Origin of the sequence: Dyadobacter koreensis (genome assembly GCF_900108855.1) — a bacterium.
In the GTDB taxonomy this organism is placed as follows: Bacteria; Bacteroidota; Bacteroidia; order Cytophagales; family Spirosomataceae; genus Dyadobacter; species Dyadobacter koreensis.
The window spans coordinates 1-57,671 of record NZ_FNXY01000010.1 but is presented as its reverse complement, the minus strand read 5'-3'; the positions used below and the strand labels follow the sequence as shown (position 1 = coordinate 57,671).

47 protein-coding genes and 1 tRNA gene (1 of these 48 running past the window's edge) are annotated in these 57,671 nt (G+C 41.4%); 19 read left to right on the top strand and 29 right to left on the bottom strand.

What is annotated here, in order from left to right:
* The 10 genes from BMY70_RS27175 to hisH all read right to left on the bottom strand — a co-directional run.
* Positions 1-230: the 5' end (the start) of a hypothetical protein gene (locus BMY70_RS27175; RefSeq protein ID WP_090340964.1), read on the bottom strand. 388 nt of this gene lie to the left of the window's left edge; 230 of the gene's 618 nt are visible here — the first part of the coding sequence; the start codon lies at positions 228-230; the stop codon falls past the left edge of the window.
* A 67-nt stretch (positions 231-297) separates the two neighbouring features.
* A complete protein-coding gene (locus BMY70_RS27170) occupies positions 298-477 on the bottom strand; it encodes a PG1828 family lipoprotein (RefSeq protein ID WP_090340962.1) in 180 nt (59 codons plus the stop codon).
* 148 nt (positions 478-625) lie between these two features.
* Positions 626-1,405 carry a phosphoglycerol geranylgeranyltransferase gene (locus tag BMY70_RS27165; protein WP_090340960.1) on the bottom strand — a complete coding sequence of 260 codons (780 nt, stop codon included), beginning with the start codon at positions 1,403-1,405 and terminating at the stop codon, positions 626-628.
* Positions 1,383-1,811, bottom strand: a complete 429-nt coding sequence (locus BMY70_RS27160) for a hypothetical protein (protein WP_090340958.1) — start codon at positions 1,809-1,811, stop codon at positions 1,383-1,385. Before BMY70_RS27160 ends, BMY70_RS27165 begins: the two co-directional genes overlap by 23 nt.
* Positions 1,812-1,885: 74 nt before the next feature.
* A complete protein-coding gene (locus BMY70_RS27155) occupies positions 1,886-2,251 on the bottom strand; it encodes a phage holin family protein (RefSeq protein ID WP_090340956.1) in 366 nt (121 codons plus the stop codon).
* Positions 2,252-2,308: 57 nt separating this feature from the next.
* Positions 2,309-2,644: a phage holin family protein gene (locus BMY70_RS27150; RefSeq protein WP_090340954.1), complete on the bottom strand. Its 336-nt coding sequence runs from the start codon at positions 2,642-2,644 to the stop codon at positions 2,309-2,311.
* Between the two features lie 13 nt (positions 2,645-2,657).
* Positions 2,658-3,287, bottom strand: coding sequence for a bifunctional phosphoribosyl-AMP cyclohydrolase/phosphoribosyl-ATP diphosphatase HisIE (hisIE, locus tag BMY70_RS27145; RefSeq protein ID WP_090340952.1), 630 nt, complete (start codon positions 3,285-3,287; stop codon positions 2,658-2,660).
* Between the two features lie 45 nt (positions 3,288-3,332).
* Complete coding sequence (gene hisF / locus BMY70_RS27140) at positions 3,333-4,109, bottom strand: imidazole glycerol phosphate synthase subunit HisF (protein ID WP_090340950.1); 777 nt, start codon at positions 4,107-4,109, stop codon at positions 3,333-3,335.
* A gap of 4 nt (positions 4,110-4,113) precedes the next feature.
* Complete coding sequence (gene hisA / locus BMY70_RS27135; protein ID WP_090340947.1) at positions 4,114-4,836, bottom strand: 1-(5-phosphoribosyl)-5-[(5-phosphoribosylamino)methylideneamino]imidazole-4-carboxamide isomerase; 723 nt, start codon at positions 4,834-4,836, stop codon at positions 4,114-4,116.
* 105 nt (positions 4,837-4,941) lie between these two features.
* Positions 4,942-5,529, bottom strand: coding sequence for an imidazole glycerol phosphate synthase subunit HisH (gene hisH, locus BMY70_RS27130; protein ID WP_090340945.1), 588 nt, complete (start codon positions 5,527-5,529; stop codon positions 4,942-4,944).
* Between the two features lie 400 nt (positions 5,530-5,929).
* Here hisH and BMY70_RS27125 point away from each other — a divergent pair, with 400 nt between their 5' ends.
* The 7 genes from BMY70_RS27125 (at position 5,930) to BMY70_RS27095 (ending at position 17,727) form a co-directional block, all read left to right on the top strand.
* On the top strand, positions 5,930-7,351 hold the full coding sequence (locus BMY70_RS27125) for a M14 family zinc carboxypeptidase (protein ID WP_090340943.1): 1,422 nt from the start codon (positions 5,930-5,932) through the stop codon (positions 7,349-7,351).
* Between the two features lie 143 nt (positions 7,352-7,494).
* Complete coding sequence (locus BMY70_RS27120; RefSeq protein WP_090340940.1) at positions 7,495-8,976, top strand: M14 family zinc carboxypeptidase; 1,482 nt, start codon at positions 7,495-7,497, stop codon at positions 8,974-8,976.
* 190 nt (positions 8,977-9,166) lie between these two features.
* On the top strand, positions 9,167-11,962 hold the full coding sequence (locus BMY70_RS27115; protein WP_090340938.1) for a TonB-dependent receptor: 2,796 nt from the start codon (positions 9,167-9,169) through the stop codon (positions 11,960-11,962).
* Positions 11,963-12,000: 38 nt separating this feature from the next.
* Positions 12,001-13,335 (top strand): beta-helix domain-containing protein, encoded by a 1,335-nt coding sequence (locus BMY70_RS27110; RefSeq protein ID WP_090340936.1) that lies wholly within the window; start codon positions 12,001-12,003, stop codon positions 13,333-13,335.
* A 218-nt stretch (positions 13,336-13,553) separates the two neighbouring features.
* The gene (locus BMY70_RS27105; RefSeq protein ID WP_090340934.1) at positions 13,554-14,162 is read left to right on the top strand and encodes a HupE/UreJ family protein; all 609 of its coding nucleotides are present in this window, start codon (positions 13,554-13,556) and stop codon (positions 14,160-14,162) included.
* A 40-nt stretch (positions 14,163-14,202) separates the two neighbouring features.
* On the top strand, positions 14,203-16,581 hold the full coding sequence (locus BMY70_RS27100) for a M1 family metallopeptidase (protein WP_090340931.1): 2,379 nt from the start codon (positions 14,203-14,205) through the stop codon (positions 16,579-16,581).
* A gap of 192 nt (positions 16,582-16,773) precedes the next feature.
* Positions 16,774-17,727, top strand: coding sequence for a D-2-hydroxyacid dehydrogenase (locus BMY70_RS27095; protein ID WP_090340929.1), 954 nt, complete (start codon positions 16,774-16,776; stop codon positions 17,725-17,727).
* Between the two features lie 24 nt (positions 17,728-17,751).
* Here BMY70_RS27095 and BMY70_RS27090 read toward each other — a convergent pair whose 3' ends face one another.
* From BMY70_RS27090 to BMY70_RS27055, 8 genes are all read right to left on the bottom strand, one after another.
* Positions 17,752-19,050, bottom strand: a complete 1,299-nt coding sequence (locus BMY70_RS27090) for a PAS domain-containing sensor histidine kinase (protein ID WP_090340927.1) — start codon at positions 19,048-19,050, stop codon at positions 17,752-17,754.
* Between the two features lie 9 nt (positions 19,051-19,059).
* Positions 19,060-19,350, bottom strand: coding sequence for a circadian clock KaiB family protein (locus BMY70_RS27085; protein ID WP_229209802.1), 291 nt, complete (start codon positions 19,348-19,350; stop codon positions 19,060-19,062).
* Positions 19,351-19,373: 23 nt separating this feature from the next.
* Positions 19,374-19,673: a circadian clock KaiB family protein gene (locus BMY70_RS27080; RefSeq protein ID WP_090340922.1), complete on the bottom strand. Its 300-nt coding sequence runs from the start codon at positions 19,671-19,673 to the stop codon at positions 19,374-19,376.
* Between the two features lie 22 nt (positions 19,674-19,695).
* Positions 19,696-21,408 carry a circadian clock protein KaiC gene (gene kaiC, locus BMY70_RS27075; protein ID WP_090340920.1) on the bottom strand — a complete coding sequence of 571 codons (1,713 nt, stop codon included), beginning with the start codon at positions 21,406-21,408 and terminating at the stop codon, positions 19,696-19,698.
* Positions 21,409-21,677: 269 nt separating this feature from the next.
* On the bottom strand, positions 21,678-24,728 hold the full coding sequence (locus BMY70_RS27070) for a lantibiotic dehydratase (protein ID WP_090340917.1): 3,051 nt from the start codon (positions 24,726-24,728) through the stop codon (positions 21,678-21,680).
* Between the two features lie 75 nt (positions 24,729-24,803).
* A complete protein-coding gene (locus tag BMY70_RS27065) occupies positions 24,804-25,169 on the bottom strand; it encodes a response regulator (RefSeq protein WP_090340915.1) in 366 nt (121 codons plus the stop codon).
* A gap of 341 nt (positions 25,170-25,510) precedes the next feature.
* Positions 25,511-26,659, bottom strand: a complete 1,149-nt coding sequence (locus tag BMY70_RS27060; RefSeq protein ID WP_177197141.1) for a sensor histidine kinase — start codon at positions 26,657-26,659, stop codon at positions 25,511-25,513.
* Positions 26,660-26,685: 26 nt separating this feature from the next.
* Positions 26,686-27,462 carry a LytR/AlgR family response regulator transcription factor gene (locus tag BMY70_RS27055; RefSeq protein ID WP_090341468.1) on the bottom strand — a complete coding sequence of 259 codons (777 nt, stop codon included), beginning with the start codon at positions 27,460-27,462 and terminating at the stop codon, positions 26,686-26,688.
* A gap of 141 nt (positions 27,463-27,603) precedes the next feature.
* Here BMY70_RS27055 and BMY70_RS27050 point away from each other — a divergent pair, with 141 nt between their 5' ends.
* Entirely contained in the window at positions 27,604-27,912 is a 309-nt protein-coding gene (locus tag BMY70_RS27050) for a helix-turn-helix domain-containing protein (RefSeq protein WP_229209801.1), read from the top strand.
* Between the two features lie 183 nt (positions 27,913-28,095).
* Here BMY70_RS27050 and BMY70_RS27045 read toward each other — a convergent pair whose 3' ends face one another.
* The gene (locus BMY70_RS27045; protein WP_090340910.1) at positions 28,096-28,593 is read right to left on the bottom strand and encodes an SRPBCC family protein; all 498 of its coding nucleotides are present in this window, start codon (positions 28,591-28,593) and stop codon (positions 28,096-28,098) included.
* A 138-nt stretch (positions 28,594-28,731) separates the two neighbouring features.
* On the opposite strand from BMY70_RS27045, the gene BMY70_RS27040 reads away from it, so the two are divergent.
* The 3 genes from BMY70_RS27040 (at position 28,732) to BMY70_RS27030 (ending at position 30,916) form a co-directional block, all read left to right on the top strand.
* A complete protein-coding gene (locus BMY70_RS27040) occupies positions 28,732-29,712 on the top strand; it encodes a GlxA family transcriptional regulator (RefSeq protein ID WP_090340909.1) in 981 nt (326 codons plus the stop codon).
* Positions 29,713-29,841: 129 nt separating this feature from the next.
* Complete coding sequence (locus tag BMY70_RS27035) at positions 29,842-30,270, top strand: VOC family protein (RefSeq protein WP_090340907.1); 429 nt, start codon at positions 29,842-29,844, stop codon at positions 30,268-30,270.
* Positions 30,271-30,418: 148 nt separating this feature from the next.
* Positions 30,419-30,916 carry a hypothetical protein gene (locus tag BMY70_RS27030; protein ID WP_090340904.1) on the top strand — a complete coding sequence of 166 codons (498 nt, stop codon included), beginning with the start codon at positions 30,419-30,421 and terminating at the stop codon, positions 30,914-30,916.
* Between the two features lie 6 nt (positions 30,917-30,922).
* Here the strand turns inward: BMY70_RS27030 and BMY70_RS27025 are convergent, their stop codons facing one another.
* Complete coding sequence (locus BMY70_RS27025; RefSeq protein ID WP_090340901.1) at positions 30,923-31,315, bottom strand: barstar family protein; 393 nt, start codon at positions 31,313-31,315, stop codon at positions 30,923-30,925.
* 334 nt (positions 31,316-31,649) lie between these two features.
* Between BMY70_RS27025 and BMY70_RS27020 the strand changes: the two genes are divergently transcribed.
* Positions 31,650-32,621, top strand: coding sequence for an aldo/keto reductase (locus BMY70_RS27020; RefSeq protein ID WP_090340899.1), 972 nt, complete (start codon positions 31,650-31,652; stop codon positions 32,619-32,621).
* Between the two features lie 38 nt (positions 32,622-32,659).
* The gene (locus tag BMY70_RS27015; protein ID WP_090340896.1) at positions 32,660-33,472 is read left to right on the top strand and encodes a helix-turn-helix domain-containing protein; all 813 of its coding nucleotides are present in this window, start codon (positions 32,660-32,662) and stop codon (positions 33,470-33,472) included.
* Here BMY70_RS27015 and BMY70_RS27010 read toward each other — a convergent pair.
* Positions 33,469-33,819, bottom strand: coding sequence for a winged helix-turn-helix transcriptional regulator (locus BMY70_RS27010; protein WP_090340894.1), 351 nt, complete (start codon positions 33,817-33,819; stop codon positions 33,469-33,471). The two genes, BMY70_RS27015 and BMY70_RS27010, sit on opposite strands and share 4 nt — an antisense overlap.
* A gap of 128 nt (positions 33,820-33,947) precedes the next feature.
* Between BMY70_RS27010 and BMY70_RS27005 the strand changes: the two genes are divergently transcribed.
* The 5 genes from BMY70_RS27005 (at position 33,948) to BMY70_RS26985 (ending at position 38,882) form a co-directional block, all read left to right on the top strand.
* Positions 33,948-34,916, top strand: coding sequence for an aldo/keto reductase (locus BMY70_RS27005; RefSeq protein WP_090340892.1), 969 nt, complete (start codon positions 33,948-33,950; stop codon positions 34,914-34,916).
* Positions 34,917-35,492: 576 nt separating this feature from the next.
* A complete protein-coding gene (locus BMY70_RS27000; protein ID WP_090340890.1) occupies positions 35,493-36,278 on the top strand; it encodes an alpha/beta fold hydrolase in 786 nt (261 codons plus the stop codon).
* 89 nt (positions 36,279-36,367) lie between these two features.
* The gene (locus tag BMY70_RS26995; RefSeq protein ID WP_090340888.1) at positions 36,368-36,955 is read left to right on the top strand and encodes a Crp/Fnr family transcriptional regulator; all 588 of its coding nucleotides are present in this window, start codon (positions 36,368-36,370) and stop codon (positions 36,953-36,955) included.
* An 89-nt stretch (positions 36,956-37,044) separates the two neighbouring features.
* Positions 37,045-38,322: a phthiocerol/phthiodiolone dimycocerosyl transferase family protein gene (locus BMY70_RS26990; protein ID WP_090340886.1), complete on the top strand. Its 1,278-nt coding sequence runs from the start codon at positions 37,045-37,047 to the stop codon at positions 38,320-38,322.
* Positions 38,319-38,882: a YceI family protein gene (locus BMY70_RS26985; RefSeq protein ID WP_090340884.1), complete on the top strand. Its 564-nt coding sequence runs from the start codon at positions 38,319-38,321 to the stop codon at positions 38,880-38,882. The genes BMY70_RS26990 and BMY70_RS26985 overlap by 4 nt, the downstream gene beginning before the upstream one ends.
* A 184-nt stretch (positions 38,883-39,066) precedes the next feature.
* On the opposite strand, the gene BMY70_RS26980 is transcribed toward BMY70_RS26985, so the two are convergent.
* The 4 genes from BMY70_RS26980 to BMY70_RS26965 form a co-directional block, all read right to left on the bottom strand.
* A complete protein-coding gene (locus BMY70_RS26980; protein ID WP_090340882.1) occupies positions 39,067-39,849 on the bottom strand; it encodes a glycoside hydrolase family 16 protein in 783 nt (260 codons plus the stop codon).
* Positions 39,850-39,942: 93 nt separating this feature from the next.
* Positions 39,943-43,761 (bottom strand): polysaccharide lyase family 8 super-sandwich domain-containing protein, encoded by a 3,819-nt coding sequence (locus tag BMY70_RS26975; protein ID WP_090340880.1) that lies wholly within the window; start codon positions 43,759-43,761, stop codon positions 39,943-39,945.
* A 110-nt stretch (positions 43,762-43,871) separates the two neighbouring features.
* On the bottom strand, positions 43,872-45,623 hold the full coding sequence (locus BMY70_RS26970; protein ID WP_090340878.1) for a RagB/SusD family nutrient uptake outer membrane protein: 1,752 nt from the start codon (positions 45,621-45,623) through the stop codon (positions 43,872-43,874).
* An 11-nt stretch (positions 45,624-45,634) separates the two neighbouring features.
* The gene (locus BMY70_RS26965) at positions 45,635-49,018 is read right to left on the bottom strand and encodes a SusC/RagA family TonB-linked outer membrane protein (protein WP_090340876.1); all 3,384 of its coding nucleotides are present in this window, start codon (positions 49,016-49,018) and stop codon (positions 45,635-45,637) included.
* A 327-nt stretch (positions 49,019-49,345) separates the two neighbouring features.
* Here BMY70_RS26965 and BMY70_RS26960 point away from each other — a divergent pair, with 327 nt between their 5' ends.
* On the top strand, positions 49,346-53,380 hold the full coding sequence (locus BMY70_RS26960; RefSeq protein WP_177197140.1) for a hybrid sensor histidine kinase/response regulator transcription factor: 4,035 nt from the start codon (positions 49,346-49,348) through the stop codon (positions 53,378-53,380).
* Positions 53,381-53,820: 440 nt separating this feature from the next.
* On the opposite strand, the gene BMY70_RS26955 is transcribed toward BMY70_RS26960, so the two are convergent.
* From BMY70_RS26955 to BMY70_RS26940, 4 genes are all read right to left on the bottom strand, one after another.
* Positions 53,821-53,896: transfer RNA gene (locus BMY70_RS26955), tRNA-His, on the bottom strand.
* A gap of 94 nt (positions 53,897-53,990) precedes the next feature.
* Positions 53,991-54,599, bottom strand: coding sequence for a superoxide dismutase (locus BMY70_RS26950; RefSeq protein WP_090340872.1), 609 nt, complete (start codon positions 54,597-54,599; stop codon positions 53,991-53,993).
* A 63-nt stretch (positions 54,600-54,662) separates the two neighbouring features.
* Complete coding sequence (locus BMY70_RS26945) at positions 54,663-55,109, bottom strand: nucleoside deaminase (RefSeq protein WP_090340870.1); 447 nt, start codon at positions 55,107-55,109, stop codon at positions 54,663-54,665.
* An 84-nt stretch (positions 55,110-55,193) separates the two neighbouring features.
* The coding region (locus BMY70_RS26940) for an Ig-like domain-containing protein (RefSeq protein ID WP_090340868.1) at positions 55,194-57,671 on the bottom strand (2,478 nt) is incomplete at its 5' end.

The window sequence follows — 57,671 nt, the reverse complement described above, 5'->3', positions numbered from 1 at the left end:
ACAACATGGTGCGCAACTTCGTGTAGATAGGTAATCAGAAAATTATAGCGGTTCAGATTTTTATTTACCGTAATCCTTGGTACAAAACCTGGTTTTATAGTAAAATCGCCCAAACGGGAATTTCGCGGGCGTGATAAGAAAAAATCGAATTTATACGTTTTGTGGAGATGATCGCAGTATGCGTAAGCAAGCTGAGGAACGTAGTCTGCCAGGGATATTGTTTTTTCCATACCCTAAATAAAAAAAGAAAAGCCTTATAAGTAAGGCTTTTCAGTAATTTCAACAAGAGCTCAATGATTATTTCACTGAATCAGCTTTGATAGAATCAGTTGCAACAGAATCAACAGCTACAGTATCAACCATAGGAGTTTCAACAGTTACAGCAGTAGAATCAGCTGCTTCTTCTTTTGGCTTGCTTGTACAAGACGCGAATGCTACCATTCCGGCAACAAATGCAAATGCTACGAATTTTTTCATTTCTTGGGTGTAATTAAGGTTCGATGCAAAGATAGCATGATTACTTTCAATTATCCCAACATTTTGGATTGTATTTTTCCAAGAACTTAAAATTTCCTTAGAAAATAATGAAACCCCTTCCTTTAGTACAATATATTATCCCCTAAGTCTAGTAAACCTTTTCTAACTGGAGGTTAAACATCTTAACCGAGGCCGCTACCTCGGGAAGCAGATTCTGGTTTTGTTCTATTCCATTACCTACCACAATCACATCCGCTCCGGCCTGCATGGCCAGTAGTGCTTTTTCACTGGAATCTATCCCGCCGCCGACAATTATTGGCGTATCAACCGCTGCACGAACAGCCGCGATCATTTCAGGAGAGACCGGAACTTGCGCCCCGCTCCCGGCATCCAAAAAAATATTTCTGAGCCCCAGCATTTCGCCTGCCATAGCAGTACATGCCGCAATGGAAGCTTTATCATGAGGAATTGGGGTTGTATTGCTGATATAAGATACGGTTGTCAGTTTTCCACTTTCGATCAGCATATAACCAGTCGGTAATATTTCGATTCCACTTTTCTTAAGCATTGGAGCGGCGATCACATGCTGCCCGATGAGAAAATCTGGATTTCTTCCCGAAATCAGGGATAAAAGTAATATCGCATCTGCAGTATGCTCCACATGAAGACTATTGCCAGGGAACAAAATTGTTGGAATACTGGTATATTTTTGAATAGCCGAGATCAGCTTATCAATAGCATAATTTGTTATAAGACTGCCACCGACGAAAAAAAAGTCAACTTCATTTTCAACTGCCTGTGCAAGGAAACTTTGAAAAGTGTCAAAATCCACTTTATCAGGATCCAGGAGAACGGCAAAAGATTTCCTCTTTTCTTCTTTTCTGGCTGTAAGGAGGTCTGCTATTCTATGATTTGATATTTTCTTCATCCGATTCAAGGTCATCTGCAATAAAATTCTTTAGCTTTTGGCGCGCCCACCCTGCTGCCAATGTCCATACTAAGCTTTGTACGACTTCACCTATCGCAAATTTACTCTTCTTTTCAGGAACCGAACGTTGAATTACCGGATTTTCAGGCTCAATATATATTTTTTCTTTCTTTTTCTCTTTTGGAAGTACTGCTTCAAGCACCAGATAGGTACTCACAACGACTCCCCCTATGATTAACGCCTGTTTTCCATAATCTGTTGCGTCTTTCTTAAGGTCGTCCCATTGCAGTTCCAATTTATCCCTGTAAAGGTCTGCTTCTCTAAGCAAATCCTCTTTTTCTGCATCAGTATTTGACGAGAATGGTTTTGATAACTTTACGGATGAATCTATCGGAGAACTACTCATATCATTATCCTATATTAATGTATTATTCAGAAGTAACCAGTATAAAACAAAAATAATAATTTCACGGGAAAAGCCTATTTTCCCAGTACCTTATCAGTAAGTTCATCTTCCTTTACCTGAACAAAACGAGTGATTATATTACGAATAAAACCTATCAGCTGTTTTTTGAATGAGATCGCCAGGACTAATTTTAAAACAAAAACACCTAACAAAATAAGGTATCCCAGATAATCGCTGTTCAGCCATTTATTTAGGAATGTTCCTAATAATATGATGAGCAGAATCAGAATGATCAAAGCAACACTTAATAAAACAACGCCATAAATTGCGGTTACAACCGTACGTTCTATTTTGTCTCTTGTCTCAATTTTAAACAGATCGATCCGGGTCTCGAAATATTTAAACAGCGTATCCTTAATTTCTTCCAGTTGGTTAAACATAGGCGTGTTGTTTGCAATTCATTTAATTTGATTTAGATAAGTTCTTTAAACAAAGGTCTAATCCAAAAACATACCAAGGATTGCAGAAACTACGGAAACGACTAAACCAAAGATAAGCGCAGAGATAAATCCGCTGATGGCAAATCCGTCAACCAGATAAGTCGCCAGATAAATTATAAATACATTGATTACAAAATAGAAAATCCCGAGGGTCAGAATGGTGATCGGCAGAGCCAGAATCTGAAGTACCGGCTTAAGAAAAGTATTAAGAATCCCTAAAACGATGGCTACAATTGCTGCGGTTGTCCAGCTTTCCACGAAAACACCGGGAACAAGCTTGGAAGCGACAACGATGGCCAATGTACTGATTAAAAGGCGTATTAATAAATTCATATGGCTTTGGTTTTTATGAGTGACGGCTACGAAGTACGCTAATTACCTCGTCTAAGTCAATGTTTTTTTGCTCCAAAAGTACGAGAAGGTGAAAAAGCAAATCGCTCACCTCCCCTTTAAACAGCCCATCGTCATTGTCTTTTGCTTCAATAACAACTTCAACGGCTTCCTCCCCTACCTTCTGCGCGATTTTATTTACGCCTCTTTTGAACAAGCTGCTGGTATAAGATTCGTCGTTCGGATTTAATTTTCTGTCACGGATAATATCCTTTTGCAGATAATTTAAAAACGCCGCTTCCCCGATCCGTGTATTGCGGTTATTTTTTTCCCCAAAACAGGTATCATCCCCAGTGTGGCAAGTTGGCCCCGCTGGATCCGCTTTAATTAAAATCGTATCTCCGTCACAATCAGCTAATATCTCCTTAACAAACAGAAAATTATCCGAAGTTTCACCTTTCGTCCAGAGACGCTGTTTGCTTCTGCTGAAAAATGTAACCTTACCTTCCGCCTGTGTTTTTTCAAACGCGTCGCGGTTCATATATCCAAGCATCAGGACAACAGAAGTGTTTGCATCCTGAATTACAGCAGGTACAAGTCCGTCAGGTGATTTTGTAAAATCTATGGTTGAAAGTTCGTTAGTCATTTATACTGGTAGGTAAAATTTTGGCTGTTAGGAACAGCAATGAATTCATTTTGTCATGCGCATCGGAAGCGCTTTATTTTGTAAATATTGCTTCAAATCAGGAATATCTATTTCCCGGAAGTGAAAAATACTTGCGGCAAGGCCGGCATCAGCCTTGCCTTTTGTAAACACATCGTAAAAATGTTCCATATTTCCCGCACCGCCTGAAGCAATAACCGGAATGTTAGCATTAGCAGAAATCGTTGATGTTAATTCCAGCGCGAATCCATTTTTAGTACCATCTGTGTCCATGGAGGTAAGTAAAAGTTCGCCTGCACCACGTTCCTCCACCTCTTTAGCCCAGGGAATTGTACGCAGCTCCGTTGGTTTCCGGCCCCCGTGTGTATGGACGATATGCTCAAAAATGCCTGCGCTGGTTTCTACGTAGCGGGTATCAATGGCAACGACGATACACTGACTACCGAATTCTAGCGCCAGTTCATTGATCAGGTCAGGATTACGGACAGCTGAAGAATTGATTGAAACTTTATCAGCACCTGCATGAAGCAGCGCAGATACATCCGCGATTGAAGAAATTCCTCCGCCGACAGTAAAAGGAATATTGATCGTATGCGCCACCCGCCTGACCAGGTCAATAAAAGTAGAGCGCCCCTCAACAGTTGCAGCAATATCCAGATAAACCAGTTCATCAGCGCCTTGTGAGGCATAAAGCGCGCCCAGTTCCACAGCATCCCCCGCATCTCGCAGATTCACGAAATTTACACCTTTTACTGTACGCCCGTCTTTTACGTCCAGACAAGGTATTATACGTTTTGTCAGCATATTTTTAAGCTAAAAATCGTTGTAAATCGGTTAGACTGATACGGTTTTCATAGATCGCCTTCCCTATGATCACACCGTAAATATTCATTTCCGCAAGTTTTTCAATATCTTCCAATCCACTAATCCCGCCACTTGCGATTATTTTTAAGTCAGGACATTTATCCTGCAAATTTTTATACAAATCAAAAGAAGGGCCTTGTAGAAGTCCGTCTTTGGCGACGTCGGTGCTGATGGTATACTTTACTCCCTTATCAACATATTCTTCAACAAAATCATAAACCCAGAGTTCTGTTCCTTCTTCCCAACCGCTAACCGCAACTTTTTCATTTTTGGCATCCGCACCTAAAATTATTTTATCCCCGCCATAAACTTCCAGCCAGTTTTTAAATAAGTCAGGCTGTTTTACTGCCACACTTCCGCCGGTAACTTGTTTTGCTCCGCTTTCGAAAACGACACGAATATCTTCTTCAGATTGAACCCCTCCGCCAAAATCGATATGAAGCGAGGTTTGTGTTGCAATCTTTTCAAGTACTTTCCAATTGACAACTTTTTTGGCCTTTGCTCCGTCAAGGTCTACCAGGTGTAATCTTGTCAGGCCTGCATCCTGGAATTCAAGGGCTACTTCAAGCGGATTTTCGTTATATATTGTTTTTTTACCGTAGTCACCCTGTGTTAGACGGACACACTTTCCGTCGATCATATCTATGGCTGGAATTATCTGAATCATATTTCGTCGTGATGGTATCATATCCCGGATTCCGGCAATTCGGTTCCCCGCCGCCCCAGGCCGTTGGCCCGGGCTGAGATATGTCGGCCTTTCAGGCCTGGTTGGTTAGAGTTTCAGGAAATTTTCTAATATTTTTTGTCCCACGTCACCGCTGATTTCACAATGAAACTGAGCCGCATAGAAATTATCTTTATGCAGCATGGCGCTGAATGGATTTATATAGTCGCAAGTCGCTACGGTATATTCACAAACGGGGGCAGCATAGCTGTGTACAAAATAAACGTATGCGTTGTCGATAAGATCCTGAGTGAGTTTTGACTGGTAATTTGTAATGTTGTTCCAACCCATATGCGGTACCTTGATACCCGGTGTTGCAGGAAAACGTTTTACATCTACGTCAAAAATCCCCATGCAGGTGGTATTGTTTTCTTCGGAAAAACGGCACATCAGCTGCATTCCGACACAGGTACCCAAAACGGGTTGTTTCAATGACGGAATAATTTTATCCAAACCTTTTTCCCGCAAATAAGTCATCGTAGTACTTGCCTCACCTACTCCCGGAAAAATCACTTTGTCCGCAGAACGTATTTCTGCTTCATCATCTGTGTATAAATAATCAACACCAATTCGGTCGAGCGCATACATTACTGATTGCACATTTCCCGCATTGTATTTGATAATAACGGTTTTCATTCGTTTCGGATTAAAGTTTTCTAGCCGGAAAAATTATTGTTGAAAAAGCTGATACTTCCCAGGTCTGAAATAACAAAGCCCGATTCGTTTTAGGAATCGGGCTTCTGGGATACTATGTATTCAACCTTATTACAACACTACTTGCAAAAACACATCACCCAAGACGCCCGGAAACCAAATGGTTTTGATGAAAATGATGATATGTTTCAGCTCTTAACATGCTGCAAAGATATGAAAAGTTTGTTACAGATTGGAACAATTTTTGCAAATATTCTGCATTAAACATAAAGAAATTGTACAACCGGTTTTAAAGATTGTTTTTACTTTTACCATAACAATCTTAAATATTTCAACAACTGCCTGATCCATTTATTTTTACAGGTTTGCATCCTCTTGATTCATGAATTTGAAAACTGCATTCGAAGATAATCTATATACCTCTTACACAAATTTTCGTGAGGCCTCATTACAACTGCGACGTTTCAAACAAGATTCGGTTATTGATTTAATTGAAAAAAGAAGAGATAATCCGGCTTATGAAATCAAGCAAACCGGAGAGTCTTTTGAAGGTCGCCCGATACATTACATCAAGACAGGAACGGGTCCAAGAAAAATATTGCTGTGGAGCCAGATGCATGGCGACGAACCGACAGCTACCATGGCAATCTTCGATATACTGAATTTTTTAGAGGGAAAAGGTGATGGGTTTGATGAAGCTCGAAAACTGCTTTTAACAGAAACAACGCTCTATTTTGTGCCAATGTTAAATCCGGATGGAGCTGAACGTTATCAAAGGCGAAATGCTCAGAATATAGATATAAACCGTGACGCTTTGCATCTTCAGGCACCGGAATCGAGGATTTTAAAGGAACTGCAACAGAACCTTCAACCTGAATTCGGATTTAATCTTCACGATAAAAATCCACGTTATTCCGTCGGGAATACTTCCAAACTCGCTACCATTTCTTTTCTGGCCACAGCTTATGATCATGAAAAAAATATCAATCCGGTAAGGGAAAAAGCTATTCAGGTCATTACCGGGATGAACCGGATGTTACAAAAATATATCCCAAACCAGGTCGGAAAATGGAATGAAGATCACGAACCGCGCGCTTTTGGAGATAATATTCAGAAATGGGGGACAACGCTTATCCTGATCGAATCGGGTGGATATGTTGGTGACCCTGAAAAACAGTATATAAGGAAACTGAATTTCATGGCGATCTTGTCGGGACTGTATTCCATCACAGAAAATTCATATGTACAGGAAGGTCGTGACGAATATCTGGCGCTCCCTGAAAACAGTCGTTATATCTACGACCTTTTAATCAAAAATGTGACGGTAAACTTGGATGGAAAAATATTTCAGGCTGATTTTGGTATAGATCGCAGTGAGGTAAATTACGCAAATGCTTCGAAATTTTTCTATCATAGCAAGATTGAAGAATACGGAGATCTTTCTATCTTTTTTGGAAGCGAAGAATTTGACGGCAGCGGCTATAAACTTGAAAAAGGGAAAGTACTTTCTGTCGATTATGACAATGTCTCGGATCTGGATACAGTCGATCCGTGGGCGTTACTGAAAGAAGGTTATACTTTTATAAAAATGAATCCGGATTTCACTTCATCGGGAGTATCCGTAACCGCGCTTCCCCTGCATATTTTGAGAAATAAACCAGAACCGACAGGTGCCCCGACATTTGAAGACACAGCTACATTCACTTTGACAAAAAATGGTGAAGTTAAATTTGCTGTTGTCAACGGATTCATATACGATTTGTCAGCAGAAAACCCTGTTTTTTTCAATGGCATTGTTGAGTAACGTCCCTTCTATATCAATTTCATGCAAAGAAAAATAAGATAAAAGCAAAGAATTAAAAGATTTCTTCGTTGAAAAACTTAGCGATCTTACTTTTAAACCCGCGCGGCGTCCACTTTTTTGCTTTGTGTGAAACAATCAAGATTATGAAGTATCTACTCACCCTCCTAATTATCATTTTCGAAGTTCCGTTAATCTTTTCCCAACCCGGCGATCTGGCTGAAAGGTTAATGAACTCCCATGAAAAGTATAAAGAATCAAGCATCAAAAACCGGCGGTTTAAGCATAAAGATATTCAGCCTTTAATAACGAAAAGGCGCTCGAACAATGCCTGTGAAATCTCGAAAGTCGGCGAATCGTTTGAAGGAAGAAGTATTTCCATGATTAAGGTTGGAAAGGGCCGGCATACCATCATGGCCTGGTCGCAGATGCATGGCGATGAGCCAACGGCGACGATGGCAACTTTTGATATTTTAAATTTCCTGGAAGCAAAAGGCGACGGTTTCGACAAACTAAGAAAAACAATTCTCGACAGTACCACGATCTATTTCGTTCCGATGCTTAATCCGGATGGAGCCGAAAAGTATCAGCGGAGAAATGCACAGGGATTTGATCTGAACAGGGATGCGATATTCCTTCAGGCACCCGAATCAAAAATTCTCAAAGAGCTGCAAAATAGTATCAAGCCAGAATTTGGTTTTAATCTCCACGACCAAAGTCCAAGATATTCAGCAGGAAGATCCGGGAACAAAGTCGCCGTTTCTTTTCTTGCCACGGCCTATGATTATCCCAGATCAATTAATTCTGTCCGGGAAAAATCCATGCAGCTGATTGTCAAAATGAACCGTGATCTTCAGAAATTCATACCAGGAAAAGTTGGGAGATATTCAGATGATCACGAACCACGTGGTTTTGGAGATAATTTTCAAAAATGGGGAACAACCTTAATTCTGGTTGAATCTGGTGGCTATGCCGGAGACCCTGAAAAACAGTATATCCGAAAACTTAACTTCATGTCATTGCTGACTGCTTTTGAAACGATCGCAGACGGAAGTTACAGCAAAGAAAATAAGGATAAATATGAAGATATACCACAAAACGGACGCGCACTTTTCGATCTGATTATCCGCGGTGCGACGGTGAACAAAGACAACAAAAGCTACCGTACAGATCTGGGTATCAACCGAACAGAAGTGAATTATGCCAATGCAAGCAAATTCTTTTTCTCCGGACGCGTGGAAGAATATGGCGACCTGTCAACAGTCTTTGGTACCGAAGAAATCGATGCTTCCGGACTGACACTGACCGCCGGCAAAGTTTATCCGACAGCAATAAATAGTATTCAGGACCTGAAAACACTATCTCCCAAAGATTTATTTAAACAAGGATATCTTTATGTCAAACTAGGATCAGGCGACGCTTCCAGACTGCCTTTTGGAAGTTTGTACGAGCAGCATTTCCATTTTTTAAAACCAGGAAAATCACCTGTTACCAAGTCTCCGGAATTAGGAAGTGCCGGGACCTTTTTGTTAAAAAAGGGTAACATTGTCAAATATGCAGTAGTCAACGGGTATGCCTACGACTTGGAAAAGTTCAAAACCAGCACCGGCAACGGATTTATAGAATAATCTTCCATAACATCAAAAACACGTCTATTTCTTCACAAATAAGCATTCTTTAAAAGCGAATAAGGATGATGATCTAAATTATTGATTTACAGTAATAATTGTAAATCTTAAATAACCAAGCCATAATATTGAGTTAACACTGGGGTAATATTGGGAGGGTACTTTTGCTGTCGAAAACAACTGACACAAGATGAAAACAAAGTACTTTTTAACTCTCTCTCTTCTTTTTATTACATCTCTGGCGTTTTGTCAGACAGGAGCAATCAAAGGCCAGGTAAAGGATTCAAAAACCGGAGAGGCTATCATTGGAGCAACCGTTCAAATTTTAGGCACACAATCTTCAATTGGCTCTGTTACAGATATTGAAGGAAATTTCGACATCGTAAAAGTTCCATCAGGCTCTTATAAAGTTCAGATCAGCTACGTATCCTACGCTACCAAAGAAATCGACAACGTAAGAGTTGAGGCAGATAAGTCAACTCTAATCAGCACTTCATTGGACGAAGACAATAAAACTTTACAAGAAGTTGTTGTCAAAGGTCAGCGTAATACCAATACTGAAGTTTCTGTTATTACAGAATTGAAACAGGTTCAGCAAATTGCTGTAGGTATTTCCGCACAGCAGATTCAAAGGACTCAGGATAGAGATGCTTCGGCAGTAATTCGCCGGGTTCCTGGTATTTCAATTTTTGACGACCGTTTTATCGTAGTTCGTGGACTAAATGAGCGTTACAACACTGTTTTGCTAAATGATATTATTACTCCCTCAACAGAGGTAGATACAAAATCTTTTTCCTTCGACTTGATCCCAGCGTCAGCCATTGACCGGATGTTGGTTTTTAAATCTGCATCTGCTGATTTACCAGGCGACGTCAGTGGTGGAGCTATTAAAATTTATACTAAAACGGTTCCTGACGGAAATAGTCTTGGAGTGAACTTTTCAGTAGGTTATCGCGCAGGTACAACGTTCAATTCGGCAACAAGCCACAAGGGGGGGGCCTTGGAATTTCTTGGAATCGAAAATGGAACCAGAACTCTTCCGGATAATTTCCCTAACCGACGCGGCGTTATTCTGAATGCTAGCACGGATGCCATAATTGACAGGTTTAAGCAATTACCAGATTATTATGCTCCGAAAAATATGTCATCTGTTACTCCTGACTGGAGAGGTGGGATTAATTTCAGCCGTAGGTTTTTTGTAAGAAATACTGAGGTTACCAATACTTCTTACATAAACTATTCGCTGACCAGAGTTAATACTGAGGTTTCTCAAAACCGTTTTAACTTCCGTGGGGAGAAAACAGCCATCTTCAATGATCAGCTTTTCCAAGAAAATGCTCGTTTAGGAATAATGTCAAACTGGGCATTTATTCTCAATCCTAAAAACAAGATCGAATTCCGCAATTTGTTTAATCAAATGGGGAATAAAGAAACTGTACTTCGTGGTGGTGGGGACCTTGAAAATAATATCGATTTAAATAATGGTGCATTTAGGTATGAGGCTAGAAGTATCTACTCCGGACAGTTGAGTGGTACGCACGAACTTAGTGAAAAGACCAAATTGAAGTGGATTGGAGGTGCTGGATATACTTATAGAAATGAACCTGATTTCCGTAGATTCACTTCAACACGTCAAACCGGAACGAACAATCCGTTCACTATTAACTTACAGCAGTTTGAAAGTCCTACATTGCAGCAGGCAGCGCGCTTTTACTCACGCTTAGGTGAAATAGTAGGAACAGGAACGGTCACTGTCGACCACCTGCTTGGTGCAAAAAAAGAAAATCCGGAAATGCAGCCAAAGCTGAACGCCGGTACATATGTTGAATACAAAGACCGTAAATATTCTGCAAGATGGTTCGGTATTGTCAACCCTAACCGTGTTGGAAGTGAGATATTGTCTCTGGCACCAGAGCAGTTTTTTCAAAATTCTAATCTGGCAAGTAATAAGGTATACTATTCCGAAGGGACTAACTTCGATGATAAGTATGCGGCTCAAAACTTATTAGCAGCTGGCTACGCATCGGTTTACTGGCCATTGACAGAGCACTTAAACGCAACTATCGGTTTCAGAGGCGAATATAATCGTCAGCAATTACAGGGCTTTGAAAGAGGAGGAGGGATCGAGGTTAATGTAGATCGCCCGGTATTTACTCCCCTACCTTCATTAAATCTTACTTATAAGTTTAACGAAACCTATGCAATCAGAGCGGCTTACAGTACTACTGTCAACAGACCTGAATTCAGGGAGTTATCGCCAAGTACTTATTACGATTTTAACTTTGATGTTTCGAGAAAGGGAAATCCAGATCTTGTTAACGCCACGATTCAAAACTATGATGTCCGCTTCGAATTTTATCCTAGTAAAAGTGAGCTGATAACACTTTCCTTCTTCAATAAAACTTTTAAAAATCCTATTGAAGCAGCTATTTTCTACAACGGCAGCACGGTTGCGTTCACTGTTCAGAACGCAAAAACAGCCTATGCCCGCGGTGTAGAACTTGAAGTAAGAAAGGCGTTATCGAATCCTGAGAATGCAAACTTCCTTAGTAAAATGCTGGTAACACTGAATGCTTCTTTAATCACAAGTGATGTTAAAACGAACGTTACGACAGGAAGTTCAGACAGATATTTACAAGGTCAGTCTCCTTACCTGATTAACACCGGACTTTTCTATAATGATGATGCTCATGGCTTCCAGATAAATGCACTTTACAACATCATTGGAAAAAGAATTTACATCATCGGAGACAATCAAGTTAGCGCGAATATTTTTGAAATGCCCCGCAATGTTATCGATCTAAATATAATTAAGGCAATTGGTAAACACCTTGAATTGAAAGCCAGTATACAGGATTTGTTAAATCAACCATTCCGCCTGGTGCAAGATACCAACCGTGATAATAAAATTACCTCAGAAGACGGATCTTACCAAAAATATCGCAGAGGATCATACTCGATGGTTGGCCTTCGGTATACTTTCTAATTCACCAACAATAATTAATTAACAAATCAATTCTTTACATGAGAAAATTAGCAACTTGGTTACTTGCAATGCTGGTAACATCTTCTACGGTCTTTATTCAATCTTGTAAGACAGACGATGATGGAGAAGATCCAACAATCGTAACACCACCAGTTGGAGAAACAATTACGGTTAAAGGAACAATTACAACTGCAACAACTTGGAGCGCTGCCAATAAGTATATTCTTGAAGGCTTCGTTTATGTGGATAACAACGCAACATTGACTATTGAGCCAGGTACTATCATCAAAGGTGACAAGTTGACAAAAGGTTCTCTTATCATCAAACCAGGCGCAAAAATTATGGCAGAAGGAACTGCTGCAAAACCTATTATTTTCACTTCAAGTGCCGCAAAAGGTGCTCGTAATTACGGTGACTGGGGTGGTGTTGTTCTTCTTGGTAAAGCTCCTGTTAACAAAACTCCTGCAACAATCGAAGGAGAAAACGTGTCAACTTTTGGAGGAACAGATGCAGCTGATAATTCTGGTACATTGAAATATGTACGAATTGAATTTGCCGGAATCGCATTTGAAACTGACAAAGAAATCAACGGTCTTACTTTCGGTGGTGTAGGTTCAGGAACAACAATTGATTACGTTCAGGTTTCATACAGTGGAGACGATGCTTACGAGTGGTTCGGTGGAACAGTTAATGCAAAACACCTTATCTCTTACAGAACTTTGGATGATGACTTTGATACTGACTGGGGATACAGCGGAAGAGTGCAGTTTGGTATGGCACTTCGTGACCCATCGGTTGCAGACCAGTGCTCTTGCTCAGATTCAAATGGATTTGAATCTGACAATGACTCTAACGGTTCGGATGCAACACCTCAAACGAGTGCTAAATTTAGCAACATGAGTATCTTCATTGCACCCGGTACAGTTAATGCAAAATACCGCTCAGCATTTAGAATTCGTCGTAATTCTGCCGTAAGCATCTACAATTCAGTAGTTTCAGGTGCATATCCGAAGGGTGGTCTTGAATTGGAAGGCACTGCAACTCAGGCTAATTTTACAACTGGAAAATCAGACTACCAAGGTCTAGTTTTCACTGGAATGAGCAAATCAATTGTAACAGGCGACAGCACGTTACTCAGCGCCGCAGCACGTAAAAATATCTTCGGTGCAGCAGTTGCAGATTTGAAACTTGATGCAGCATACAACACATTGGGTACAGGTTTTAAAGCTTTACCACAAACAGGTTCTTCGTTATTAACTGGCGGTGTAACATTACCAACAGGATTCGAAGCAACTACTTATGTAGGCGCATTTGGAACTACGGACTGGACAGCTTCATGGACAAACTTTGATCCACAGAATGCAGAATATTAATAATCTTATATAATTGGTGTCAGAATTTGAAAAGGCCGGGAGCATTTGCTTCCGGTCTTTTTTGATGTAACGCAGCGATTATTGTATTTTTAAAGGCTGACATTTTTCTTCAAACATTGTTTTCCTCTATCGAATGAAATAACTTCGGAACTTTGTTTTGGCAAGTATGCGAATGGCTACATTCCTTCTCACCTAACCCATCAAATTAATTCCTTTTCATGTCCGAATTTCAAGCATATCTTCAATTGGGTTTCGATCATATCACGGATTCCAATGGTTACGATCACATTCTCTTCATTGCTGCGCTTTGTACAATTTATACGCTTATTGACTGGAAAAAAGTTATCATTCTCGTAACAGCATTTACGATAGGTCATTCGATAACACTGGCGCTTTCCACCATGGGTATGATTTCCATTCGCCCCGATGTTATTGAATTGCTCATTCCGATAACTATTCTTTTCACGGCAATCCTGAATTTCTTTCATAAAACACCAAAGAGTTCTTACATAAGAGAAAAAACTTACAGCCCGCGTTATCCGCTGGCACTTACTTTCGGATTAGTCCACGGTTTAGGATTTTCTAATTACCTGCGGGCACTGCTTGGCAAAGAAGCGGATATTGTCGAGCCACTTTTGGGTTTCAATATTGGACTGGAACTGGGTCAGCTGATCATTGTATTTATCATTCTTGCAATCGCTTTTCTGGCGATAGAAATTCTTCGCCTGTCCAAACTAAGGTGGAATGATATTATCTCGGGAATTATTGTAGGAATGGCAATATCGCTGATCATTAATAATGAGCTTTTTAGAGAAATCTTAGGATAATCCGTAAATTAATCGCGCAATTGATAACACTCCAATTATTATGAGAAACCTGCTATTACCTTTTTTAATGTTGCTGTCTCTGGCGGTTAATGCCCAGCAGCTTCCAACTTCACCCAATTACAAGGCCAATGACAGGTTCGAGCAATTGGGAACTGTCTTACCAACCCCTAACACCTATCGAACCGCATCCGGAGCACCGGGAAAAGAGTACTGGCAGATGCGCGCAGATTATGACATTAAAGTAGAACTGGATGATGAGAAACGTCGTATCATCGGTTCTGAAAACATTACCTTTTTTAACAATTCTCCGGATGAGCTGAAATACATCTGGCTGCAACTGGAGCAGAATCTTTTCAAAAAAGATGGTATCGGTGCAACAAGCCGTACCGGAACGATCAATGAAAAAGGAATGAGCACAACCCAGCTTCAGGGATTGAACAATGGTCGTGGCTCGAACCTGGATCCAAAAGTTGAGTATGGCTACGAAATCTCGAAAGTAAAGGACAAAGCAGGAAATCCGCTTAAATATACCATCAACAACACGATGATGCGTATTGATTTGCCGACACCACTAAAACCAGGCATGAGTGTTGTTTTCGGTGTAGACTGGAGTTACAATATCACCGAATACTATGGTCGTAGCGGATACGAGTTTTTCCCGAAAGACGGAAATGCAAATTATTTCATCGCGCACTGGTTCCCACGTTTGGCACCTTATGATGACGTAAACGGATGGAACCACAAACAATTCCTGGGACAAGGTGAATTTGCTTTGATTTTCGGAAATTATAAAGTGGCCATCACGGCGCCGGCCGACCATATTGTGGCCGCGTCAGGTGAATGTCAGAATTATGCGCAGGTATTGACTGCTACACAGAAACAACGTTTGAAACAGGCTGAAACTTCAAAAACACCGGTAATCATTGTAACTCAGGCAGAGGCTGAAAAAGCGGAAAAACGTGAAAACAAATCGGTAGGTAAAAAGACGTGGTTATACAAAGCAGATAACGTTCGTGATTTCGCGTTCTCAAGCAGTCGTAAATTTATCTGGGATGCAATGCAAAGCGATGTTTATAAAAACGGTCGCAAAATCTGGTGTATGTCGTTTTATCCAAAAGAGGGGAATCCACTTTGGGAGCAATACTCAACCCGGGCCGTTGCACATACTTTGAAATCTTACGGTAACCGCACTTTTGAATATCCTTACCCGGTTGCAATTTCCTGTCACGCAACCTCCGGAGGTGGGATGGAATATCCGATGATCAGCTTTAACGGCGGCCGTCCGGAAGAAGACGGAACTTATAGCGAGCAGGTAAAATACGGTATGATCGGAGTAATTATTCATGAAGTTGGTCACAACTTTTTCCCAATGATCGTGAACTCTGACGAACGTCAATGGGCCTGGATGGATGAAGGTTTGAATACTTTCTGCCAGTATCTGGCTGAAAAAGAATGGGATTTCAATTATCCGACACGCCGCGGAGAGCCGATGTTCATTACAGATTATATGTCTTCTGACAAATCGGTGTTATCTCCTATCATGTCATCTGCTGAAAACGTTATCGGACTTGGGCCAAACGCTTATGCAAAACCAGCAACGGCATTGAATATTTTACGGGAAACCGTTATGGGCCGTGAATTATTTGATCATGCCTTCAAGGAATATGCAACCCGCTGGAGATTCAAAAGCCCAACTCCGTCAGACTTTTTCCGTACCATGGAAGATGCTTCCGGCGTAGACCTTGACTGGTTCTGGAAAGGCTGGTTTTATGGTGTAGAACCTGTTGATCAGGATTTGGTAAGTGTTAACTGGTTTAGTGTGGATACACAGAATCCGGAAATTGAAAAAGAACTGGCTCGCAAAGAGGCGGCAGCAAAAGCGCAGACGATCAGTAAAATTCGTGACGCTGCGGATAAATCCAAGACTGTTGTTGCTCAGGATTCGACGATGAATGATTTCTATAACACTTACGATCCATACAAAGTGACGGATGCAGATAAGCAGAAGTATGAGCAATATCTTGCTACTTTGTCTCCGGCAGAAAAAACTCTGGTCCAAAACCATACTAATTTTTATACGCTTTCAATTAAAAATAAAGGTGGTCTGCCAATGCCGGTAATTGTTAAAATGGGCTTTGAAGACGGGACAGATTCACTGGTAACTTTCCCTGCCGAGATCTGGCGTTTTAATGACCAGCAAATTAACAAAGTAGTATCGACGTCTAAAAAAGTAGTTCAGTGGACGCTGGATCCATATTACCAGATTGCCGATATTGATACTGAAAATAATTCATTCCCGCGCGTTGCCAAACCAACGCGCTTCCAGATCTTCAAACAATCACAAATGCGCCGTCCGCAAAATCCTATGCAACAGCAGGGAGCGGGTGCTGGCAAAGTTGGTGGAGAACCTAAAAATTAACATGACTTATTTCGATTAATAGTAAAAATCCCTCCTAGCACTGATCATGCCGGGAGGGATTTTTTATTTAATTTCAAATCAGATTTTATGTAAATTGAAAATTGAAGTTATGTAATTTCAACATCAGGTTCTGCCTATCTCAAAATCTGACAATCAGATTTTAACATTAATAAATCAGATTAAACGTACTACATGAACATTGTCATCCTCGACGGATATACGCTAAATCCCGGCGATCAGGATTGGGCGCCGGTTAATTCATTAGGAAAAGTTACCGTTTATGATCGTTCAAGTCCTGAACAGATTGTTGAAAGAGCGATTGACGCCGATGCCGTTTTAGTAAATAAAGTGATTTTGACTGAATCGATTTTAAGTCAGCTGCCCAGGCTGAAATACATCGGCGTTTGCGCGACAGGATACAATAACGTTGATATAAATTCAACACAAAAACATGGGATCGTTGTAACAAATGTCAAAGCTTATGGACCGCTGTCAGTAGCTCAGCATACTTTTGCCCTACTTTTGGCACTGGTAAATCATATTGAGTTGCACAGCCAAAGTGTTATGAATGGCGATTGGTCAGCATCGGCTGATTTCTGTTATTGGAAAACTCCCTTGGTTGAGCTGGCTGGAAAAACAATGGGATTAGTTGGTTTGGGAGACATTGGGTCGCACGTAGCAAAAATTGCTTCGGCTTTCGGAATGAAAGTTATTGCCTACCGTAAAAATCCTGAACAGACTCACAATACCGAGATCGAAATGGTCTCCCTCGAACATCTCTTCAGGCAGAGTGATGTGATAAGTCTGCACTGCCCGTTGACAGAGGAAACAAAAAATCTGATCAATGCGGAGCGATTATCGTGGATGAAACCGACATCTTATTTATTAAATACAGGACGTGGACCGCTTATCGTCGAAGAAGATCTTGCAAATGCTCTAAAAAATAAATGGATCGCAGGAGCCGGTTTGGATGTACTTTCCGCAGAACCGCCAAAGGCAGATAATCCATTATTTGCAGTTCCGAATTGTTTGATCACGCCCCATATAGCGTGGGCATCCTTTGAATCAAGAAAAAGGTTGCTGCAAATGGTCGCGGAGAATCTGGCTGCGTTTATAAAGGGGGAAGCGATAAATGTTGTTAATTAAAAAATGAAAATGATACAGACCTGATTAGTTTTCCGTATCACTTTCTTCTTCTGTCTTTTGTTTATACGGCAGGCAGACAATAAATTCGGAACCTATATTTTCTCTGCTGCTCGCAGTAATAATTCCATTATGTTTATCCAGAATCTTCTTGGTGATCGCAAGCCCGATACCAGATCCTTCGTATTTATCTTTGGTATTAAGTCGCTGAAATAACGAAAAGATTTTATCTCCATATTTTTCGTCAAAACCGATTCCGTTATCCGATACAGATATCCGGCAATATGATGATGGAAACCCCGATTGATTATCGTCACCCGCAAGAGCTTCGATTCTGATAACAGGCGGCTCATCAGGTTTTGAAAATTTCAAAGCATTACCAATAAGATTTTGAAAAACCTGCCTGATCTGCCCCTTATTCACTTCAACGACTGGCAATTCTCCAATTTCGAAAGTTGCCCCTTTTTCATTAATCAGAATTTCAAAATCTTCCAGAACTTCGTTAATAACGACATTTAATTCGATCTGCTCGAAATGATTATCATTAACCGACAAACCTGAATACGTCAAAATATCGATGATCATCGTTTTCATTCTTCCGGAAGATGCGATGATCTTTTCCAGATACTGCAGGCTTTCTTCCGGCAATTCCTGCATATGACGACTCTTTAATAAACCCGAAAAAATCAGGATTTTCCGCAACGGCTCCTGCAAATCATGCGAAGCTACGGAAGCAAATTGCTGTAAATCATGGTTGCTGATTTCCAAAGCAGCATTCATGCTTTCAAGCCTTTCATTATTCAATTTCAAAAGACGCTGAATCTCTTTCTGGTAGGACAGATCAGTGATAATGATACTTAAAGAAACGCCCTCATCGAGTTCAAGCGTCGTTACTGAAAGCTGACAGGGGATCAGGCTTTCATGACTGCTGATCGAAATTTCGAATTTTCCGTCCTGAGTCCAACCTTTTTTAAATATGTCCTTATAATCTTCAAGGCATTCCTTTGGGATGAATGTATCAAATGAAAGTCCGATCACCTTGGAAAGCGGCACGTTAACCATCGACGCAAACATAGAATTACAATAAAGAATAATCCCTTCATTGTTCAGCGTCACGGCGCCTTCATTCATTTTTTCAATAAAAACCCTGTAAGTCTGATCTGCTGTTTTAAGTGTGTAGAGTTCATGCCCATCTTCTTTTTTAACAACCAGCGCATCGATCTGGCCTGTACGGATGGCATGAATAATATCCGTTGCTTCCTCCAGTTGCCAGTGTAAGCTCTCGTTTTCCTTTACAAGCTGATCGTACGTTTTTATTGGATTCATTAAATATTACTAAGAAAGTCCTAATCCTTTAAGTACCCGATTGGTGTCAGACATATCGCCGATGAATCTCCTTTCAGGTAATGGAAAACTTTTGATCAACAACGGCAGCGCTATGATCTGCTCGCTTTCAGCAATCTTTTTTTGTTGATATACATCTATTATTTCCAACGAATACCTATCAGGAATGTATTCTTCACAAATCTGTTTAATATTACTGATTGCCCTGACAGAATTGGTCGAGGCCCCGGTTACAAATAACCGTAAAACATATCTATCGTCTTTGCGAGTAGTATCGTCCATATCATGTGGGCCTGAAAATTCACTCATTCTACTCTCCTCGCCGGGCGAATATTCAAGCCGACCAAAACCTTTTCCTCATTCGAAAGATCACCAATGATCTTTCTGATTGGTTCCGGCACTTTTTTCACCAATGTCGGGATCGCCAGGATCTGGTCACCTTCCGCCAGTTGAGGCTGAACCAACAAATCTATAACTTCGATTACATATTTATCCTTCAAATGCTCCTCACAATACTTATTCAAATTACTCAGGGCAGTGACAGATTTCATTGTTTTACCGGCCACATAGAGCCGAAGCTCCCAAATTTCTTCTGTTGATTCCATAGGTTTTTCTGACTGCCTAAGCTTATTCTTCGTTATGACGGTTACGTATTAACTGCTCCCGGTTTTTCTCTATTACTTCTTTTCTCAATTCGTCTTCGATATAACTCTTGTTCAGTTCATCCTGGACAGAATCAAATTCTTCTTTCAGACTGGCAATTTTAGCTTCCAAAACACGACGTTTCCGATCGATCTCCATATCCTTCATCGTCAGCGCGTGCTGCCTTAAAACCGACCCGGTTTCTTCCTGTAACCGCTGGGCATCTCTTGCAGAGCCGGTAAGCACACCTTCCGGTCCTAAGTATACATCCACGAGGTTCAGTCCCTCATCAGAAATTACAAATTCCCTGACTTGGTTTGAATGTTTCATCCCTCTGGATTTCATAACATACATCCCGCGGTTGCGCTCGCCGTTAAATTCGATATCTCTTACCAAAAGCCAGGCGTCGACCAACGAAGATACTCCTTCATCTGTCTGCTCATTTACTATGTTGTTCAGCGTAAGCGCCGTGAACATTACCGTAATTTGTTCAGATTGCAGAAAGTCGATCAGACGGATCAACATCGTTTTTACCTCACTCACCGACCCAACGGTGATAAGATTGGTGATCGGATCAAGAATTACAGTCTGGGGCTTGAAGTCTTCAACCATCTGATGAATAGCCACCAGGTGCATTTCGAGACCGTTTAAAGTTGGTCGCGACGCATGGAATTTAAGTAATCCATTTTTGACATGATCCTGAAGATTTATACCAATCGATGTCATATTCCGAACGATCTGCTTCGGAGATTCCTCAAAAGCAAAAAAGATACACCGCTCTCCCCTGTTACAGGTTTCATTTGCAAAATAGCCCGCAATACTGGTCTTTCCCGTTCCGGCAGTACCTGAAACCAGAACACTGCTTCCCTTGTAGAAGCCTTGTCCTCCCAGCATTTTATCTAGGGCAGGTATACCGGAAGACACACGTATCGTCGAAACTTCATGTTCCAAAGTCAACGAAGTAACAGGCAATACGGAAATACCGCTACGATCGATCAAAAACGGATATTCATTCGTTCCATGTACCGATCCACGGTATTTCACAACCCGCAGAAGGCGCGTTGATATTTGATTTGTAACCCGGTGATCTAAAAGAATCACGCAGTCAGATACATATTCTTCAAGACCATGACGCGTAAAAGTTCCGTCACCTTTTTCACCGGTAATGATGGTAGTAACCTTTTTTTCTTTTAACCATTGAAAAAGGCGTCTTAATTCTGCTCTTATTATAGCTTGGTTATTCAGGCTCGAAAACAGGTTTTCAATCGTATCAAGTACTACGCGTTTTGCTCCAATGCTATCAATTGCATGTCCAAGACGAATAAAAATCCCGTCAAGATCATACTCGCCAGTTTCCTCGATTTCACTTCTTTCTATATAGACATGATCTAGCTTGATCAGCTTTGCAGCCTGTAATTTTTCGAGGTCAAAACCTAACGAAGCCACATTCACAGCCAATTCATCAGCCTTTTCCTCAAAGGCCATAAAAACGCCTGGTTCATTAAACTCAATTGCCCCACGTACGATAAATTCCATGGAAAACAACGTTTTTCCACATCCTGCTCCGCCACAAATCAATGTAGGACGATCCTTGGGAATACCTCCCTCTGTAATCTTGTCCAGCCCGACTATACCTGTCGGAGATTTTGGCAATAACTTTACCATTTCACCTGGATCACGAGAAAAATTTAAACTCATCAAGTCAGTTTTTTTGCAGTTTCAGAAAAGGCTTACGTACTGTAAATAAATTTTATCCAAAGTGTAAAGCAATAATTATGCCTAAGGATATGTCAGTTAGCAAAAAGTTCGTTTTTCTTTTCAAAAATTATTTTTAATCCTACAATATCTGACACAATCTGATTATCCACAACAATCATGTTGAACAACTCCACACCTTCACGTTATAAACCAGAATTTTGAGGAATAATATGATCAAATTTCCTGATAATGAAGAAGCAATCACCTAGTCACCTTCGACGGGACTTTTCGGAAGCATATTGTTTTGCGAGACAATGATAAATAATCAATTCATATACCCGCTGTTTATAAGGAAACAATCGATTTATCGTCATATGAATAAGGCTTGCAAATATCGCCAGCAGCTGCGTCCTATCCTGAATGTTTTCGACAAGTTCTTTCAGGTAACGGTTTTCAATATTTGCAGCGCCCTGCTCAGCTTTTAACACCAGCTCCATCATTGGCCTGAATTCTCTGTATTTTTCGCCCAACTGCTTTCGTAAGCCGCTATCTCCATTAAATTCAAGGAAAAAATTTTCCTTCAGTTTATCCAGAATTTCATATCGAACAGTATAAGAAAAATCAGCATTGGACAATAGATTATTTATCTGCCTGACAGCGAAAATAAATCGATTGTTTTCATCATAACCATTATCCGAACGCCATAAAAATTCTAAAATAGACATACTATCGTTATGAAATAAGGTTTCACATAATCCTATATATTCATTTCCATACCGTTCCAATTCCCGGTTGTAGGTGTCTGCCTGAATTTTATAAACAATGTCTTCTTCTTTATTTCTTTGTAGTATATCCTGAATAGCTTTGATAACTTCCTGATAAAAATCCTGCTTCTTACTGTAAAATCGCAGCCTCAAATGGGACTCAGGATCCGCGTAACGAATAAAGAAAAACTTTTCAATGACTTTGTCCTCCAGCAATTGCCTGACTAACGGATAAAAATCATTGATCAGCATGGTATCACAAGTTTTCTCGCCAGCATAAATTTTAAGATATAACCATTCGCTCCCAATAGAGAATCGTCTTTCCAGGTCATTTTCATTTTCGAGTGAGAAACCTTTAATTGGCGCAGCATGATCATTCCAAAACGGAATAACCACCTCACTGGCGTATTTTTGACCTTCATGTTGAAGAAAACAATTTTCTGGCGTCAATAAAAACTCTTTAACCAAAACGGTTTGTTCCTTATGAAATGCCTGAATAAGTAATTGTAACGAGTAAGAAATATTGCTGTCAACAAATAATTCATTATCCCCCGAGACAATTACAAATTTTTCCGGTATGCCCCGCTTCTGTAACTTTTTTAATACATCGTTCAATAATGCTCCTTTAAATTCACTTGCTTCTAAAATCCAGGCAGCTCGCTGTAAGATAATATTTTGATATTTGACCTGGGGAAGAAACTTCTGATCCGCCAGAAAGTCCCAATCAAATTTCAAATTTAAATGAGCATCCTGATGTTGTAAATCGCATAAAAAACGATAAATCGGCAAACCGGTTTTGTAATTATGCGCGTTGGATAATCTGGGAATAATCCTTTTATTCAGCCTTCTGGATCTTAACATTACAGCACCTGCACGGACCGAAATCATCAGATCCTGAACCGGAATCTGAAATTCCTTCGCCACCGAGGCTTTTCCCATATACGGGATTTCATATTGATACAATGATGGCCGGGCCATGATATTGCCGGCGCGGGAATCCGGACAGTAAATAATTTCAGCGAAAATCACATCCGGATTTTGCTCTTCTTCCTGTTTGACGCATACCCGCAAATGATCAAGTAATTCCTGACTTCCTTCGTAAAAACGACTGATTATATTAACCGCTGACGGCCCGTTACAAACTCCTAAGTTGAATGTAAAGTGTCCTTGATCCATAGCTTCGCCCGAGTTGGAAAGGATATTACCAAACGCATAAAAATTAGGAACGTCCGGAATGTCAGCTGTTTTATGTCTTGCAATATTGTCGAGATCTTCGTCGGTAAGCTCAATAGTTGCGGAGCCTTCCCGAAGTACTTCGGTATATTTTTCGAGAATGAATTTCTGCCACCAGCCAGCGGCGCCTGCTGTTTGAGAATCTTCTGCGGATGGAAAAATCAAGTTATCAATCATCGGTGTATATCCAGCTCCAAACGAAGACGTTAAGCCATACCCAACCCCTGTTTCCTGATCAAGCGCTTTTACGAGTAAAACTTCCTGATCTTCATACCGATTCATGAACTTTTGCTTAAATTGCAGCAAATCCTTATTAATAAACGGCTGATTCAGAACCATCAGTTTGGCAAGCGAGCGTTGAATTTGGTGGATTACCTCTGTCTTTATAGTACAGTCAGAATAAGAATAAAAAGTATCCACCTGAATAAAATCCTGCTTTACCGGCACTGAAATCAAAGAATCTATATCCTGACGAAGTTGCTGGTACATAACAACACGTTCGTCCTGCCGGGTTAGCGCAATTTTAAAGCCTCGTAGTTGCTTGGTAAGAAAATCTGTATTTTGAAGAGAACTTAGTTTAGAAATAAGAACATCCAGAAATCCCGGACCTGTGATGACCGTTTCTAAATCAAAAATCAGGATTTTATTGATAATGAGTTCCTCAATAAAGATTGTCGCTTCGGCATGCTCAATTTCCCCTGAAACCAATAATTCTACCAGTTCTCCGATTGTAGCACCATCTTGTGCAGCCTCGAAGATGTTATCTAAATATTCATTTCCCTCGATTGAGCTGATAAAATAGGTTCGTTGTAAATCCTGACGATGTTCTTCAACGTAGCGATAATTCTGTCCAACCGTGTACAATGAGGAATTGGGGAAAAGTTTAAGTTGAGATTGGATAGTGGGCTGTTGGATAATCCACTCTTTGATAGCAATCAGACATTCAAAATCGATCCGAGAATTTCTTGAAATCTGATTTGAATCGGAGATTTTAAATTTTGTACTCGAACTGATTGTCCCGAATACACATCCTGAGAATAATCCATACGGTGTGCTACGCGTGCCGGATCTGACCAGATACTTGTATAAAGTATTCAAAATTTTGTTATTCTCAGAGATTTCGCCGCCATTAAGCCAGATTTGAAATCGCTCATACAAAGCAGACGAGGCAACAAAAATAGATTCTTGCGCCAGAGGATTTTGATAATAATTTTTTAATAATGTCTCCGGTGTCTGATTACAGAGCTGTTGATGGAATTCGTAGAGTTGATTTACAGACAACGCAGGGCGTCGCAGTAAAAAGAAGTCAAAGTGGCGAATCATAACGTATGAAGTTTATCGCCTCTAAGTAACAGATATATCTTGTAATTAGTAAGTCTAGTTATACTTTAAACGACGCTAACTGCAGGATACCAGGTTTTGAAATTTTCCAATGGCCGACTGAAAGTTGGCCATTGGAAAAGGTTCTTTTAAAAAACATATAGGATTTAAATCATAACCTGTAAAAACATACTCGGGGTATGAAGCAGTGATCACTAATGATTGTTGTCTTCGAAATTCAAATAACATATCTTCTGTAACAATGCGATCGGGAGACGGCAGACTGGCAAAGACCAGGTCATACTCATCCGATTTAAGCATTTGCAGTGCTTCCTCTGAATATGCTCCCGACCATACGAGGTCGAGGCAATACGTCCGGCGAATGTATTTTTCTAAAAGGCTGTCAGCTAGCCACCATCGGTTAATCAGGATACAGCGATACATATAATAGTGAGAAAGCTATCCCGTTATTTAGTATAAGAAAGAACTCATTGTGGTAATATCAGGTTGTTTTTTACCGTTGTTCGCAGCAGTTAAATTTACAAGTCTTTCTTTTTTCAGAACAAGACGAGATGAAGTAATAACGGGAGTAGCTGATTTCGTTTGCATCGTTTCTATGGGTTGAATGGTTAAAATGAACATAATCAACGGAACCATTTCTGCTGATTGGTGAAACGAATGTATCAGACGCAGTGCTCGATTTCAATTTATTTAGACCTATGGGTATACGTTTTTCGACCAATCAGGAAGAAATTGGGATTGTTGATTCATCGATAACCGGAAATTCAGGCTTTATCAAGTCTGATCCCGATCATAACTTCATACTCGTCATCCGTATGACGAACATTCAGGTCATGTCTATCTGAATAGAGTAGATTTAAGCGTTTGCGGGTATTGACGAGACCAATCCCACCGGATTTTTTAACTGCTGCCCCGACCGTAAAACTTTTAACGCGGTCAGGCAAACTATTCTGAACTGTAAAATATAAAACGTCTTCTTCGATAACCGCAGATACATAGACGTAGGAAGATTTTCTACTTAAATTAACTCCATGCTTGAAAGCATTCTCAACGAATGAGATGAGTAAAAGCGGAGCAATTTTCAACCCGGAGGCTTCGCCGTCCATGGCAAAGGAAATATCGACGAGGTTATTTGGATGCCGATATTTTTCCAATTCCAGGTAGTTCCTGATATATTCTAATTCTTCCGTCAGCGGTACTTTTTCCTCATTTACACCATACAAACTGTAACGCATCAGGTCAGATAGCTTCAATACCAGATCCGAAGCCTGCTCGTCAATATCCACTGTTCTGGTATATATACTGTTTAGTGTATTAAAAAGAAAATGAGGATTGATCTGCGACTTCAGGAAATCCAGTTCAAGGGCCAGATTGTCGCGCTCAAGAATCAGGTTTTTTGTCTGGATGAATAAAATATCAGCAAAAGCTTTTACGCATAAATAGAACGTTACTATCCCGAAACTGAAACTATAATTCCAAAAAGCTATCTTCTGGTCTGTGAAACACCCGAACCAGCCATTATTATTTATATAACCATACACATTTTTCACCCAGGTTTCCTGAGTTTTATTGACCAGATCAAACTTGTTGCTATAAGGATAAAGCTCAATTATCGAAGCATAATTTGTCCAGTAAATGATTAGAAAGCTGACCAGGAGCCAAAATAAAAATGGAATGATCTTTTTTTTATACAGGAATCTGGGAAATACGAAAGCGCTGAGAAAGTAATATATAGCGATAGTTTGTGCAAAGAAAAGAATACAAAGAGCGTTTGTGACAAAGCTATTATCTTTGGTCAATGGTCCTACTGCAAGGTATTTTCCGATAATCCACGTAAAGATTATTAATAAAGCATGCAGAATAATCCTGAAAAAAAACTTCTTCGTAAATGCAAAACTCCTTAAAGGGGCCATCTTCAGCATCTGGGATCAGCGTTGTCTTATTTTTTCAAAGTTTCCATGACAGTTTCCCTGTACGTTACGCCGATATCTACCTTTTTTCCGTCCGTAGTTACAATCTGATTACCATCAATTTCTCTGATTGCATTAATTCGAACGATAAATGACCGGTTAATTCTTAAAAAATTTCCTTCGGGCAGCATACTTTCCATTTTCGACATGGTGTTATGCGTGACAATTGTTCGCTGAGGCAAATGAATCTTTATATAATCTTTCATTGCTTCCACCAGCACAATTTCATCAGCAATCACTCTTACTAATTTCTTGTCTTCTTTAATAAGCAAAAAATCTTTTCCCGAATTTGTCTCTTTTTTCTGTTGGTTCAAAACTCTTTCAGCTTCCAGGTTCTCGGCAGCGGAGGATTTCGACGATAAAATCGCGTTTGAAAAGGCTGGTAATAAGTCCGTCACTTTGTTTACAGCCCGAATGAATCGTTCAAAGGACGCAGGCTTCAGAAGGTAATCCGTTACGTTATGTTCAAAGCCCGCCATTGCATATTCCTGATATGCAGTAATCATAATAATCTTTGGATTGTGTCCCTGAATAGCCCGAATGAACTCGAATCCTGTCATTTCAGGCATTTCAACGTCGAGAAAAATAAGGTCGGGCTTACTAATCTGCACCTGAAACAGGGCGTCCACCGCATTGCCAAATTCTCCTGCCAGTTCCAGATAAGGTACACGGGAAATAAATTTTTTAAGAAGCTCTCTTGCATCCGGCTCGTCATCAATGATAAAGCAATGTACTGTTTTATTCATCGCTTGATTTGGTGTATTCATCTATATTTTTATGGCTATTGATCGAAAACCGTTATAAATCAGTCGAAATAGTTATAAAAAGGCATCGACACTACCTTTCTTTGAATCATAACTCAGAAGCTACATTAAATACGATCAGCTATGAACACTATGAACTCAGCTACCGCAAATAATACATCAAGCCCTTTTACAATGAACCTGATGGGGCTTAAAGTTCGTAAGTTACGTGAGATATATGGATACTCCCAGGAGTTTGTTGCTTTTCAAATCGGAATAAGCCAAGCTGCATATAGCAAAAAGGAATCAGGAAGGACTGACCTTTCACTGAGTTGCCTGAGTAAACTTGCGAACATCTACTGTATATCCATGATCGATCTAATAAGTTTGAATACTCAGGAACTACTGTTGAAAGTTATCCAGACTGACTCGAAAATGAGCAGCCTCGTATAAATCTCATAAAATCACAGGAAAATTCTGTCAAAGTGCAGTTTTCCAGGCAACCACTTCATCAACGAAATCTTAAAATAAGATACGGCAAAATACTGGCAGGATAGTCGGATGTTTCCAACTATCCTGCCAGTATTTTGCCGTATGTTTTAAGATAATTAGCAGACGAACCAGGCTCGCTACGGACTAAATGTTATTCGGAACAGCACCTAATCTTTCTTCGTCAGGCGTTGTTGGCTTTTCTTTTCCATTAGGCTGGCCTTTTCCCCTTGTGATCAGATTAAACAAGCTTTCCTGAATATATTGCGTCCATGCATTCTTGCAGATGTCATAACATTCGTGCTCCGGAACAAGCCCTTTATGCGTAAACTTAATTTCCGTCTTAGTCTCTCTTTCAGATATTTCAAAAATCACTTGGGTATCTAGCCATTCGCTCTGATCTTTTGTGAATTTGAAATAGTTTTCTAAAACATCCCAGACCACTTTTTTATCGGCTGCAACCTCCGATAACTTCATGCGGCAACTGTGCACATCTTCATAATGATAAGAAAATTCATCTCCCAATTCGGAAGTACCACCTGTAATCTCTTCTGACCACCATGCCTCTGGATTAACGATTGCTTTGAAAGCTTCCTTCGGAGACTGGTCTACAACAATGGTCGTGGTGAAATCTGATGTTATCATATATTTTTCTGTTTTAAAAAGTTATAGCTCAAATTTATGGCCTAAACAACAGATAATCAGGGGGCAAAATGGACTTCGTGATGGGTTGATTTGGCCAAAATTCCATCCTATCTTTATCTTTCTCTTTCTGAAATTCATATGAAACATGTAACTATTGTCATCCCGGAGGGATATGCAAATCTGAGTAGTATTGCAGGTTCGTTTCAAATTTTAGTACGTGCCAATGATTATTGGCAAAAGATTGGTAATAAACCGCTGATAGACGTTCGTATCGCAGGTTTTGTTCCGGAATTAAGCCTGGATTCAGGATTCTTTACGATTTACCCAATTAACATTGTGGACATTGAAAAAACCGATCTTGTGATTATTCCGTCGGTTTCTCATGAATATGATCTTGTCATTAGAAAAAACAAAATACTTATTGACTGGATTCGGGATCGGTATAAAAGTGGCAGCGAAATAGCAAGTATCTGCACCGGTGCATTTTTACTGGCCGCAACGGGCCTTCTGAATGGAAAAAACTGTTCAACACACTGGAACGCAGCAGCAGATTTCAAGCGTCTCTTTCCCAATGTAAATCTTCAGCCTGATAAGCTCATCACGGCCGAACCAGGTATATACACAAATGGAGGTGCATACTCTTTTTTAAATCTGATGCTTTTTCTGGTCGAAAAATACTTTGACAGGCAAACGGCTGTTTTTTGTTCCAAAGTTTTTCAAATTGATATTGACCGGACGTCCCAATCACCTTTTCATATTTTCCAGGCACAAAAAAATCATGGCGACGAATTGATTGAAAAGGCTCAAACTTATATCGAAGGGAATTTAAATGGAAAATTTTCCTTTGAAGAACTTGCCTCAAAACTGGCGGTCAGCCGTAGAAATTTTGACCGGCGATTTATCAGGGCAACCGGCAACACACCGGTCGAATATTTACAACGTGTTAAAATAGAGGTCGCGAAAAAGACTCTGGAAAAAGGCCGAAAAAGTATATACGAAGTAATGAATGAGGTTGGTTATTCGGATGATAAAGCGTTCAGGGAAGTTTTTCGGAAAATAACCGGACTGTCGCCGGTAGATTACCGGTCAAAATATAACGGAGCCGGTACGCCGTTTTAATATTCAAGTGTTTATTTTGTCCCGACTCCCCCCTGATGTTGTCCGTTTTGAGGCATATCCAAAGGAAACGTAAATTCTAATTTTGGTCATCAATTTCAAACAAATAAAGCCAACTTAATTTTTTTCGTCATGCCCAAGATAAACACTTACCTGAACTTCGATGGAAAATCGGAGGAAGCATTCAACTTTTACAAGTCCGTTTTCGGCGGAGAGTTTTTATTGGTAAACCGGATGTCGGATATGCCCGGTGCCGAGCAGCTTTCCGAAGATGAAAAAGGCAGAATTATGCACATTTCGCTTCCAATTGGAAAAGACGATGTTTTAATGGCATCTGATATTGTGCCTTCTATGGGGCATTCATTAAATGTTGGAAACCATTCCTATATTTCTGTTTTTACAGATAGCAGAGAAGAAGCTGATCGTCTGTTTTCAGGATTGTCTGTTGATGGTACTATTGAAATGGCTATGGAAGATACATTCTGGGGTGATTATTTTGGTAGTTTCCAGGATAAATTTGGCATTGGGTGGATGATTAATTATCCGCAGCAACTTAGTTAATTGTGAGACCCGGCTGGGCGGAGAAATTTTTTGCCTGGCCAGGTTTCTCATCATAATTCAGATGAAAAGTAACTTTACGTTGATAAAATTTGACACAAGATATATTTTTGTTATCTTTTTGTTCAAATAAAATCAACAACTCAACATCATGATAAAGCTTCATCTGACCTTCTTACTAATTGGCTGCGCTGCCTTGGCACAGGCACAAGGTGTCATTGTGAATGCTGACGGAACGCATTCAGTTGTCGTCAACAACGGCAGTACCTCAACGATTGTGAATTCAAATGGCACACATGCAACGGCTATCAACAACGGAAGCACTTCAACAGTTGTAAATTCTAACGGGACACATTCAACCGCTTTCCACAACGGTAATACCTCGGTTATCGTAAATCCAAATGGTACCCATTCTACGGCCTTCCACAATGGAACTACATCCATTATTGTCAATCCGGACGGAACACATTCAATTGGAATGAACCTAGGATCCACCATGGCAACAGCTCCGAACAACGATAAAAACGTCGAAAACCAACAAGATGAATCTCGGATAGGCACCTGGAATAACGAGGATGACTATTGGTTTTCGGAACCGAAAGTGAAGGAAAAAAAAGTTAAAAAGCGTAAAAAGACAAAAAGGGAATAGCGGTTCTTAGTCAAGGATCAGTTCAATAGTAGGATGGTCAGTTATAACAGATAGTATTATTTCAAAATACGTTTCACCATTCCCATTTTCCAAAGCCACAAGTTTTTCACGAAACATTTCCTTGTTAAAAGGGGAATCTGGTTTCAGCTTTTCGTTGTAGTAAGCTTTGGTAACTGCATAACCCAATGATTGCCTGCTTTCTTCCGAATTATTCCATATCAACTCCACGGCCTCACCGCTTTTTATAACTCCAAATCCTCCATATAATAAATCATTAAAAGCATCCAGACTCTGCCCGATTTCCCAGTTTTCATCGGACATAAAAATCCGGTTAATTTCCTGATAAAATGTTGGTATATCTTTAATTGAACTGCCGTTGATAATGATTCGCTTCTTCATTTATAATCTGGTCAAATTAAAAAAGATCCGTCTAACCTGGTGGTAAACGATTTTCATGTTTGTCAAATTAAAACAACACAATTCATTTGATATCCATATTTTTTGACATTTTAATGATTATTGATTTGTCTTCACATTCACTGCCCAATAGATATTTTCCAACAATTTGATACACAATTTTATAGCAGTAAACTTATCCAATGGCACACTCTAATAGTTTTGAGAATATTCATCTGCAAGCTGAGCCATACAGACAAGTTATTTGAGCCGTAGAGGAAATTGAGTCGGAAGATCAAAGTCCATCTTTGTATCGTTAACTCAAAAAAATAAAACGATGACAACAATAACAAAAATAAATCTTGGCACAAATGGACCGCTCGTTTCTAAACTTGGATTAGGCTGCATGCGCATGTCTTCTGTCTGGGGAGGAAAAACCAATGACGAAAGCGAAAGTATAGCGACCATTCAAGCGGCACTTGACCACGGCATTAATTTTCTGAATACAGGGGATTTTTACGGCAGCGGCCATAATGAGTTGCTGGTAGGAAAAGCTATAAAAGGGCGTCGGGACGATGCTTTCATCAGTGTTAAATTCGGTGCAATCTTTTACAACGGTCAGTGGATCGGGATGGATCTTCGCCCGATAGCCATCAAAAACTTCATAAATTATTCGTTGGTCCGTCTGGGAGTTGATACAATCGATCTCTATCAACCGTCCCGCCTTGATGGCAGCGTTCCGGTAGAAGATGTGATCGGAACAATAGCCGATTTGATCAAGGAAGGAAAAGTTCGGCACCTTGGCGTTTCTGAAATCACATCCGATCAGCTGCGTCTGGCAAATAGCATTTATCCGGTTTCGGCTTTGGAAATCGGATATTCGCTGGCTGATCGTCAGATAGAAAACGATTTGCTTCCTGCTGCGAAAGAACTGGGTATCGGAGTTGTAGCTTTCGCCAATACTGCCGAAGGCCTCCTCACCGGCGAAATGAAGGCACCTCTCCCGGCAGATGACTACCATAATCATTTTTCACGTTTTCAGGGCGAAAATCTCGTAAAGAATCTTGAAAAGGTTGATGTTCTGAAACAAATGGCGACAGAAAAAGGATACACGCCTACACAGCTTGCGATCGCCTGGGTGAATTTACAAGGTGAGCATATTATGCCTTTGGTGAGCATGAGCAGAAGATCCCGTTTACCGGAAAATATCGGTGCGATGCAGATTGAATTCTCTGCTGATGATCTCACTAAACTTGAAATACACTTTTCACAAGGCGCAATTCTTGGAGGAACCTACCTTCAAAGATAAGACTGCCTGTTCGCGTTCTTATTTGATATCTTTGTTTCATGACTAATCCAAATGAAATAATTCCGGGAGTGCTCTTTTTCTCTTATCTCGCGAGTATGCGAAAAGAGAAAGTTGCATTCCTGGAACATAATACCCTGGTTTTGCAGGTTTCAGGTCGTTTTACACTGGAAACTTCCAGCGAAAAGATTTCAATGGGGCGCGGCCAGATGCTTTTAATCCAGAAAAATCAACTGGCGGAACTAACAAAGGTTCCTGTGGAAGACAATGAATACCAAACCATTGTCATAAGTCTAAAAGAAGACTTACTCAGGCAAATTGTCCTGGAAGAGCAGATAGAGACAGGTAGAAAATATATGGGGCCACCCAATATTCTTATTCCTTCAAATGAGTTTTTACATGCATTCTTTCAATCAATTATTCCTTATGTTCGTAATTCGCAAGAAAAAATCACGCAGTCCATGGGTATGTTGAAAGTAAAGGAGGCGGTACTTCTCCTACTTTATACCATGCCAGAACTTGAAGAATTTTTATTCGATTTTTCAGAGCCCTACAAGATAGATCTGGAAAAATTCATGCTCAATAACTTCCATTACAACATCCCTATCGAAAAATTTGCAATGCTTACAGGAAGAAGTCTTGCTGGATTCAAACGTGATTTCCAGAAAATATTCGGCATATCACCGCGACACTGGCTGCAAGAAAAAAGGCTGGCCGAAGCTCGCTACCTAATTGAACACAAGAATAAAAAAGCGTCTGCAATTTACCTCGACCTGGGATTTGAAAGTCTTTCTCATTTTTCTCATGCTTTCAAGAAGAAATTCGGCAAGACTCCAACGGAATGGTCTGTTTAAGCAGTTATTATTTTTTCCAGTTCCAGACGATGATCTTCGCCCCACTGCGCTATGCACGTAATAGCCGGAATAAGCGTCGCTCCTAAGGATGTCAGCTCATATTCTACTTTAAAAGGAAGTTCGTCGTAAGTGGTTTTCGATAATATCCCATGTTGGACCAGCTGTTTTAATTGGGTATCCAGAACCCTCCGCGAAGCCTTTGGCATATTTCGCTGCAATTCCCCAGGCCGTTTTATTCCGGAATAAACGCTCCAGATCAGATTTGCCTTCCATTTTCCGTTTACTACTTCCATAAATAAGTGTAAGCCGCAATCCAGCGAAACAGGTATCTTTTTTTGGTAAGTCATAAGTCAGTTTTGATTCACAAATATACGCTTGATAAGGCATATTTCCCGGTACGGATAAATTCAGCCGTACTTGTATGCAATCATTTGCTCGCCCAATTTTGCATAACAAACGATATCAAACAAGGATCATGAAGTATAACTTATTTGGGAAAAAGACAGGTTTATTAGCTAGTGAAATGGTGCTCGGCGCGGCCAATTTTGGGACGCGAAAAGGCTATGGGGCAAGCCCGGAATTTGCCGCACAAATTTTTAAAATTTATCAAGATGCGGGTGGCAATTTTATTGATATTTCTGACAGGTATCAACTGGGAGAAGCGGAAGAAATAATTGGAAAACTCATTGATAAGCAACGCACAAATTTTATCATCTGTACAAAATATACACAAAGCCATGAAGCTTCTCCGGCAGTCAGCAACTTCGGAAATCACCGTAAGGCGATGAGACAGGCAATCGAGTCAAGCTTGAAAAGGCTAAGGACAGATTATATTGACATCTACATGCCTCATTATGACGACGGCTTAACCCCACTCGATGAAATTGTTATGGGATTAGAGGATTTGGTAGATTCGGGAAAGGTACTTTACACAGGTTTGACGAATTTCCCTGCCTGGAAAGCCTCCGCGATCGCCTGCTCGACGCGTTTAACAGCTATGCAGATTGAATATAATCTGATTCAGCGCACAGCGGATCGTGAAATAATCCCTATGGCGGAGCACTTTGGTTTGGGCGTCATGATGTATTCACCGTTAGCAGGGGGTATTTTAACTGGAAAATATCGCAAAGGTGAAACCGGACGTATTACAATTGGATCGGATTTCGGATATCAGGAAAATGAAACTACAAAATCTATAATTGACGTGCTTTTTAATATAGCTGCGGAACATGATGTTACTCCGGGGCAGGTGGCATTTGCCTGGGTATTGTCTAAAGGCGCTTTCCCAATCATTGGCGCCCGGACCACCGAACATATATATGAGGCTTTAAAAGCAGGACAAATACGATTAAGCAAACAGGAAATTATTCAGTTGGATCAACTCAGTGCTGTTTCCTTAGGATATCCACATGATTTATTGAAAACCGTTCAGAGAAATCGCTGATTTATATGCGTTATAATACACCCCTATTTATCAAAAAAATTTCAAAGGTGAAGTCAGGCTGAAACAAAGCCTTGTCTTTTTCGCATGTTCCAAGTTGCGTTGTCGCAGCCTGGCAGCACCTGTCAGCGTTATGGGTTAGAATTTGTCTGCTAACAGAGTTTGTTTAAAGAAATTTTAAGGGATGGACGAATAACAAATGTAGATATTGAACAGAATAACTGTCTGAACGAATCACACCAATTTGAGAATCTGTTTTAAGGAATTTTTACGACATTTTACATTTCTGCAAGGTGTAAACAAAGATCCCGGTCTCGCCTTGCACAGCATTTTGGTCTGGTGTTAAACGATCTGATTGAAGGCACAGAACAAGCGCCTCGTTTGCTGATGCAATAATCCGGAATAAACTCCTTAATGCAATTAAGAAATCTTCATCGCCCGGCCAGCGTCAATATTTGTCTTGAACCCAAATGTGTTGCTCTTAATAAAAATACGATACTAACCCAGGTTAATATTATTACCCTGCCACATAGGTAGGTTTGCATTGTCAAAACGAATTGACGAATTAACCATAAGGAAATGAAAACTTTAATTTTTGCTATGGCAGCAACTTTGTTTGCATCAGTGGCTTCGGCACAAAACAATACTAAACCAACAGTCGTTTTGGTACACGGTGCCTGGTCCGACGTTTCCGCATGGAAGGCTGTTACGCCACTTTTAGAAGCAAAAGGAATCAATGTAGTGGCAGTTAACCTGCCCGGACATGGAAGTGATAAAACGCCTTTTACATCCATCACACTACAATCGTATGTGGATGCGGTTAAAAATGAGATCGGTGATCTGAAAAACGTAATACTTGTCGGGCACAGTATGGCAGGGATCGTAATTAGCCAGGTGGCCGAAGATATGCCGGAAAACATTAAAAAGCTGGTTTATCTTGCCGCTTATCTACCCGCAAACGGTCAAAGTCTGCTGGATCTGGCCAAAACAGATGCAGGAAGCCATGTAGGAAAATTCCTGCAGATTGATCAGGCAACTGCCTCTGCCGGAATTGGAAAAGATGGTGCTGTGGACATTTTCGTGGCCGATGCTTCAAAAGATGTTCAGGACAAATTCGCTGGCTGCGTACAGCCTGATCCGTTAGTACCTTTCGCTTCTCCTGTCACACTTTCAGCCAAAAATTTCGGCTCTCTTGAAAAGGTTTATATCTATACGACCAACGATCATGCAATAAGCCTTGCCGCGCAGCAGTCGATGGTAAAGAATGCAAAAGTAAAAAGGGAACATACCCTGAAAAGCAGCCATACGCCATTTATCTCAATGCCGGGCCAGCTTGCAAACATACTGATCAAAGAAGCAAAGTAGGTTTGATATGACGCGGTCAAAAAACCTGCCGGCATATCTACGGCAGGTTTCAGTAATAAAAAGGTTATATTGAAGAAAATTGAATAGAGATGGTAGCATTAGAGCAATTGAAAAGGGCAATGTCTTCGGCGGTCAACATGGATGCTGAGACCTTTAACCTTTCACTTCCATACTGGAAACTGAAAGAATACAAAAAAGGCGAGTTCTACAATGAGTACCATAATGTATGCAAACATCTGGGTTTTATCATTCATGGCGTTTTCAGGATTTACCGTGCTGACGATCAGACTAACGAAGAAAAAAACATGCTCTTCTTTTCAAAGCATCAGTTTGTAGCCTCCTACACAAGCTTTCTCAGTCAAAAACCATGCAATTATTACACTGCATCTATGGATGTCTCGATGGTTCTTTACATCCACATTGATCACCTGAATAAGCTTTACCAAGAATCACATCAATGGGAAAGATTTGGCCGCTACATTGCCGAAAATGCTTTTCATCAGCTGATGGCCAACACAGAAGGGTTTTTATTTAAAACAGCTGAGCAGCGCTATCTGGACATGATGGAAAAGCATCCGGATATATTTAATGCCGTGCCGGTTTATCATCTTGCTTCTTATCTGGGCATTCAGGCCCCTTCTTTAAGCCGCATCCGGAAACGAATGGCCGGCAAATAAATATCATTTCACAAGTTGAGTCAAGCATACTGTGGGCTATCGTCCTGACAGGTGTGAGATGATGTGCATTACATTTAACATTAATCAAAATGAAAATTATAAAAAACCGTCCGCTTGGGACAAATGAAAAGGTATTTTGGGTTTTGGATCAAACAACTACCACCCATTTTGCAGTAGTTGCAGAAATAGATGGTAACGCAACAGAATATGCGTGGCGCAATGCGTTAGGCATTGTGCAAAAAAGGCACTCAAATCTTTCCGTCAAGATATCCGGGAGTGTATATGCGACCGCTCACTTTGAAAGTGTTGAGGATTGCCAGATCCCATTCAGGATTATCTACACCAAAAGAGGTGAAGACTGGAACAGCATTCTGGAAGAAGAATTGCGTATGCCTTTTGACCATACCATTGCCCCACTTGCAAGAGCTGTATTGATCCAGCAATCTGGTAAATCTATCTTTATATTTTTATCCAATCACTCGATTGGCGATGGCATGTCAGCGGCACTGCTTGTACGGGATGTTCTGACAGTACTTTCCGGAAAAACGATTGAAAACCTGAGCCTGCTTCCTGCGCTGGACGAACTGGCTGGGGTAAGCATCAATAAACCTCTAAATCTCCCGACAGGTGACTTTGATCAAACTAAAAATCACTTAATGGAAAGAGCAAAGGTGAAGATACAACGCAGGAAGCTGTCAGCCTCGCTGACCGACAAGTTGATCAAACGTTCAAAATATGAGAATACGACCGTACATGGTGCATTAAGCGCAGCGCTCGTCCTTGCTTTGAAACAAACCGATCCTGCTTTTCAGCAAGAACCGGTCCGTATCCTGCACCCTCTTTCTGCCCGTACGAGCCTGGGCATTGGAGACAATTATGGTCTTTTGATTAATATCGTCACTCTACCATATGCCCCGAAACCCGAAGAAAAATTTTGGGAATTTGCAAAAAACATCCGGGAAGGTATTTCTTCCACCCAAAATGCCGAATGGATCAATGGCGACATCAGCGCAACAAGCGCACTTTTTAATAATGACTTAGAAATACAAATTGTTTCACAGGCATTACGTCAGGGGACCCAGCATGAGATTCTATTAACAAATCTGGGACAAATTTCTTTTGAATCTGATTTTGGTGAATTGGAATTAAAGGCGCTTTGGGGGCCGATGGTGCTTACAGCACATGAAACGGCACAGACTGTTGGCGTGGCTACCTTCAATGGCGAACTTACACTGACATTAACGGGCGTTACGCTTACAGACGGATTGCTTGATGCTACGGAGAAAATTCTTGACCAGGTTTGCCGTGAAACCGGAGATGTCCTGATTGAAGAAATTAGGAAGCCCAATGCTATTGCAACCGTATGAAAAGTAACTGGATAATTGATTTACCGCATAGCAACCTGTCTTTTAATATTAAATATCTAAACATCAATGTTGTAACAGGATTCTTAAAATCCTTCAAGCTTAATTTACAGACAACGGGTGATGGCTTTGGAGCTGTTACCAACCTGCTGTTGACAGCCGATATTGCATCGGTTACCACAAATCACGAGGCAAGGGACAAACATTTACGATCAATGGAGTTCTTTGATGCCGAAAATCACCCCGATTTAAAATTTGAAGGCATCAGTTTTGAAAAACAAGGATTGGTTCCTCCATCCATCTTATCGGTCTATCGCAAAGATTACAAGCTTCGTGGAAATTTAACAATAAAAGGAATTTCCAGAACTGTCGTCCTTGATGGAGAATTTGGAGGCCTTGCCACAGATACAACCGGACAAAAACGGGCTGGATTTACATTGAGAGGCAAGATCAGCAGAAAAGAATTCGGTCTGACATGGAATGAGGTTACCAATTCCGGAAAATTTATCCTGGCAGATCAGGTAGATATACTCGGCGACTTACAATTGATAAAGCTCATGTGATGCATACGGCTGCGGAATTCTGGTGCGACATCAGTTCTCTAACTGTTTGTATGGATACAGCGGTCTGCTTTTATTCCTGTAGTAAAAGAGACCGCTGCAAGAATAACTTTACAACGCCCCGATAACATACACTGAGTCAACTATTATACTTTGAAAGTTTTGCTTATCCGGATGTCAGAACTTTCTACTGATAAACCCTCACATAATCCACTAAATATTTAGACGGCAGTGCATCATCGGACAGCGGTCCCGGCAGCGTTCCTTCTCTTCCGAGCGCAAGATTTAGCAGGAGATAAAAATCTTTTTGAAATACGTTGCCTGAAAGTTTTTCCGATTTTTTCAGATCGAAAACAAAGTATTTCAAATCATCATAATAAAACTCGATGCGATCCGGGTACCATTCCGCGGCATAAATATGAAAATTCTCATAGGGTGCGCCAACGACCGGCCTTTTGCCTTCGCTTTGATATTTATCCAGTGAGTCTGAGTAATGTACTGTTCCGAAAACCCGGGTTGAATCCTTGCCAATGAATTCCAGAATGTCAATTTCTCCGCAGTGAGGCCATTTTACTTCGGTTCTGTTTTTTCCAAGCATCCATATCGCCGGCCATGTTCCGATTCCTTTGGGTACCTTTGCCCGTGCTTCGACACGCCCGTAAGTCCACTCCTGTTTTCCGAGCGTAATGAGACTGGCGGACGTGTAACCTGCGCCTTTATAGGATTCTTTTTTCGCTTCAATTATCAGATTTCCGTTTTCAACCCGGCAGTTTTCCAATCTTTTGTATGTATAATATTGAGGTTCCTTATTTCGGACAAATCCTGTTTCATAATCCCATTTTGTGCTGTCAGGATGTCCTTCATAGTTAAATTCGTCACCCCAGACTAACTTTCTTTGAGCGCTGGCCGGTTGAGAGAAAAAGCTTGATAATAGTACTGTTAAGAATGCAAATGGCAGTGAAAATCGCATGAGTATTAAAAAAGTATAAAGTTGATTGTTTCATTTTTTGAAAGAAGGGAAACGTTTCTGGTGCAATGTCAGAAACGGTTCCGTTTGAAAGTTTTACTTATTCAATAGAAACCTGAAAATCTGCGGCTCGAGATTATCCTTTTTGATTTTGAGAAAGTATATCCCTGCTGGATATTTTTCAAGATTAAAATCAGTTTTTACAGCTTTTGACAGCTGTTTTTCGGTTAAAACATATCCTTCTTTATTAAGAATTGCCAAAGTCACAGCCCCCGGATAAGTCTCGTTGGCAAAGACGGTCAGCATTCCGGAAGTAGGGTTTGGACCTACTGAAAATACCTTGTCCGTCTTCGGCAGCGATAGTGCAATGATGGAAGAAAAAGAGCTTGTGCCATCGAGGTCTACCTGCTTTAAACGATAGTAAAAAAGACTATTATCCGATAAAACGGCCTCCCGATCTTCATAGGCATACTGGTTAACAGAATCTGTGGCTTTATGACCGGCTACCTTTGCGATTACCTCGAACGTTCTGGCATTTTCACTACGTTCAACCTCAAAATAATCATTGTTTTTCTCCGAAGCAGTTTCCCATGAAAGATTTACAGTACTGTTTTTTGTGTCACCTTTAAAAAATACTAGTTCAACCGGCAAAGGAGTTGTCTGTGTTTGGGCTGTGTATTCGTAGATTATCTTGGGACGTAAAAGGTCGGTTCCGAAATTGCGGGAGCGGAATGAGCTGTAAACATCGGTAGTTGCCGCTACTTTCAGCGTCAGAATACTGTCTGACGGAATACTGCTTATGGCGGTGGTTATGTCAAAGTAAATATACCCTGCTGCTGCCTGGGAGGTAGCGCTGGTGATAAGGTCAACGGTTGCTGGTTTATTGTTCCAATTGATACCGATTTCGAGCCAGGCATCCGTATTGGTCGAATAGGTATTTCCTGCTTTTGAAATGTTCCAGCCTGTCGTTATTCCATTTTCCAAGGCATATAATCTGACTTTCGCACTGACGATATTTTTGCGTAGACCATGCATGTCAAATTTTAGATAAATTTCCTGGATATCGTCAGACTTGTTTCTTGCTACCAGATAACCCTGAGTTCCATAATTGTTCGCAACGTTGCTATTACTTCTAACGTAGGAATCTGCAACGGCTGGTATCGAGTCCCTTTTTGCTTCTTCCGAAGCCTTGCCGTAAAGCCAAATCTGTGGACGGTATTCGGCGTTGGCATTTTCACGTGCATTAAAGGCGCCGTCTGTTTTACTGATAATTGCGGCATCCGTAGTAGCGGGTTCAGAGATAATATGGACAGATAAAATTTTATCTGCTCCCAGTCTTCCAATTACTGCTGGCGTGACATTCAGCTTCACCACGCTACCGGCAGGAGATCCGGTGATTTCACCGAGTTTGCTCATATGGGCCGGTTTGTTGCTCCAATTGATTCCTGTTTCTGTCCATGTATTATCTTCGACCAAATAAAATCCCCATTTCGTGCTGGCAACCGAAGTATTGGCATTATTCACGCGCAATTGGATGACAGCACTATCAAGATTTGCAGCAAAACCGCTGAGGTCAAATTTGACATATCCTTCTCGATCATATCCAGCCGATTCTTTTTTTATAGTCAAAACAGCGTCGGTACCATAGTTAGCGGTCGCGTACGCTGCTGTGCTGCCGGTACCCCCGCTTCTGACAAACGCGTCCGCCGTGCTGGTGACTTTCAACAAGGGTTCTACCGGCACTTCGTAAATAGGATTTGCGTTTGAAATGGTCGTGTTTATGGTACTTCCTGCGTTTGCACCCTGTGGCATGCCCAGAGTAGCTGCCCGTAATGCAGTAAACTGAGGGGTTTTGATTCCCAGATAAATCTGCGCAGTACTTTGCGACGGGTCTGCAACGTGGACAGTTACATTGGTGCCAGTCACATTTTTCAGCATAACAACGCAAGGTTTATTAGCCTTTACTATAACCTGATCAGCAGTAAATTCTCCGGCCTGATAAAACACAATCTGCCAGATCCCCAGACTATTATGACGCACTGCCTGTACGGTCGCTGTATTTGATAAAATGCTGATGTTACCAATGTTGTAATTTTGCATATCTGCAGCAGATGTTTTTCCAGGCGTTACAATGTAGGCGTAGGAAGCATTGGCAGGAGCTGTTCCGTGTTTGAACCATAACTTAAAAACATCGGCTGAAACGGCCGTGGCAGATCCGGTCGTATTGATAGATGACCAGCTTCCGGTCTGGGTCTGATTGCTTAATGTAACGTTGCCATTTTCTGGAAAAAAGTAGCCAACATTGCCTTGCAGAGCCCATTTTAAATTGTTGTTATAATCGTGGACTCCGCCATTTAAAATGCTGACATTATTTGCAGCATCGGCCACGGTTACCTCTGTTTTTAAAAGACATTGATTAACGGTCGTATTGATAGCCTGCGCTGCCGAAGAATTTATTCCAGCTCCCAGACAGACCACTTCTTCGTCAAAATAAAACCAGGATTTTTTTGCTGTCGTACCATAATCGTTCATTGCATAAGCGCTGGCACCATAGATTCCGTCGGAGACACCGCCAACAAACGGGACAGTTCCAAAGTTGACACCCCAGGCAGTTCTGACGGGATATGTGGTGATCTCCGGAACAGTCGTGCCCGGGATTTTATTCCACTCCCAAACCGGAAAAATATTGTAATATTCATCCCCAGTTACGCCGATGTAATTAACGCCTTCGGTCAGATAATAACCTTTGATATTTTCACCATTTCCCATTTCTGATTTTGCATTTCGGGAAGAAATGCTGCGAAGTCCAAACATGTATCCGGGGCGATGGTGAACCGTATAGTCTGTGCGCCAGTAATGAATATGCTCTGGAATTACATTATAGGAAGGAGCCTCTAAGCCTCGCATGCGCTGTATAGCATTGTCATATTCGGTCGCGTGGACGGGCAGGTCAAAGCTTTTTACTTTTTCGATCAGGGCCACATCTGCCTTACCTGCGTTGGCACGGCTTATACCTCTTCCGTACAAGTTAAAATCTGCATAAGCACCGCGGGATGGCTTAATAAAACCTTTTCGTACAAAATCTGAAAAAATTGCAAGTTTGTCGGCGGCGAAAGCGTAGGAAGTCCCGGCGACATAAATAGCGATATTGCTGATGCCCGAAATATATTCTCTTCCATATCCGTATACATACAACTGTGGTCCGTGAGCCGTATAGGAATTGTCATTTTGGATGCCCTCTCCCGTCGTCACAACAATTGAATTGGTCACCGCCGTTATTGTCTGGTTAAGTAATGTCTGGTTTTCGGTCAGGCAGGCACGCATGATGTAATGCTGTGCTACATCCGTTAAATTGGAGCCATCTTTCGCCGGAGAAGCTGTAATTGCAACGCCTTTGGTCATCCAGGCAAGCATCTGGTTTTCCAGCGCAGTAGAAATGCCAGCCGGAGATTTTCGCAGACAAATCAGCGTGTTACCGATATCTTTCGGAACACTGATCGAAAGATAAAACCAGTTCGTACTGCTTGGTGCAGGACTTAATGTTAACCAGTAATTCATGATACCTTCTATTTTTTCTTTCAGGCTGGCATCGCCATAGTGTATGCTGGATGGCTTGGAATAGGCCTTTGCCAGAATCCCCATCCGCGTAAGGTGGGTTCCCGGAGCCCAGTCAGTCTGACTTGTAGCGTTATAATTAATGTCCGGCCAGGCATAAGAAGTATTCAAGGTGCTCACCAGCGATGTTACCTGGGTATCAAGTGCAGAACCTCCTGTGGATTGGAAAGTATCAAAAATCCGGTTGGAAATGGTAGCAAAATCGGCAGGTGTCTGGCTATTGACTTTATGGACAAAAAGATGGAAAATAATACCGACCAGCAAAAACAATTGGATTTGGGACTTATATGTTTTCATCATTACGTCGAATTAGAATGGTAAGTCTATTACTACAATCAAGGAATAGTCAATAGGTTTGAAACAGACTTCGGGTAACAAACCTTGTCTGCTACCCGAATCAATTAATAAGATTAGTTAATCCACCCGCTATTCTGAATCAGTGTGGAGTTCATTTCTATTTCTGTTTGTGGAATTGGCCAGTTGTATATATAATCACCTTTCCAGGAATAGGTTTGCACGTTGGCACCCCAGATCTGGCGCACGCCAGCACCAGGATAAAACACTTTTTCTTTCCAGGATTTCCATCTTAATTCATCAAAAAAACTGATTCCTTCGTTGGGGAATTCTCTGCGTCTTTCATTTCTGATTGCTTCTCTTAATTCTGCCTGGCTGCTTACTGTGGTAGCGGCTGAAGAATTCAGAAGTCCAACTCCGGCACGCGCTCTAACCTGGTTGACCAGAGCAACTGCCTCGGCACTAAAACTTTGTTCGTTCAGAGCTTCAGCCCACATAAGAAGTACATCTGCATATCGGATAACGGGGAAGTCAGTAGGCCCGTAACTTCTGTTGAGAAGTTCAGAATTACCTTCGTATACAAATTTTCGATGCAGGTAATAGAAAAAACTTTGTGTGTCGGTGCGCAAATCACCGCCTGTGGCTGCCTCGGACCTGTATGGCCATCTCATCGTGACGGTCGCATTACTCGTTCCAAACACACCAGCATAAGTAGAATAAGGCGTAATCACATTATGCCCCAGACGCGGATCTCTGTTGGCATACACTTTCAGTATTCGCTCCTCATTTCCTGAAGGAAGATATTTTGACATATCAGCTCCTCTGTTTTTTGCTGCGGTAATCTCATTCTCTGTAAGGTTATTTCTTAAAAAGAAAACTTCACGCTGAGCCGGAGTCATACCGCTGTAGCCCGGAATTATGTCATTCCAATTGAAATTACTTCCGTCTGCATTTTGATACAAATCTACCAGATCGGGATGTATCAGATAAGTATTCCAGTTAGAACCAAAGGACGAACGGGTACCGCAGAAAAATTGCGTGGTAGATCCCGAACCGCTAAGCCCGATATTCTGGATGGAAAATATCATCTCATCGCTTTGTTCATTCGCAGTTTTGAAAAGCGCTTTATAGTCCGGAAAAAGTGTATATCCGGCGTTTTTAACTTTTGCAAAATCTTCGGCAGCGAGCGCCCATTTTTGTTGGTACAAATATGTTTTGCCTCTTAAAGCATATGCGGCACCCTTTGTGATGTGTCCATACAAAGCGTTGCCTTTGGCATATTTATCGGGCAGATTGGTTTCATTGATACAATCCGTTAAATCATTTACTACGGCTTCCCAAATTTCCGCTTCGGTAGAACGGGCCCTTTTGGCATTATCGGGAGTAATCGGTTCAAGAAAAAGAGGTACGCCTTTGAAAAGCTGGTTGAGCCTCAAATAAAAATAGGCACGAAGAAACTTGCATTCCGCCAGCAACCGGGCTTTTTTCTCAGGTAAGGACGGGGACTTTTCGGGAATATTAACAATGGCATCATTGGCACGATTGATGCCGGCATAAAGCTGCTTGTAATTGTCGGAAAACATGCTGCTGGATGGTGTAATGGTACCCATTAAAAGTGCATCTGCGTCTCGCCCCTGCCCTCCGACTCCAAATCTGTCAAGTTGATAGAGCTCATTTCCGGAAGCGGCGGAGGCATTGATATTTAATCTGAGTGCCTGATAAACCCCGGTTACACCCAAGTCCGTCAGGTTGTCGGTTGTCCACATCGTCGCCGAACTTACGGCGTCGTATGGAGCGGTGTCGAGCACATTTTCCTGGCAGGCAAAAAAAGAAAATGCTGTGGTTAGTATGAATATTATTTTTTTCATGATAAAGGATTTTAAAACGTCAGGTTGATACCTAATGCGAATTGTTTAAGTGTAGGATAATCGACGCTTGCGCCTATTTCGGGATCCATACCGGGGTATTTGGTTAGTAGCAGCAGATTTTCACCGGACAGATATACCCTAACCCGGCTAATGGCTGCTTTAGCTGCAATGGATTGCGGGAGTGTGTAGCCTATCTGCAGGTTTTTAAGTTTAATATAACTCGCATCATAGAGCCAGTAAGTGCTGGAAACATTATTTTGCGCATCGGTTGTATTTTTCAACCTGGGGCTTTTCCCATAGATATTGTTGGCTGGGTCAGATGGATTTGCGTCGTTGTAGTAATAGTGGTTGTCTGCAACATCGAGCGGTATGGAGAAGCCGTTCTGAACGATGGAATTATTGTAGCCCGTTACATTCCACACATACTGGAATCCCGTGCTTGCAGACCAGAGCATCGATACATCGATTCCTTTCCAGGAAATATCTCCTCTGAGACCGAAGTTATATTTTGGAGTTCTATTGGTCCCGGTAAACTTTTTGTCGTAACTATTTCCATAGATACCATCCCCATTGTTGTCTGCATAAATCAGATCTCCGTAGTAAATCCTGGCTTTTCCGATACCACCACCCGGTTGAAAGCTATATCCCGCAGCTGTCATGGCTTCAAGCCAGGCCATATCCTGAGCAGTGCGGATCATTCCGTCCTTCGGTCCGCCGTTTATATTGACTGTTCCATCGGTATTGGTGCCAGAGCCATTTCCGCTGTACAATGTTTGAATGTGAAACGCATCAATGGTGTGTCCTTCAAGTATTCTATTATCACCGCCCGTAGATACATCCCCCAGATTGGATGAGTAAGTTCTGGTGCCGTTTACATCCGTCCAGCCCTCTGCAAGTCTCCCTTTAAACTTATCGATTCTGTTGTAATTGTAGGCAAAATTACCCGTCAGTCCATAACTGATCTGGCCGGCCTTACCCCGATATCCAAGCGTAAGTTCAATACCTTTGTTCAACACTGCGGCAGTGTTTTGGGTAGGCGCCGTAGCGGTTCCCAATACCAGCTGTATAGGAGGAGTGGTAAGGATTCCATCGGTGTATTTGCGATACAGGTCAATCTCGAAATTAAGAGCACCCTTCAGCACAGCACCTTCCAGACCCAGCCCGGTAACTGTTGTGCTTTCCCATTTAAGATTTTGATTCGCGAATTTTCCCTGCCAAAGGCCTGTGGCCGCGATTGCATTAAATGAGTAGCCAACAGTATTGTATACAGCCTGGTAATCATAATTTCCACGACTCAAATCAGCGTTCATGTTGTTGTTACCCAATTTCCCCCAGGAAGCCCTCAGTTTGAGGTTCTGAATATGATTGTTCAGATTTTTCATAAAAGGCTCTTCTGACAAACGCCATCCGGCTGAGAAAGAAGGAAATATGCCCCAGCGATTGGAAGGTGCGAACTTCGAAGAACCGTCATAACGCAGATTGGCCTCCAATAAATACCGGTCTTTGTAGGCGTAATTCACTCTACCGAAGAAAGAGCGCATGGATCTGTCATATTCCGTTCCGCTGATAGCCGACATCGCCGTGCCTGAACCCAGCGTGGTTATGTCATAGTCGACCAGCCCAAGCATACTTGCACCAGTGTTGTAATAGTTGAAATAATACTCATTATAACCGGCAAGCCCCCCGAATGCATGAGCACCAGCCTCTGCGTTGTAGCGCAATACCAGATCGGTTGTAGTTGCATAATCCTTATTAAAGGAATAATTCGTGCTGAGCTTATCCGGCGTGGCGGCAAATGACTTAACTGTATTGGTGGCAAAGTTCCATCTGTCTATCGGGTTTGTGTGGGAATTGGATTCCTGAAAGCGAGTCTGATAATTGTAACGTGCTTCAAAAGCCAGCCCCTTAACCAGGTTCAAAGTGGTGTATAGCGTGGTATTGAATCTGCTTTGTTGATTGGAGCCGCCTGTATCATTGAAATATGACAGAATGTTATTGGCAGTGGCGGATTCTTCTGGTGCCTGTGCGAAACCATATCTGCCGTCATAAAAGGGAACTACACCGGGAGTAGTTTGTCTTAGGAAATTAAACGCTGTTGAGGTATTACCCATGTCATATGACTGAATGGATGCATACGTCTGTGTGCCAATGGTAATAAATTTATTGATTCTGGTTTCAAGATTAGCCCTTAGCTGATAGCGTTTTGTTCCTGTATTGGGCATTGTTCCGGGGTTATTAAGATATCCGGCAGAAAGTAGATAGGACGCTTTTTCTGTTCCTCCATTAACAGAAATGTTGTGATTCTGAACAATGTTGTTCTCAAACACAGTATTTATCCAGTCGGTGTTGGGATATGCGATAGCGTTGGGCACCCCATTAGCGGTAACGCCATTCGGATCAGCCGCTGCTGCCTGCCACGCATCGATAGTACCTTGCGAAAATAAGTTATTTTGACCCAGATTACGGTAGCCTTCATTAATCAGATTCATATGACGGCTGTAATCGGTCACCTGTTTAATCAGGTTGATCGGCTTTGCCACGGAAACCATACCGGTATAGTTGACAGTGAGTTTGTTTTTAGAGCCTTTTTTGGTGGTGATCAGCACAACCCCATTTCCAGCAAGTGATCCGTATATAGAAGCTGAAGCAGCATCTTTGAGAATAGACATGCTCTCTACGTCATTGGGATTTACGGCATCCATAGAGCTGATGATACCATCTACAATAATAAGCGGATCGTTATTATTCAAGGTTCCTGTACCTCGTATCCTAATGGTGGCGCCATCGGAGCCGGGTTTACCGGATCCCTGCTGAACGCTTACACCCGGTGCAAGACCTGCCAGTGAAGAGGAAAGATTGGTTACCGGCCGGTTTTCAATATCCTTCGCTGCAACAGCTGCCACCGAGCCGGTCATATTCACTTTTTTCTGTGTTCCGTAACCGACAACCATTACTTCATTTAATGTACTTGTAGATGGCGTAAGGCTTACATCCAAGTTGGTTTGGCTACCGACTGGCAGTTCCTTTGAATCGTAGCCAACAAAACTGAATACAAGAAATTTGTCATTCCCATCCGTAAGGGATAACCTGAATTTTCCATCAGCATCAGTGACGGTTCCCTGCTGTGATCCTTTTACGACCACACTCACTCCGGGTAATGCCTCACCTTTTTCGTCTGTAACTTTGCCGGAAATTTCTGCTGCATTGCCGATGGCAAAACTCACATTTGAGGGATGTGCTGCCTGAACGGAACCGCAGATAAATAGTAGGACAACAATAGCAACAATCAGACGTGTGCCTGCTGTTAAGTGCGCAGCGAGATGGCCGTTGAGCCGGCTCAATAGCGGCGGGAGATGCCGGAGGGTAATTTTTTTTGGATTAGTAGAATACTTCATTGAGTTTTTGGGTTTTGAAAGTGGATTATTTTGTTTGATTCAGGAATAGTCAAACAAAATTCCGTAATCAGGCTGAGCTCACAGGGCGAAAATCCTGTTGGAATGGGGGTACTTTTCCGCGGAGACACAATTTCATCGCCTTTTAGTGATAAAAATATGCTCCTTAGATTACAATCGAATCGACAAATATTTAAAAATGGAGAGGGCTGTTTATCTCATTTGCGAACCTATCTTTGTATCCTTTCTTGAAACGAAAATGGCTGTGTACCTATGAACCTGCTTTGTTTTTTATCCTTTCCACAAAAAACAAAACTGAGCATTGTGATAATGTTCGCAACGGTTCTGTGCTTTCAGATCAAAGGTTTGGGGCAGCAGCTGGTATTTAATAATCTCAATTCTGAAAATGGTTTATCCCAAAATTCCGTGCTTGCGATTGCCCAGGACCACACAGGTTTTATATGGCTGGGCACGAGTTATGGCTTAAATAAATTCGATGGACGGGGATTCAAAATTTACAAGAATGATCCCGGTAACAAGGCTACATTATCCGGAAACTATGTACTCTGCGCACTAAACGACTCGAAGAATGGATTGTGGTTCGGGACTAGTTATGGCCTAAATAAGTACATGCCAGAGACAGATTCCTTCACTTCTTTTCTGGTGGCCGATTCTACGGAACAAAACAAGCTTAGCAGCAATATTATCAATTGCCTCTTTGAAGATAGCAGAGGAATCCTGTGGGTTGGGACAAACAAAGGCTTGAATCGGCTAAAAGGTCGCAATAAATATGCCTTTAATTCATATCAAAACGGGCTTGCAGGATTGGACATTCGTACGATCTTTGAAGATTCGAAACACCAGTTATGGATCGGAACGACACAAGGACTGACTAAAATGGTATTTGAGAGCAAAGAAATCCGGTATTATAATTTCAAAAATTTTGCTTCTGATAAAGGCAGCCTGAGCGATAATTTTGTCACGTCAATAGCGGAAGACAAGCAAAAAAATATCTGGATTGGCACAAAAAACGGCGGACTTAATCGCTTCAATATCACTCAGTCCAATTTTACCCGTTTTCAGCACCAAGTAAATGGCAGTGGTCTGATCCACAATAATATCAGAAGGATTCTTACTGATAAAAAAGGCAATCTTTGGATCGGGACGCTGGAAGGGTTGAGTATTATGGATCCTGTAAACCTCACGTTTAAGTCATATCAGCATGAGCCCGAAAACAGAACGAGTTTGAGCCAGAACTCGCTGTATGCTATTTTTCAGGATAAAAGCGGAAGTATCTGGCTAGGGACGTATTACAATGGCGTCAACATAGTCTACTCGCACGAAACGCCGTTCAGGATTTTCCGTACGGGAAAATCAAAATACAGTATCAACCATAATGTGGTAAGCTCGGTTACCCGGGATAAAAACGGCGACCTGCTGGTTGGCACCGAAGGAGGCGGATTCAATTATCTCGATGATAAAACGGGAATCGTTACAAATTTCAAGAATGGATCCAATATTTCGCCAGGCATTTCCTCCAATCTTGTCAAAGGCATTGCTCAGGACGATGACAAAAACCTGTGGATTGCCACGCACTTGGGTGGTTTAAATCGCTATGATCCTGTTAGTAAAAAATTTACGGCGTTCAGAAATAATCCTGACGACAATTCTTCAATAAGTTCGGATAATGTGAGCGCAGTTATGGAAGATACCCGTGGGCGGATCTGGGTAGGTACAGATCAAAATGGTGTCGATTTGCTAGACAGAAAAACAGGTAAATTTCACCATTTTAATATCAATACAAAAAGTCCATTCAAGCTCAGCGGAAACTTTATCCGCAATTTTTACGAAGATTCCAAGGGGAATGTATGGATTGGAACAACCGAAGGGCTTAACATGCTCACTGCCGATTCCACAAAAATCGTCTGGATGGACTCCAAAATTAAAACTTCAAAAAACAGGTTTCCAAACATAATCAACTGCGTCATTGAGGATGCCTCGGGTATCATTTGGATTGGAGCTTATTACGGGGGACTGACACGTTTTGACAGAAAAGTAAATACTTTTATCACCTATAAACAAAAAAATGGCCTTCCTAACGACAACGTACTCGGTATTTTAGATGATGATAAAGGGAATCTGTGGCTGAGTACTTCGGACGGGCTGTCAAAATTTGACATCAAAAAGGAAAATTTTAAAAATTATACAGTATCAGACGGCTTGCCGGGCAATGAATTTACGGCTAACACCTATTACAAAGATAAAACAGGTGAGATGTTCTTTGGCGGACTGAACGGTCTGGTCAGCTTTTTTCCACATAAAATTCAGACCAACGAGTTTGTTGTACCGGTAGTGCTGACATCCCTCAAACTTTTCAATAAACCGGTCTCTATAGGCGCTGAGGATGGTTTGCTTGAAAAGGATATCAGCATCACGAAGGAGATAACTTTTTCCCATGACCAGAATATTTTCACCATTGATTTTGCCCTTCTTAATTACATCAAACCGGATAAAAATAAGTACGCTTATCAGTTGGAAGGATTTGAAAAGGACTGGAATTATGTACGTACTTCTTCTGCAACTTACACAAACCTGCCATCAGGGACTTATACTTTTGTGGTGAAGGGTGCTAATAACGACGGGGTGTGGAGTACGGAGCCCGCGCGTTTAGTCATCCACGTTTTACCCCCGATATGGAAAACCTGGTGGGCATATTGTTTGTACTTCATCGTCATAACATCAGCTATTTTGTTTGTGACACGTTATTTCTATCTCAGCGCATTGTTCCGCCGGGAGCACGAGCTGCATCAGATCAAGCTTGATTTTTTTACCAATGTTTCGCATGAAATCAGGACACATTTAACGCTGATACAGGGACCTGTTGAAAAATTGATCATGGTAAAAAAAGAAGATTCACTCATTCAGTCACATTTGATGCAGGTAAGAAAAAACGCAGACAGGTTGCTGAAACTGGTCAGTGAGCTTATGGATTTTCGAAAGGCAGAGACCAATCATCTCAAATTACAGGTAAGTCAAAATGATATTATCCCGTTTCTGAAAGATATATTTGGTGATTTTAGCTTTCCCTCAGAATACCGTGAGATCAAATCTGTTTTTAAAAGCAATGCAGAAAAAATTGATATTTATTTTGATGTCGAACAAATGGAGAAAGTATTCTTCAACATTCTCAGTAATGCTTACAAGTTTACACAGGATGGAGGAAGGATTGAAATACTTGTTGAGGAGAAAGAAAATTCTGTGGACATCAGGGTTGTGGATAACGGCAAGGGCATAGCACCTCAGTACCTGAACAAACTTTTTGTCAATTTTTTCCAGGTTTATGATCACGGAAATCAGAATACCGGTTATGGTATCGGTCTTGCTTTGTCCAAAAGTATTGTTGAACTGCATCATGGAAGCCTGGCTGTAGAAAGTAAAGTTGCTCAAAACAACAAAACGGGCAGGACTTGTTTTACCATAACACTGTTAAAAGGGAAGACTCATTTTGCTCCCGGGCAGTTACGGACGGACATGGTTTTACAGGAAGGCAGAGCAACTTCATTTGTAGAAGACATTGCTGAAAACAAGTTCATTCAAACATCAACAGGAGAAAAACTGACCGTTTTGCTTGTTGAGGATAATGCTGAGGTCAGGTCATTTTTAGCTGAATCTTTATCTGGAATATATGAAGTTTTTCAGGCAGAAAATGGAGAGCAGGGCTGGGAGTCTGCCATTGAACTGATCCCGGATCTGATCATCAGTGACGTAATGATGGCTGAAATGGATGGGCTTACGCTATGTAAAAAACTAAAAACAGATGAAAGGACCAGTCATATTCCGGTGATATTACTAACTGCCAAAGCTTCTGTCAGTCATCAGGTAAGCGGCCTGAAAACGGGAGCAGACGCATATATTTCAAAACCTTTCAGTCTTCAGGTCCTGGAATTGAGTCTCAGAAATTTACTAACGGCGCGTGAACTAATGAGGCAAAAATACAGCCGACAGGTAACTTTGGAGCCGCAGAATATCCCGATCAACACCGTTGATGAACAGTTTATCAATAAGATTCTACAGATCACAGAAGAGCTTATGGACAATCCTGAATTTGGCGTTGCCATGCTTTCGGATAAAATTGGTATGAGTCAGTCGGTGCTCTATAAAAAGCTCAAAGCCGTTACCAATATGTCGGTCAATGACTTTTTAAAGTCTATTAGGTTAAAAAAAGCGGCTCAGCTTCTACAACAGCATAATATGACAATTTATGAGGTAGCTTATGCAGTCGGATACGATGACAGGAAATATTTCAGCAAGGAGTTTAAAAAACATTTTGGAAAAACGCCAAGTGAATATTCTGTTGTAGATTAAGCAAGCAGCATAAAAAACAGCAATTTGACTATGGAAAAAATTCACAAAACTTTCATTAGCTACTAGCTATTTACGAACAATCGAAAAAGCTGGCCCTCGCTCAACATCTCCTTCCGAGCATCGGATCTTCACTGATTTTTGTAGTGCCCTTTCAAGATAAATAATACAACATGCCAAAACTGTTTTACAACATGACGCTTGCGTTTAAGCAATAAAAATATCGAGCCGCTGCGCTTTCAAATCAAGATGTCCATCACATAAACATCTTGCAAATCAATTAAATAACACTTCCCAGCGTCTTTTTTGCGTTTTTCGTCGAACTCCACAAATGACACTGGAAATGATGGGAATTTCTGAATATTTTGGGATATCCCGGAAAGCAAAAATGCCCGTAAATCATTGATTTACAGGCATTTTGTTGATTTTAAAAACTTCTAAATGGGAGGGAGACGGGTCTCGAACCCGCGACCTCTAGAACCACAATCTAGCGCTCTAACCGACTGAGCTACAACCTCCGTTTGAGGACACAAAATTAGGAAAAGGTTTACAGCTTCCAAACAAAATCTGATTTTTTTTCAGAAACCTGTAAACCTTTTTTTTCATTTTAAAGTTATTTCGCTGCAACATAAAGAGCGTCAGCAGCTTTCCAGTCTACTACGTTCCAGTATGCATCGATATAATCAGGACGTTTATTTTGATATTTCAGATAATAAGCATGTTCCCACACGTCTAGACCAATTACCGGTGTGCCTTTCGTTTCAGCGATATCCATTAGCGGGTTGTCCTGATTCGGAGATGAAGTGATAGCAATTTCACCGCCATCTTTCACGATCAACCAAGCCCATCCTGAACCAAAACGTCCGATCGACGCTTTTTTGAACTCATCTTTGAAAGCAGAAAAAGAACCAAATTTTGCTGTGATTGCTTTCCCTAATTCTCCAACAGGTTCGCCACCGCCATTTGCCGAAAGTGATTTCCAGAAGAATGTATGATTCCAGTGCCCACCACCATTGTTACGAACCGGTGCCGGAGCCTTGCTGATATTTTTGATAATCTCTTCTATAGTTTTACCTTCCAGCTCAGTTCCTGCTACTGCCGCATTCAAATTGGTAACATATGCCTGGTGGTGACGGTCATGATGGATCTCCATTGTAAGCGCATCAAAATGCGGTTCTAACGCATTGTTTGCGTACGGTAAAGGATCAAGTGTAAATGCCATTCTGAATAAGGTTTATTGGTTATTGAATATGACTTTCTAATTAGTTAACAGCAGAAAACTGCTTTATGTTCTTAATCTTTTAAAAAAGTTGAGGAGCAACTCCTGGCTCTCCTCAGCAAGAATACCCGTTTTTAACTGTGTTTTAGGATGTAAAACATTCTTGCCAAGCTTAATAAATCCACGTTTTTCATCAGATGCTCCGCAAACGACGCGCTTCATTTGCGTCCAATACAAAGCTCCCGCGCACATGACACAAGGCTCCAAAGTTACATATAGAGTACAGTCCTGAAGGTACTTGCCACCTAAATATTCTGACGCAGCTGTTATTGCCAACATTTCCGCATGCGCAGTCACATCTTTAAGGCGTTCAGTCTGGTTGTACCCTTTACCTATAATTCTTTCTCCAATTACAACAATCGCGCCAACAGGAATTTCCCCGTCGTCATAAGCCCTTTGAGCCTGACGAAGTGCTTCGGCCATGAAATAATTGTCTAAAAAATCGGAAGTCATTGTAAAACGTTCAATTGGGAACTACACCTAAAACAAAAGCGGGAAGCAATATACTCCCCGCTTTTCAATATTATGCTATGAATCTTATGGTTTAAAAATACGCTGTACCGAACTGCGGTCTCCATTCTGAACCTTTAACAAATACATACCTGACGGTTTTGATGTTAAGTCAACTTCTGTAATTTTCTGACGTATAGATTTCTTAGACAAAGATCGTCCATTGAGATCAATAATTTCAACAAGAGCTTCCTTGGCTGAAATTGTGCCGGTAATTTCGACGGTACATTTATTCTCAATCATGGTTGGGTATATTTTCAACCAGTCAGCTACGGGTACGGGAGGTTCCACACCTAGTACAGGATCTACCTGAACACGGAACGTGCCCGCTCCCCTGCCGACGCCACAAGTATTTGATATTGATGTGATCTGATAGATCGTCGTTGTTTTAGGTGAAATCCGGACAGAAACAGGACTAACGCTCGAAGAAATTAAGGTATCTTTCGCACCGTCGTTTAAATTAAATGTCCAGGGGGCGTCGCCAGTGATAGCAATGTTCAGTGTCGCAGTTTGCCCCATCAAAATATTGGATGGTCCGGTAATTGTAGCGACTGGCAATGGATTGATGGTCATTTTTACAGAACTTACACTGCCAGGCAATGTGCTTCCTTGTCCCGCACTTACGACGCGGATAAAATAGCTTCCCGCTTTTACGGTATCAGGAATAGTTGCAGTCAACACACTTCCGTTGACTACCGAAGGTATCGACACAAATTTTGTTATATCGTTCTGAGTCGAAATTTGTGCTGTAAATACATTCCCAGTTGGAAAATCACCTGATTTTTGGAATGGAATGGTAAAACTTCTTCCGGCACAAAGCTGTGATACGGATGGATTTCCAGTTGTAATGGTCGGAATAAGTACAGTAACAACCGCCACTCCATTGGATAATCCTTCACCGCAGGCGTTGGAAACTTTCGTAACAACATAATTGGTTGTTGTTTGCGGTGTTACCGTTATCTGAGTTGTAGCGTTGCTCGAAGTTCCGGTTTGTCCGTTTGACAAAGTGTATGACCAAGGCGCATCACCTGTAAAATTAACAGTAATAGTTGTCGACTGCCCCGGAGACACTGAGTTATTGCCAGAAATAGTCGCCGAAGGTAAAGGCTTAATATGAACTTTTATTTCAGCCTTTGGGCTTTCGCAGGTATTCGTTCCTGTTTGTGTAACATAGAAAGAATAATCTTCAACCTTTTCAGTAAAAGGAGTTAAGGCAGTTGTACGTGGATTTGTATCGGTTAATGTCAGATACCATTTAAGAGAAGTTCCCGTTGCACTTAGCGGTGAGGCAGAAGCACCCTGACAATATTCAACAAAAGATGTTGCCAATGTAGGTTTTGGAGTAACATTGATTTTAACATCAATTTTTGCTCTGCTGCTTAGACATCCATCTGCATCTTTTTGATTAACATAGTAAGACGTAGTGCCTTCAGTTTCAGTAGATGGAGTTGGGGCAGTAGCAGAAGCGGTTCCTCCTGTGGCACTTGTTCCATACCAGTTTAATACTGCGCCTGTCGCAGGAGTCGCAGTAAGTGGTGTTGCTATAACAGATTGACAATATTCAATAGCTGCGGAGGCAACGGTTGGAGCAGGTACCTGTGGCTTCACAACAACATCAACTTTCGCACGAGCACCTTCACAGGTATTAAGAGTTTGACTTACGTAATAAGATGTTGTGCCGGCTGTAGTTGTTAATGGTGTGGGTGCCGCTGCCAAAGCTGTACCGCCTGTTGCTGCTGTGTACCACTTCAAAGCCGTTCCTGTTGCAGTCAGAGGAATTGCAGTTTCATTAAAACAATATACTACCGGCACTCCTATTGTCGGAGCAGTTGTTTGAGGATTTACAATAACATCAATTTTGGCACGAGGACTTTCGCAGCCATTTAAGGTTTGGGTAACGTAATATGACTTAGTACCAGCTGCAGTGGTTACCGGTATTGGAGCCGTTGCTACTCCGGTTCCACCCGTTGCAACAGTATACCACTTTAAAGCTGTTCCGGTCGCGGTTAATGCAACCGGCGTTTCTGATAAACAATAAGTCACATTCGCTACCGTCGGCGCAGGTGTTTGTGGATTTACAGTAACATCGATTTTTGCCCGGGGACCTTCGCAGCCATTCAATGTTTGGCTAACGTAATAAGAAACAGTACCAGCAGTTGTTGTTGAAGGGATTGGCGCTGCTGCCAGCGCAGTTCCACCAGTTGCAGCAGTATACCATTTTAAAGCTGTTCCTGTGGCAGTTAATGCTGTCGCAGTTTCGGATAGACAATAAGTAACGTTAGCCACTGTTGGAGCCGGGGTTGCACATGCAGCGGCCGCAACATTTACAACAATAGCTGAGCGAGGACTTTCACAAGTTCCAATACTTTGACTCACATAATAGGTTGTGGTACCAACAGTCGTGGTGGAAGGAACTGGCTTCGTAGCAGAGGCAGTACCTCCGGTTGCCGCAGTACCGTACCAGTTTAAGGTCGCACCAGAAATGGCAGTTGCGGTTAAGGTTGC

What these genes read in the sequence shown, in the direction of transcription:
- BMY70_RS27170 (WP_090340962.1), bottom strand. Translation starts at nt 477, where the DNA reads ATGAAAAAATTCGTAGCATTTGCATTTGTTGCCGGAATGGTAGCATTC.
- BMY70_RS27165 (WP_090340960.1), bottom strand. Translation starts at nt 1,405, where the DNA reads ATGAAGAAAATATCAAATCATAGAATAGCAGACCTCCTTACAGCCAGA.
- BMY70_RS27160 (WP_090340958.1), bottom strand. Translation starts at nt 1,811, where the DNA reads ATGAGTAGTTCTCCGATAGATTCATCCGTAAAGTTATCAAAACCATTC.
- BMY70_RS27155 (WP_090340956.1), bottom strand. Translation starts at nt 2,251, where the DNA reads ATGTTTAACCAACTGGAAGAAATTAAGGATACGCTGTTTAAATATTTC.
- BMY70_RS27150 (WP_090340954.1), bottom strand. Translation starts at nt 2,644, where the DNA reads ATGAATTTATTAATACGCCTTTTAATCAGTACATTGGCCATCGTTGTC.
- hisIE (WP_090340952.1), bottom strand. Translation starts at nt 3,287, where the DNA reads ATGACTAACGAACTTTCAACCATAGATTTTACAAAATCACCTGACGGA.
- hisF (WP_090340950.1), bottom strand. Translation starts at nt 4,109, where the DNA reads ATGCTGACAAAACGTATAATACCTTGTCTGGACGTAAAAGACGGGCGT.
- hisA (WP_090340947.1), bottom strand. Translation starts at nt 4,836, where the DNA reads ATGATTCAGATAATTCCAGCCATAGATATGATCGACGGAAAGTGTGTC.
- hisH (WP_090340945.1), bottom strand. Translation starts at nt 5,529, where the DNA reads ATGAAAACCGTTATTATCAAATACAATGCGGGAAATGTGCAATCAGTA.
- BMY70_RS27125 (WP_090340943.1), top strand. Translation starts at nt 5,930, where the DNA reads ATGAATTTGAAAACTGCATTCGAAGATAATCTATATACCTCTTACACA.
- BMY70_RS27120 (WP_090340940.1), top strand. Translation starts at nt 7,495, where the DNA reads ATGAAGTATCTACTCACCCTCCTAATTATCATTTTCGAAGTTCCGTTA.
- BMY70_RS27115 (WP_090340938.1), top strand. Translation starts at nt 9,167, where the DNA reads ATGAAAACAAAGTACTTTTTAACTCTCTCTCTTCTTTTTATTACATCT.
- BMY70_RS27110 (WP_090340936.1), top strand. Translation starts at nt 12,001, where the DNA reads ATGAGAAAATTAGCAACTTGGTTACTTGCAATGCTGGTAACATCTTCT.
- BMY70_RS27105 (WP_090340934.1), top strand. Translation starts at nt 13,554, where the DNA reads ATGTCCGAATTTCAAGCATATCTTCAATTGGGTTTCGATCATATCACG.
- BMY70_RS27100 (WP_090340931.1), top strand. Translation starts at nt 14,203, where the DNA reads ATGAGAAACCTGCTATTACCTTTTTTAATGTTGCTGTCTCTGGCGGTT.
- BMY70_RS27095 (WP_090340929.1), top strand. Translation starts at nt 16,774, where the DNA reads ATGAACATTGTCATCCTCGACGGATATACGCTAAATCCCGGCGATCAG.
- BMY70_RS27090 (WP_090340927.1), bottom strand. Translation starts at nt 19,050, where the DNA reads ATGAATCCAATAAAAACGTACGATCAGCTTGTAAAGGAAAACGAGAGC.
- BMY70_RS27085 (WP_229209802.1), bottom strand. Translation starts at nt 19,350, where the DNA reads ATGGACGATACTACTCGCAAAGACGATAGATATGTTTTACGGTTATTT.
- BMY70_RS27080 (WP_090340922.1), bottom strand. Translation starts at nt 19,673, where the DNA reads ATGGAATCAACAGAAGAAATTTGGGAGCTTCGGCTCTATGTGGCCGGT.
- kaiC (WP_090340920.1), bottom strand. Translation starts at nt 21,408, where the DNA reads ATGAGTTTAAATTTTTCTCGTGATCCAGGTGAAATGGTAAAGTTATTG.
- BMY70_RS27070 (WP_090340917.1), bottom strand. Translation starts at nt 24,728, where the DNA reads ATGATTCGCCACTTTGACTTCTTTTTACTGCGACGCCCTGCGTTGTCT.
- BMY70_RS27065 (WP_090340915.1), bottom strand. Translation starts at nt 25,169, where the DNA reads ATGTATCGCTGTATCCTGATTAACCGATGGTGGCTAGCTGACAGCCTT.
- BMY70_RS27060 (WP_177197141.1), bottom strand. Translation starts at nt 26,659, where the DNA reads ATGGCCCCTTTAAGGAGTTTTGCATTTACGAAGAAGTTTTTTTTCAGG.
- BMY70_RS27055 (WP_090341468.1), bottom strand. Translation starts at nt 27,462, where the DNA reads ATGAATAAAACAGTACATTGCTTTATCATTGATGACGAGCCGGATGCA.
- BMY70_RS27050 (WP_229209801.1), top strand. Translation starts at nt 27,604, where the DNA reads ATGAACACTATGAACTCAGCTACCGCAAATAATACATCAAGCCCTTTT.
- BMY70_RS27045 (WP_090340910.1), bottom strand. Translation starts at nt 28,593, where the DNA reads ATGATAACATCAGATTTCACCACGACCATTGTTGTAGACCAGTCTCCG.
- BMY70_RS27040 (WP_090340909.1), top strand. Translation starts at nt 28,732, where the DNA reads ATGAAACATGTAACTATTGTCATCCCGGAGGGATATGCAAATCTGAGT.
- BMY70_RS27035 (WP_090340907.1), top strand. Translation starts at nt 29,842, where the DNA reads ATGCCCAAGATAAACACTTACCTGAACTTCGATGGAAAATCGGAGGAA.
- BMY70_RS27030 (WP_090340904.1), top strand. Translation starts at nt 30,419, where the DNA reads ATGATAAAGCTTCATCTGACCTTCTTACTAATTGGCTGCGCTGCCTTG.
- BMY70_RS27025 (WP_090340901.1), bottom strand. Translation starts at nt 31,315, where the DNA reads ATGAAGAAGCGAATCATTATCAACGGCAGTTCAATTAAAGATATACCA.
- BMY70_RS27020 (WP_090340899.1), top strand. Translation starts at nt 31,650, where the DNA reads ATGACAACAATAACAAAAATAAATCTTGGCACAAATGGACCGCTCGTT.
- BMY70_RS27015 (WP_090340896.1), top strand. Translation starts at nt 32,660, where the DNA reads ATGACTAATCCAAATGAAATAATTCCGGGAGTGCTCTTTTTCTCTTAT.
- BMY70_RS27010 (WP_090340894.1), bottom strand. Translation starts at nt 33,819, where the DNA reads ATGACTTACCAAAAAAAGATACCTGTTTCGCTGGATTGCGGCTTACAC.
- BMY70_RS27005 (WP_090340892.1), top strand. Translation starts at nt 33,948, where the DNA reads ATGAAGTATAACTTATTTGGGAAAAAGACAGGTTTATTAGCTAGTGAA.
- BMY70_RS27000 (WP_090340890.1), top strand. Translation starts at nt 35,493, where the DNA reads ATGAAAACTTTAATTTTTGCTATGGCAGCAACTTTGTTTGCATCAGTG.
- BMY70_RS26995 (WP_090340888.1), top strand. Translation starts at nt 36,368, where the DNA reads ATGGTAGCATTAGAGCAATTGAAAAGGGCAATGTCTTCGGCGGTCAAC.
- BMY70_RS26990 (WP_090340886.1), top strand. Translation starts at nt 37,045, where the DNA reads ATGAAAATTATAAAAAACCGTCCGCTTGGGACAAATGAAAAGGTATTT.
- BMY70_RS26985 (WP_090340884.1), top strand. Translation starts at nt 38,319, where the DNA reads ATGAAAAGTAACTGGATAATTGATTTACCGCATAGCAACCTGTCTTTT.
- BMY70_RS26980 (WP_090340882.1), bottom strand. Translation starts at nt 39,849, where the DNA reads ATGCGATTTTCACTGCCATTTGCATTCTTAACAGTACTATTATCAAGC.
- BMY70_RS26975 (WP_090340880.1), bottom strand. Translation starts at nt 43,761, where the DNA reads ATGATGAAAACATATAAGTCCCAAATCCAATTGTTTTTGCTGGTCGGT.
- BMY70_RS26970 (WP_090340878.1), bottom strand. Translation starts at nt 45,623, where the DNA reads ATGAAAAAAATAATATTCATACTAACCACAGCATTTTCTTTTTTTGCC.
- BMY70_RS26965 (WP_090340876.1), bottom strand. Translation starts at nt 49,018, where the DNA reads ATGAAGTATTCTACTAATCCAAAAAAAATTACCCTCCGGCATCTCCCG.
- BMY70_RS26960 (WP_177197140.1), top strand. Translation starts at nt 49,346, where the DNA reads ATGTTCGCAACGGTTCTGTGCTTTCAGATCAAAGGTTTGGGGCAGCAG.
- BMY70_RS26950 (WP_090340872.1), bottom strand. Translation starts at nt 54,599, where the DNA reads ATGGCATTTACACTTGATCCTTTACCGTACGCAAACAATGCGTTAGAA.
- BMY70_RS26945 (WP_090340870.1), bottom strand. Translation starts at nt 55,109, where the DNA reads ATGACTTCCGATTTTTTAGACAATTATTTCATGGCCGAAGCACTTCGT.